This is a genomic window from Cohnella massiliensis (genome assembly GCF_900169535.1).
GTDB classification, from domain to species: Bacteria; Bacillota; Bacilli; order Paenibacillales; family Paenibacillaceae; genus Cohnella; species Cohnella algarum.
This window is the reverse complement of record NZ_LT821254.1, coordinates 114,450-171,413: the sequence shown is the minus strand read 5'-3', so window position 1 is coordinate 171,413 and position 56,964 is coordinate 114,450. Positions and strand designations below refer to the sequence as shown.

Genomic DNA, 56,964 nt, shown 5'->3' with positions numbered 1-56,964 from the left:
CCTTGAACGAAGCCAACGCTCTGCTGCCTCGGTTGAAGGAGGATTTGGCGAGCTTGCAAGCTCTGACGCGCGAGTACGAAGAGCAGGTTCTGCTGCTGCAGAAGCTGAAGGGCGAGTTCCAGCTGTCCTCGGGACGGCGGGCGAGCGGGGACGGCCGGTTTTTTGAGGCGGAGGGCCGACTTGATTTTATGCGGATGGAAATCCAGCTGCAGGTCGATAACTTCGCGCGCAAAGGCGTTCTGCTTAAAATGATCAACCCCGGCCTGATCGACTTTCCGGCGGTTCTGGACGGGGAGGATGTCCTCATCTGCTGGAAAGAAGGGGAGGACCGCGCCGCGCATTACCACGGCTGGCACGACGGGTTCAAAGGACGCAAGCCGATTCCCGGCGCGGACGCAGAATAGGGAACGGCTTAAAATTCAATGCTATATAAATAGGTTAATATCCCCCGATTCCGCGCATTGGAAAACGGTTTCTCCAACGTCATGCCCAGCTTCGCGGCGACGCGCTCGGAACCCGAATGGTTCCAGGGCATATTCGCGCATACGCGCGTCATCCGCAGCGGACCGGCGGCGAATTCCAGACAGCCTTTGGCCGCTTCGTATCCGTAGCCCTTTCCCCAATGGGAGGCATGGATAATGTAGCCGAGGTCGTTTTCCGGCGTGCCGTCGATTTCGGATCGCATCAATCCGCAGTCTCCGATCATCGTTCCGTCTTTTTTCAAATATACGCCGCATCTTCCGAAGCCCCGCTCGCCGTAGCTTGCCATATTCCGCTCCAGCCAATTCGACGCCTGCTCCTCGGTAAAAGGGGCCGGCCAGAACGCCATCGTCTCCGGATCCGACAAAATGCCGAACAAAGCCGCAAGCTCCGTCCCGACATATGGTTTGATGAGCAACCGAGGCGTTTCGATCAAAGGTACGTTTTTCATCTTCTCGGACCCGTAAAGGGCCCTCGTTCAACTCCTCCACAAGAATAAAATCCTTCCATCGGTCTCTAGAATTTACCATGAAGATCCGCTCCGGATCAATCCGGCTTAATCTGTATGACCAGATTTTTTTCGAACGCAAAAAAACCAAAAACCATGCTCTCGCACGGTTTTCGGTCTGAATAAGGCTATGCCGGCGAAACGCCCATGCTTCATTTGATCCCGAACCGGACGAACGAATCGACGATCTGGCGCTGCAGGATCAGGTAGATGATCAGAATCGGCAAGCAGGACACGGTCGTCGCGGCCATGAGCGAGCCCCACATGTTCGTGTCGGAGTTGACGAACAGCTTGAGCCCGATTTGAAGCGGGGCGTTTTCCATCTTTTTCGTGACGAGCATCGGCCACAAATATTCGTTCCAGCCGTTGATGAACAGGATGATGCCCAAAGAGGCGACGGACGATTTGATGTTCGGCAAAATAAGCTTGACGAGGATGTTGAAATCGCTCAGCCCGTCGATGCTCGCCGCTTCGATCAGCACCTTCGGAAACGACTGAAAGCTTTGGTAAAGCGACAAAATCGCGAACGTGGACACGGTGAACGGCAGCACGATGCCCAGCAGGCTTTCGTTCATCCCCATCTGGTTGACGAGCACGTAGTTGGGGATCATTACCGCTTGAAACGGAATGAGCCACGTCAGGCTGAGCACGGAGAAAATGAGCAGCTGCCCGCGGAATCTCCAGCGCACGAGCGCGTAAGCGGCCAGCAGCCCGGTGATGAGCTGCAGAGCCGTCATCAGGATGGCGACGCCGAACGAGTTGAACATCATCCGGAAAATCGGCATCTGTTCGAACGCGTAGGTGTAGTTGCTCAGCACCGGACTTGAAGGAACGAGCGACGACGTAAAAATTTCCGACTCGTTCTTAAACGAGGAATTCACCATCCAATAAAGCGGGAACACGGCGATCAGGCACATGAGGATCAGCAGGCCGTGCTGCACGGATGCGGCGATCGGCGATTTTTTTTTCACGGGCGTCTCCTCCTGTTCTAGTTGTCGTAGAAGGAATATTTGCGGGATAGAGCGTTAAGTCCGAGCGAGATCAATCCGAATACGACGAAGAACAGCAGGGCGGCCGCGGAGCTGAAGCCGGCGTTGAGATTCGAGAACGCGTACTTGTACATTTCGTAATAAATGTTGGTCGAGGTGCCGTAAGGCCCGCCGGTCGTCAGGATGTCGATATAAGCGAACGTCCATTGGCTGGAAAACAAAATGCTCATCGTCAGCATGAAAATGATCATCGGCGACATCAGCGGTATCGTAATGTGAAAAAATTGCTTCAGGCTTCCCGCGCCGTCCTGCGACGCCGCTTCGTAATATTCGCGATTGATCCCGGTCAGGGCGGCCGCGAACATAATCGTGCTGAAGCCGACCATTTTCCAGCCGGTAATGAGCAGAATGATCCACTTGGCCCAGCCCGGATCCGAGAAAAAGGCGATCGGCGCGTCGATTGCGCCCAGCTTCATCAGAACGATGTTCACCAGGCCGTTGGACGGGTGAAACAGCCAGCGCCAGATGGCGCTGACCGATACCGGGGCCAGGATCATCGGGATGAAAAAGAGCGCGCGGTAGACGTTTTTCATCCGCCCTTCCATATGGTGCGTCACGGTCGCCAGCACGAGCGGAATGACGATCGAGAAAGGCAGCAAACCGATCGTGTACAAGACGGTGTTGCCGATCGAATCGAGGAAGCCCTTGTTTTGCAGCAGCCGGGCGAAATTGTCCAGGCCGACGAAGAGGGGCTCGGTACCCGGCACCATGCTCCACTTGTGAAAGGCCAGATAGAACGTGTACAGAAGAGGCCTGTACATCCAGACGGCGAGCAGCGCCAGCGCGGGCAGCAAGTAGAGGAACGGCTTTGCCCGGCGCATGGCCTTCGCTTTGTTCCAGGTCCGGTCGCGCGCGATCGACGGCTTCCCCGCTGCGGGGGGAGCGTATTCCTTCCTTATCAATTGGCTCATGACGAGTCCCTTCTTTATTGAATCATGGCGTTAATGTCTTGCTGCGCCTGCGTCAGGATCGCCGATACGTCGCCGTCCGGCGTCATGACGGACTTGGCGATCGCATCGTTGAACGCCGTAACGATTTCCGTCGCGTATTCGCCCGGCCAGATCGCGACCGGTTTAATCCGGGACAATTGCTCCAGGTTGATGCGGTACAGCGGATTTTGGTCGATGAAATCCTTCAGGCCGTTCGGATCGTCCGCCAGGCCGGTGCGCAGCGGCAGGTAGCCGATTTGGGACGTAATAATCGTGTAGCCCCGGTCGCCGGTTACGAACTTAATGAACTCCCAGATCGCAGCGTTTTTCGACGGGCTGTCGGGACGAACGGCCAGCATGCTTCCCGAGTTGACCGGGATGGACGGCTTGTCGCCGAACTGCGGCAGGCCGGTTCCGTACACTTCCCAGCCGCCGGCTTCGGAAGCTTTCTTGAATCCGCTGTAGAGCGCGGTGGAGGTGACGACCATTCCCAGATTTCCGGCCATGAACTGTTCGGAAACCTCGGAATCCGTGCCGGGAGCCGATGCTCCTTTCAAATAGAGATCCTTCCACATCTCGATCGCCTCGATGCCTTCAGGGCTGGCGAACTTGACCGATTTCCGGTCTTCGGCCAGCACTTCGGCACCGTTGCTCAGGATCAGGCTTTCCGTCGTCCAGCCGTTGTTCGGGGCGAGGCCGAAGCCGTCCTTGCCGGTCGCTTCTTTGATCTTCAAGGAAGCGGCCTTGATTTCTTCCCATGTTTTCGGCGGGTTCGCGGGGTCGAGCCCGGCTTCCTCGAACAGCTTGCCGTTCAGAAAGACGATCGGCGTGCTGAAGGTGAACGCCAGCCCGTACATTTTGCCGTCGATTTTCCCGAGCTCGAGCGCGTTCGGCGAGATGCCCTCGAAGTGAGCCTCCAGCTCTTCGGCGGGGAAGACGTCCTCGTACGCTTCGAATCCGAGGCTGAGGCGGGAGCTGTCCAGCGTGGAGAACGGATGCTGAACGATGTCGACTTGCTTGCCGGCGGAAATGTCCGCCTTGTATTGCTGCATGGTCGCGTCCGCGACGGCTTCGACGACGACGCCTTTTTCCTTGCCGACCGTATCGTTGAACTCTTTGATCAGCATTTCCATTCCGGGCTTCATCGTGGGAGCCGCCAGGCTGTACGTGTAGAAGGTGATCTTGGTCGGGTTCGCCGGGTCCAGCTGGCCCTGCTCCGGCCCGTTCGAAGAATCTGCCGAAACGCCGCAGCCGGTCAGTCCGATGGCGGCGGTCAGCGCGAGCAGCAGCGGCGCTCTTTTTTTCGTGCGGTTCATGTAGGTTCTCCTCCTCTTTGTATCCGTTCCTTCCTTTGGAAGGCGGCGGCCCTATTCCAAACAATAAGCTTGGATGCGTTCCCGGATCCGGCCGTCGATGCCGAATTCGGCTTCCAGGTAGCGGTCGAACGTTTCGTATGCGGTCACGATGCTGTTCATCGAGGCATCCAGGTAACGCTCCCGCAGCTCCATGGCGCTTTGCAGCGCCAGCAAATCGGCTTCGGAGACGAAGGGAGCGATTTTTTCGTACATTTCCCGATTAAAATCCGCCAGCGTAACGTTCGATAACAAATAATCTTCCATGACGGTCTCGTAAGGGACGCCCAGCGTAAGCAGAATGAGCATGCTGCCGACTCCCGTGCGGTCCCGGCCGCCGGCGCAGTGGTGGACGAGCGGCAGGCTCGTCTCCGGCGTTTTCAGCAGCTCCATCAACCGCCGATAGGAAGCGTTGTTGATCGGCAGCCCGGCGTAAAGCCGGAGCAGCATATCTTCCGTGAACGTCTTGTGCAGGCCGCTCGCGAACATTTGCTCGATGGTCACATGCGGCGCATCCTCGGCGGCCTCGTTCGCCGGAATTCTCGTGTTGACCGCCTGTCCGATGACCGGATCGGGCTTCAGCTCGGCTTCGCTGCGATTGCGGTAATCGAACACATTGCGGAAGCCGATCGCTTCCAGGCGCCGCATATCTTCGGGCGTCAGCCCGGTCAGCTCGGCGGCGCGGAACAAAAGGCCTTTCTTGACGGTGCGGCCGTCCGCCGCGCGGAGTCCGCCCATGTCCCGGAAGTTGTGGACGCCCTCCAGGGGCAGAAGGCAGGGTGGCATAGGCATTAGCGTATTCGACATTGGCAAGGACTCCTTAAGGGAAAATAGTTCGTTCAGTGCTGCGCGGCAAGAGCGGCAATCGGAAAGCGGAAGTACTCGGCGTTGGAGGTCGGGAGCACGACCGTTTGCACGGCCAGTCCTTCTTCGTTTACGGTGACGACGTTATAGCCGGAGAAGTCGACCATCCGGTAATGCTCCTTGTCCGCCATTTCGCCGCTGAACGCGGTGCCCGTGGCGGCAACGTTCAGGATGCCTTGTTGAACGCCGACATTGTTCGAATGCACGTGCCCGGCCAACACGCCGACGACGTCCGTCCCCGAAATGGCCTTCAGGATTTCATCGCGATTTTCCATCAGATGATCGCCCGGCATGCCGATTACGCCCATCAGCGGATGGTGCAGGGCGATGATCGTGCCTTTCGGAGCCGGCGTTTCAAGCTGAGCTTTCAGCCATGCCAGCTGATCCTCGTCGATCCTGCCGTTGTGCTTGCCGGGGATCTGGGAGTTCAAGCCGATCAGGCGCAGCCCCTGGATGTCGTGTGCGTAGTAGTAAGGCTCTTCGGTCGGCAGTTCGCCCAGAAAGCCAGAGCGGAACGCGGGGCGGTGATCGTGATTGCCGAGAACGACGTAGACCGGGGCGCCGATCAGAGCGGAGCCTTCGTCCAGGAGCGTGCGAATGTAGGCGTAATCCTCGGCATCGCCTTCATGCGCGAGGTCCCCGGTAATGACGACGAACTCAGGGGCGACGCCCGTCTCCTGCAGGTGCCGGAACGTCATCTTTACCTTGTCGGCCAGGTTGAATTTGGCGAGCAGCCCGTCTTTGCCGGGAGCGTTCATATGCGTGTCGGTCAGGTGAACGAATTTCATGGTTTCCATCAGCAGGTTCCCTCCGAAAATGATTTTGGCAATCTTGTATACAACCATTATTTATCTTGTATGTAAATGGGGTATAAACGAATATTCGAGGTTTTGTAAAAAAAAGAGCGCAAAAAAAGCCCTCGAAGCGTCCGCTTCGAGGGCTCGAACAAGATGGGAAAGGAGGCGAATCGGCAATTCCGCGATGTCGGGCTTTGCGTAAGGGGGGGCGATTTGTCGCGGTTATGCGGTAGGAATCCGGCTGCTCAGTACTTCTTCCCGCGATTTTCGTTTGGACTCCAGGATGGCGGCTTTCGCCGCTTGGAAGTTTCCTTCTGTCAAGTGAAGGTAAATTTCCGAGTATAGTTTTTTTCCGGTGTACGGCCGGTTGGATCCTTTCGTCGACCGGTGCGCCACGACGAAGAACAGAATTTTATCCTTATAGCGGTTAAACGTCTCTTGAATCACCCGATTTTCGATCGTCCCCAGCAGGCTGCCCATGAACATCAGGCCGGACTCGTAGTATTCCCTGTATTTCTGTTTTTCGCTCGCTTCGATAATTTTGTCCAGGTACATCCGCAACGCGTTCAGATCCACCTTGTAATGATACTCTTCCATGTAGTCGAGCGCATAAATATATAATGCGGTAAGGAGTTCGAAAATATCGAAAACTTCCATGATGTCGATCTGCTTGACGAGGATGCCGCGCTTGAACAGCGTTTCGACGAAGCCATCCTTCTCCAGTTGCATGACGGCGTCCCGCAGCGGCGTCCGGCTCATGCCGAGACCGTTTGCAAGCTCGTTTTCCGACAGCAGGGTGCCGGGCAAATATTCTCCGTTCAACAGCTTTTGTCGAATTTCCTGGTAGGCGAACTCGGCAAGGGACAAGGCGGGCATAACGATGTTCTCCTTCGGTTGGATGCAGAAAAGTCGTTCATACTAGTATATCGCGTCCTTCGCGCGGGTGGCAAATGGGGGGGATATTCCGGGTTCCTGAAAAAACAAAATCGTGCCGCAATAAGTCGCTCCTCTCACCGCTTCCGCACGCATGCTGCCGATTCAGTTGAGTCGTGGCGACTCATCTTAGCCCGCCATAGGCACATAGCCGCGCTCAGATGAGTAAAAATTACCCATCTCACCGCTTCCGCACGCATGCTGCCGACTCGGTTGAGTCGTGGCGACTCATCTTAGCCCGCCATAGGCACATAGCCGCGCTCAATTGAGTAACAACTACTCATCTTACCGCCTCCGCACGCATGCTGCCGACTCGGTTGAGTCGTGGTGACTCATCTTGACCCGTCATAAGCCATGCTTGCGCTGTCGCCTTCGTGACGTTCCGCCTTAACTCTCGAGGCTCAACGATCCCCGGGAATTTTGTCTTCCGAGGAGATCAGCAGGCTTTTTTATACACAACAAAAAGAACCGCGTTACAACGCGGTTCTGTACATTTTAAGTATGGCGCGCCACGCCGGGATTCGAACCCGGGACGCACAGTTTAGGAAACTGTCGCTCTATCCTGCTGAGCTACGGGCGCGCGACCGAAATCCATTATAACAAAAAAACGGCCAAACGAAAAGGCGCGTTCTTCCCAATCCGATTGCAAGCCCCGCATAAACGCGTTATCTTTAACGTAGCAGAACGGCCGCGGGCCATAACGGTTGGGCGGGGCGGAGCCAACATTGGCGGGGGAACGACAGAGGTCCGGTTTTCGGCTTCCGGCTTGAGCCCGCTGCGTCGGGGAAAAAGCGTTCGATCGAAGTTAACGGTCCCAAACGACCGTTATTCAGGCCGCGGACCTGGGTTTGGCGAAATAGCGGTCTGATGAGACCGTTAATCGCGAGGAGTGCCGCAGGTTTGACGAAATAGCGGTCCGAGGAGGCCGTTAATCGCGAGGAGTGCCGCAAGTTTGGCGAAATAGCGGTCTGATGAGGCCGTTATCGGGGGGCAATCGTGCCCAAATCGAAGAACGCAAACGAATTAACGGCGCAAAATGACCGTTATTCCCGGAGACAGCTGAAAAAAGCGGTTAACGGCCGGAAACGGCCGCTAATTCCCGCCAGGGAGCCGCAAACGGCAATTCGCGGTCGAACCGGGCCGTTATTTTACTTAAAGGTGGGCCATACATGTCGGTTAACATTCGCGATGTGGCAAGGGCGGCGGGCGTGTCGGTGGCGACGGTGTCCAAGGTGATGAACGGCTATACGACGGTCAACGCCAACACGAGAGAGAAAGTGCTGCGCATCATCGAAGAAACGCAATACCAGCCGAACGCGGCGGCGCGCTCGCTCGTCGGGCAGAGGTCGATGACGCTCGGCGTTTTTTTGACGACCGGGCTTTCGCATCCCTTTTTCGCCAGCGTGCTTAGCGGCATCGACGAGGCCCTGAAAGAGAAGGGGTACGATCTGATCTACCTCGCGCAAGCGTCCAGCCATCGGGACTACAGCATCGTCCGCCACTGCCGGACCCGCCACGTCGAGGGCGTGATCGTGTTCGGCTTTCAGCGCGACGAACGGGACTTCGAGGAACTGATCGGCTCGGGCATCCCGGCCGTGTTCCTCGACATGGACATCGCCGGCCCGCGCCTTGCGGTCATCACTTCCGACAATGTCGAAGCGATGCGGGCGGCGGTCCGCCACCTTCGCGAGCTCGGCCACGAGCGAATCGCCTTCATCGGCGGCCTGCCGGAATCGCTGGTCGGCATGCAGCGCCACGAAGGCTACCGGCTCGGCCTTCGCGACGGCGGCTTGCCGTACCGCCCGGAATACGCGGCGGACGGCGACTTCGGCCGCGCAAGCGGCGCCCGGGCGATGCGCGGCCTGCTCGCCCTGCCGGAGCCGCCGACGGCGGTCGTCTGCGGCTCCGACATGAGCGCGTTCGGCGCGCTCGACGCCGCCGCGGAGGCCGGGCTATCGGTGCCCGTCGATCTGTCCGTCGTCGGCTTCGACGACATCGAGGCGGCGAGCGTCGTCCGCCCCGCGCTCACGACGGTGCGGCAGGACATGCCGTCGATGGGCCGCCGGGCGGTCGAGCTGCTGGACGGCATGATCCGCGACGCGGACTTCCGCCCGCCGGCCCGGGAGGTGCTGCCGACCGAGCTGATCGTGCGCGGCACGACCGGTCGTCCGGCCAAGCCGGGCTCTTAAGCCGCAAGGGAGCCCCACCGCCATGTCACGCCTCCTCTCTCAGCTCGTCGACCAGGTTGGCTTTGGCCATGCGGCGAAGCGGTCCCTGGACGGCGAACAGCCCGACTCCGAACGCGAAGACGCAGGCGACCGCGGCGCCCGCCCACGGAAATTGAAACGTGATGCCTTGAATCCCCCCGTCCAGCTGGACATACAGGAAATAGCTAAGCGCCGTCCCCAGCAGCAGCCCCCAAAACCCGCCGAGCAGCCCGATCCAGACCCCCTCGAGCGAAGCCATCCGCCGAAGCTGCCCGCCGGTCATCCCGACCGCCTGCAGCAAGCCGAACTCCCGGCGCCGCAGCAGCAGATTCGTCTGCACCGTGTTGATGATGTTGAGGCTGCCGATCAATCCGATAACCGCCAAAAATCCGTAAACAAAGACGTTCATTTGCACGGTAAACTGCCGGTTTGCTTTCTGGGTGGCGGCGACATCGACGTATGAAGCGTTCGGGATCGACCGCACGAGACTTTCCAGATACAGGCGAATCGGTTCCGCGTCGGCTCCGTCCTCCAGCGCCACGTCAAACCCGGTTCGTCCGGAACCGTACGCCGAATCGAACGCGATAATGTCGGCCGGTACGAGAGCGGACAGCTTCTCGTGCATCTCTTCCGTTGCCAGAACCGACAAGCCGCTGTTATTGTAGCGGGAGCCAAACGGATTTTCCGACAAAATGCCGCCGACCGTCACTTCGGCGACAACGCGCTCTTGCCGGTTCAGGCCTTCTTCGCCGTAACCGGCGGGTATCGCCAGCGTCAGCTTGTCGCCTACCCGGAGCCGGGCCGCGTCGAGAACGGATACCGGCCCGTCCCGGACCGGGGTTTGGACCGTCTGGACGAGGACGACCGCGTTGTCCGCGGCGAGCCGCTGCGGATCGGTCGTGCCGGAGACGAGATAGCGCCCGGCCTCCTTCATCCGGCTTTCGTCGTACACCCGAAGCAGCGATGGCGCAGACAGATAGCTTTCCCCGTTGTAGCTGACGGGTTCATATTTTATTCCCGTAAGCTCCGAATATTCCGGGTTGAGCCGGCCGCTCGGCAGCCAGGACTGAAACGACAGCGACGGATAGGTGCCGTAAACGCCGCGAACCCCGGGGAGAGCCGCCGTATTCTCCAGCATCTCGTCCGTGATCGGCGATGTCCCGGGCTTGCCGGAATCGCCGTATTCATAAACCGAAAAAGCGATCCGGCTTTCTTCGTTGGAGGCGACGGTCATGTTGAACGATTCCTGGGCAAAATAATGAAACACAATAAACAAGGTCACGCTAACGACGACGGAAAACGTCGTGATCCGGAATTTGGTCCGGTTGCGCCGGATGTTTTTGGCCGCCATTTTGCCCCCGACTCCGAAACCGTTCAAAGGGGAAGGCAGCCGGGCGCGGCGCACGGACTCTTGCGCGATGCTGCCGGCGCCTTTGACGGCTTCGACCGGAGAGACGCGGGAAGCCTTGCGCGCGGGAAGCCAGGCGGCGACGTATACCGCGATGAGGCCGACGACGACGCTCAGGCCCATGATCCGGTTGTCCCAGGCAAGCTCGAAGCCTTCGATCGCCAAGATTTGATATCCGTTCGAGACCATGACGGAGATGACGAGCCACAGCGCGCCCCAGCCGCACAGCAAGCCGACGGGGATGCCGATCGCCGCAAGCGTCGTCGCTTCGCGAAGCACGATATGGCGAATCTGTCTGGGCGTAGCCCCGAGCGTTCGAAGCAGGCCGAACTGGCGAATGCGTTCCAGCACCGATATATGAAAAGCGTTGTAAATGACCGCGCCGGTCGACACGACGACCAGGCCGATCAGCGTTCCGAAAATAATGAGCATCGATTGGTTCGTGCTGTTGTCCGGGCTCTCTCCCAAGTACGTAAGGAGCCGGCCGTTCGTGTTGAAGTTTTCCCATTTGGCCTGGAATTCCGGGAGCGAGCCGCTAATGTCGACGCCCGGCTTGAAGGCCATCATCAGAAGGAGGCCGGATTGCTCGGCGGCCTTCTTGTCGTCCATCCGCGTGTACGCGAAGGAGGCGCCGCCGCTTTGACCCGCCCGGGAATTGACGAGCGTGCCCGTTATCCGATAGCGGCGATCTTCGCCGTCCGGTCCGGTCAGCTCGACCTCGCCGCCGATTCCGGGCGATCCCGGGAGATGCTGGAGCAGCCATTGCTCGACGACGATTTCGCCCGTCGTCCGAGGCATTTCTCCTTCCTGGAGATGGAGCGGCGCGAGGGCGAATCCGTCCTCGTTCATTTCATTGACTTGAATCCTGTAAACCTCGCCAAGCGACATTTCCGGACCGTACCGGAGGGCCCCCACCCGATCGAGCAGCGCGTTGTTTTTCATCTCTTCCAGCAAGCCGCCGTCCGCTTCGCCATAGGAGAAGTGGTACGATCCGTATTCGCGGATCGTCTGCTTCACCATGCTGCTCCAGATGCTTTGGCCCATCGTGCCGAGGGCGCCGATCAGGGCGACCGACAGAACGATGCCGAAGATCGTCAGCGCCGACCGCTTGCGCTGTGCCCGAAGATATCGTCCGGCCAATGCGGCGTAGCTTTTCATGGCCGGCTCACCCCGCGGCTGTCGTCGACGAGCCGGCCGTCCTGGATGCGCAGAACGCGGTCGGCTTCCGCTGCGACGTTCATGTCGTGGGAGATGACGATGACAGTTTGGTGATATTGGCGAACGGCGAGCTTGAGCAGCTCCAGCACTTCGCGTCCGTTGGCCGAGTCCAGGTTGCCGGTCGGCTCGTCGGCGAGGACGATCGCGGGCTTGTAGGCGAGCGCCCGGCCGATAGCGACCCGCTGCTGCTGGCCGCCCGACAGCTCGGACGGGAGGTGCTTGCGCCGGTTCTCGAGTCCGAGCGTGGCGATGAGGTCGCGGACGTACGCCCGGTCCGGCTGGCGATGGTCAAGCAGCAGGGGAAGCTGGATGTTTTCCTCCACGTTGAGCACCGGGACCAAATTGTACGATTGAAAAGTCATAACCACCGGCTTAGCCGGTGGCTTCCATCAGCCCTATAAGGGCATGTTACAAGCAAGCGCCTCTAAGGCGCTCTGAAGATCTGCCAACCGCGTGTTACCTCAGGCTAGCCCCTGGAAAGGGGCCTCTTTATACGCCCTTTTTCACCGACTCACCCGTAAACGGGTCGATCAGTTCCTTCATCGTGAGTTGTTCGTAGTTCTTGTCCTCTGTTAGTTGATTCCGAATGTATTCGGCGATTACCTTTTTGTTTCGTCCCACCGTATCGACGTAGTACCCTCTACACCAAAACTGTCGATTGCCGTAGCGGTACTTCATATTCGCAAATTTATCGAAGATCATCAGTGAACTTTTTCCCTTTAAGTATCCCATAAACTCGGACACGCTTAGCTTCGGCGGAATACTCACGAGCATGTGGATGTGATCCGGACATGCTTCAGCTTCGAGAATTTCTACCCCTTTTCGCTCACATAACTCCCGGATGATTTTTCCGATTTCCCTTTTTAATTTCCCATAGATCACTTGCCGCCGATACTTCGGGGCAAATACGATATGATATTTACAGTTCCATTTCGTGTGTGCTAGACTGCTCTTGTCCATCCCTTGTCCTCCATTGATGTTTGGTAGCGGTTGGCAGACCGGCTCCCATATTATCATTGAAGGTCAAGGGATGACTACTCATAGCTATAAGCTTTCCTGAACCCCCAGTCGAACTGGGGGTTTTCTTATACAATAAAGCCGATTTTCCGGCGACGGAAAACGGCGCGTTCTTTTTCCTTCAGCGCGTACAAATTTTCCCCGTCGATATAAACCTCGCCGGACGTCGGACGATCCAGGCCTCCGATCAGGTGCAGCAGCGTGCTTTTGCCCGAACCGCTCGCGCCGACGATCGCGACAAACTCCCCTTGGCCGACGCCGAAGCTGACGTCGCGCAGCGCTTCGACGAGCGTCGAGCCTTTGCCGTAGCTTTTGCTTAAACCGGCCGTTTCGATTACGTTCATTCGAATCTTCCTTTCCTCGTTTGCAGCTTTACGAGGCAAGTATACGAAGCCCTCCTTACAAAAAGGGGCAGGCCAATCTTACAACCTTGTAAGCCTTCGCGGCTGCGCCCTACGCTCCCGGAGGCTTTCCGCCGCCACCCGGCTCCGTTCCCGAAAGGCCGATCTGCGGCCGGCGTACGGGGAGCGTCAGCGTAAACGCGGCGCCGCCTTCCGGACGATTGCGGGCGGAGAGCAGGCCCTCGTGCCGTTCCGCGATCGATTTGGCGAGCGGAAGGCCGAGGCCGACGCCGCTTCCGCCGGACGAAGTCCGGTAGAACTTTTTGAAAAGATGGGGCAGGTGCTTCTCCTCGATTCCCGGCCCCTCGTCCAGCACCTCCAGCCGGACGAGCGCCGGCGTCCGCTGCCAGCGTACCGTGACGTCGCAGCCGGCCGGACTGTGCTCGACGGCGTTTCGGACCACGTTGGCGATCGCTTCCGCGAGCCACCGGCTGTCGTGCGGCACGACCGCTTGTTCCGCCGGCGCCTCCAGCTTCAGGTTCACCTGCCGCCGCCGCGCCCATTCCCGAAGCGGCTCGACCGCGTCCTCCACCGTGCCCGCGAGATCTTTCGCCTCCGGACGCAGCTCCAGCGCGTCGGCTTCGAGGCGCGCGATTTTGAGCATCGTCAGCGTAAGCCACTCCATCCGGTCAAGCTCCTGCCGGCAGGTGCTCAGAAACGTCTCGGCTTCGTCCGGCCGGGTCCGCTCCTGCCGCAGCAAATCGACGTAGATGCTCAAGGAAGCGAGCGGCGTCTTGAGCTGGTGGGAAATGTCGGCGATCGTCTCTTTCAAGAAAGCTTTTTCCCCCTTGAGCTGCCCGATCGTCATCTGCAGCCGGAGCGCCAGCTCCTGTACCGAATGGGCAAGCAGCCCGAGCTCGCCTTCGCCGTAAAGGCGAAAGCGCATCGGACGGTTCTGCTTGACCGCGCTTTCGAGCGAAAGGGCGAGCGCGCGCAGGCTGCCAAGCTGCAGCCGCTGCTCGCGGAGCAGCGCGAACCCGAGCGCGGCGAGCAGCAGCAGGGCTCCGAAGGCAAGCTCCGTCGCGGTCCGGCTCCGGAACGCGGACACGGCGGGCGGGAGCTCGCCGGCGAGCCGCTCGCCCGCGCCGTGCCTGTCCGCCAGCTCCCGCCCGAGCGCGACCGCCTCCGGGTCGGCGCCGCTCTCGGCGATCAGCTTCGGCAGCTCGTCCGCCAGCTCCGGATGCGCGGAAGCGAGCGTGCCGATCACGGCCGCTTGCCGGTCGTACCAGTCGCGCTCCAGCCGCTCGGACGCGTAGTTCGAGAACAGCCCGATCAAAACCGCGGCCGCGACCAGCGCGGCAAGCAAAATGGCGGCAAGCCGGCGGACGGGCGGATTGCGCCATAGCCGGGAGGCGGTCAGCGGACTTTCGTCTATCCGTTCCATCGGTATCCGGCTCCCCTTACCGTTACGATCCGCTGCGGATCGTTGGGCGTTTCTTCGATTTTTTCGCGGAGTCTCCGAATGTTTACCGCGACCGTATTATCGTCGAGAAAGTCCCCGTCGTTTTGCCATAAGCGCTGAACGATTTGCTCCTTCGACAGCACGGCGCGGGGATGCTTCATCAGCAGGGAAAGCAGGCGAAATTCCGTCATGCTGAGCGAAACGGGCGCGCCTTGCTTTTCGACGCGCATTTCATCGGGGAACAGGACCAGGTCGCCCGATTGCAGCGCCGCATCGCCGGCGGACGAAGGCGGGACGGAGCGTCGTCGCAGCACCGCCTGAATTCTCGACAGAAACTCCCGCAGCCGAAACGGCTTCGTAATGTAATCGTCTCCCCCGATGTCGAGCCCTCGGACGACGTCGATTTCCGTATCGCTCGCCGTCAGGAAGACGACGGGAACGTCGGTCCGTTCGCGCAGCCAAACGCAAAAGTCGAAGCCGCTGCCGTCCGGCAACTGCACGTCCAGAACGATCAGATCAAAGTCTTGTTGAACGACGGCGGCTTGCGCGTCGGCAATCGACCTCGCGCCGGATACCGCATACCCTTCCTGACGAAGCGTAAACTCGACGCCGCGATGAAGGGCTTCGTCGTCTTCCACCAGCAGCAAGCGAGGCGCCATTTTGTTCGCACATCCTTTTGTTGTATTTTGTGGAATACTACTTTCGGATTAATCCACGGGCAGTCAGACCCAAAAATTGTCGTAAATTGAAGGAAATTATAACGTTGTTATCGACACTATTCTACATGATTCAAGAAATAATTAACTTATAATAAGGAAGAGTTAAAAATAGGAATCGTTGCTCGGCGAATTTGCCGGAAAGGGGCGGCCAGGAGACCTATGGACAATCAGCTCATCATTCATCGCCTGCAATCGTTGCAGAACAGACTGCGAGAGTTGGCGGACAACCTGGGAAATCTGACCGATCCCGAAATCCTCAGAGTCAGCGAAGAAGCGGACCGACTGATCGTTCAATTGCAAAGGATGTACCTGGAACAAGCCGGCAGGCACCGGCACGGCAAGGAAGCGTTATTTCCGGACCCGCAACCTCCGGAAAAAGTCCGTCAAGAGGGCGGCGCATTGTCCCTGAAGCACTCCTGACGTCCATTCGGTCGTATGATTGAAACGATGATCTTGCAGCAAATCCATCAACGTGCCGACGCAGCCCGCTTTCGGATCTTGAGTTCCATAGACGACCCTCTCTACCCGAGACTGAAGGATCGCGCCCGCGCACATTGGGCATGGCTCCAGCGTGACATATAAGGTGCATCCCAATAACCGCCAAGCCTTCAGATTTTCGCTTGCCTGCCGGATCGCAACCATCTCGGCGTGGCCGGTGGGATCCTTCGTCGTCTCCCTTACGTTATACCCGGCTCCGATCACGATGCCTTCCCGGACAATGACCGCGCCGATCGGCACTTCTCCGAGCCGTTCGGCTATTTTGGCTTGGTTAATGGCCTCTTGCATCCACAATTCGTCCTCCGACAAGGGGGCAGCTCCTCTCTTTTCCCGCGAACATTCATTCGTTGTTAACATGCTGTGCACAATTTTGTGGATAAAATAACTTTACCCACAGAGTTATACACAATATTGTGATTAAATTGGGGATATTGTGATTCGTTTGGGGATAAGTTCCGCCGTCTTCGGTTCTGCTTATCATTTTATCAAAGGGGATTGGAAGTGCAAATTCAACCGGAACGCGAATATAGATATAGAAGGTGTGGACAACCCGAATCCAACGCCCAAGGAGGGATGGCTGTGAGTTTGACGAAGCCTGTCGGTTACCGCTTTCGCGTTCGGCCGGGACGGGAAGCGTCGGGCAAGACGAGCATTTTGGGGCAGGCCACTTGCACGGCGGAAGAGCTGACTTCGTTCGCCAGAAGGCGGAATGCCGGAGCGCCCGATTGCGCCGGGTGGTATGTGGAGATCGGCGAGCGTTACGGCGTGCGGGGGGATTTGGCCTATTGCCAGGCGATGTACGACACGAAAATGTGGACAAAAGAGGCCCCGCCTTCGGAGGAAAAGCTGGCCGAAACGGCGGAAGCCCGGATTCGCGAGCTGCGAAGCTTTGCCGTCGAAGGTCCGCCGTTCGGAGTGCCGAGGACGGCCGTGAGCATGGCCCAGGACGAGCGGAAAATGAAGCAAAGCCGGCCGCGCTGCTGGGAGGATTTGAACGGGAAATGGCCGGGCGCGGGCGACCGTTACGGCCAGGACATCGTATCCATTTGGAGAAACCTGCTGGAATGGGCAGGTAAAGGAGGCGTGCGCGTGGAAAAGAAAGGGGAGAACGGTTCGACGACGTCCGAACGGAACGAGGACGATCTTGCTTGGCTGCGCGAGCGGCGGCTGCTGCCGCTGCCGGAGCCTTCGTCGGGCCGGGGCGTGACCTGGGGCGAACTGGCCGCGCTGCTGCGGCGGCTGGAGGAAAGGCGTCCGGAGGAAGGGCGTTCGGGCAACGCCGCTGCCGAAGGCTGAAGGCTGAAGGGGCGAAGGCCGGCCGAGGAAGGGGCAGGCGGGCGCGGCGGATTTATTGGCAAGCGGAGCGAGGCCTATGTTGGATTTTGTCCAATCAAGGGAGCGCAAAATGCGGAAACCGTTGGCTTGAATGGATTTTATCCAACGAGCAACTTGGAATTTGGGCGAAAACGCGGAAAAGGCCTCGCCTGATTGGATAAAATCCAACGAAGCCGGAAAGTTTCGCGAAAAAGCCGATTTTGGTTGGAAGAAATCCAACCAAGCTTCGCCGAACCCAACGTCATCGCGGCCCAATCCCGTGCAATCCTGCATACTCATCGCTTGCCTAAAGAAAGAAGGAAGCCATTATGTCATCATCATCTTTTGCCAAAAGCAGCAAGACCGCCGGAGCGGGCGGGGGAAAGAGCGCCGTCGTGGCCGGGGCCACCGGGCTCGTGGGCGCCCGGCTCGTTGCGCGGCTGTTGGCCGATCCCCGGTACGGCAGCGTGCTCGCCGTCACTCGCCGGCCGCTGGGCGTTGCGCACCCGAAGCTGACCGAGGCGGTTGCGGAATGGGATCGCCTGGAGGAGGAACCGGTACCGTGGCCTGACGGAGGCGACTGGTTCTGCGCGCTGGGAACGACGATCAAACGCGCCAAAACCCAAGCGGCGTTTTACGTCGTCGACCACGATTACCCGCTCAAGTTTGGCCGGGCGGCCGCGGCGGCGGGCGCCGACGCGCTGCTCGCCGTCACCGCGATGGGGGCGGACGAGCGCTCGCGGATTTTTTACAGCAGGGTCAAGGGCGAAACGGAGCGCGACCTGGGCAAGCTCGGGCTGAAAAGCCTTCATCTCTTCCGCCCGTCGCTGCTGCTCGGGGATCGGGACGAAAAGCGGGCGGGCGAAAGCTTCGCCTCCGTCGTCATGACGGCGACCGCGCCGTTGTTCGCCGGACCCTTGCGCAAATATCGCGCGGTGCAGGCGGACGCCGTCGCGGCGGCGATGATCGCGGCGGCAGCCTCCGCGCGTTCGGAAGGAACGTTCGTCTATGCGAACGACCGCATTCTCGATTTGGCCGCGTCCGCCGAGACCGGTCAAGACGGACAACAATAACGGCCTGCCGCAGGGGCAGGCCGTTCTCTCCGATCGTTTTCAGTTCGCCGCTTGCGCTTGAGTTTGCGCTTGAGTCTGCGTTTGCGTCGTCTGACCGGCACTCGCCGTTACCGTGAGAGTCGTCTCTTCGGTGGCGGGATCGGTATATTTTCTCAAGATCGACACTTCGACGCGGCGGTTTTTCGCGCGGCCGTCGGCGGTCGCGTTCGAGTCGACCGGACGGTACTCGCCGTAGCCGATCGCGCTGAACTTCTTGGGATCGTAAGCCGGGTTTTGCAGCAGGATCATCATAAAGTTGATCGCCCGCTTGGAGCTCAAGTCCCAGTTCGAGTCGAACTCGGCCGTGCGGATCGGCACGTTGTCGGTATGGCCGGAAACGACCATCTCGTAATCCGGATATTCCTGGAGCATCTGCCCGATGGCAACCGCGAGCGTCCGCGCTTCCGGCTTGATGTCCGCTTCGCCGGAAGCGAACAGCGCCGTGTCGCGGATCGTGATCAGCAGCTCCGACTGGTTCAGCTGCGTTTGCAGCTGCGTGGAAAGGCCGTTGTTCTGAATGTATTGATCGAGCGCCTGCTTCAGGTGTTCCAGATTTTCCTGCTCTTGCTGCTGCAGCTGCTCGCGGGTCATCATGCCGTCCTCGGTATGGCGCTGGCGCATGCTGTCGCTCAGCTCGCTTTCGCTCTCGACCATGGCCGACATGTCCAGCAGGCCGACGCCCGAGTTGAAGGCGCTGCGGAACGCGTTGCTCATCGCCTCGAGCTTGGACGTATTGACCGAGCTGGCCGCGTAAAGCACGATAAAAAGGGCCAGCAGCAGCGTCATCAGGTCGGAATAGGGAAGCAGCCAGGATTCGTCCGCATGTTCCTCATGCGGCTCATGCCGTTGCCGCTTTTTGCTCATTGGCCGTCTCCTCCTGCTCTAACAACTTCTGCCGTTCCGTCGGCGTCAGGAATACCGACAGTTTCTGCTGGATGGCGGTCGTGGACACCCCGGATTGAATCGACAGGAGCCCTTCGACCATCATGAGGCGCAGGTCGATTTCTTTCTTGGACAGGCGCTTGAGCTTATTGGCGATCGGGTGCCAGAGCACGTACCCGGAGAAAATCCCGAGCAGCGTGGCCACGAAGGCGGCCGCGACCGCGTGTGCCAGCTTCTCCATCTCTTCCAGGTTGCCGAGCGCGGCGATCAGGCCGATAACGGCGCCGAGAACCCCGAGCGTCGGCGCGTACATGCCCGCCTGCGAAAAAATCTGCGCGCCCGCCCGATGGCGGTCTTCCGTCGCGGAGATATCTTCAAGCAGAACGTCGCGGACGAAATCCTGATCGTTGCCGTCGATGATCATCCGCATGCCGTTGCGGAGGAACTGGTCTTCGATCTCCTCGACGCGGGCTTCCAGCGCGAGAAGGCCTTCGCGGCGGGTAATCGAGGCCCAGTCCGTGAACATCCGGATTACCTCGGACCGCTCGACCAGTTTGGGCTCGACGAATACGATTTTGAACAGCTTCGGTATTTTGGCTAAATCTTTCATCGGGAAGGCTACGCATACGGAAGCCGCCGTACCGACAAAGATGATGACGTAAGCTGCTGCGTTGTTGACCAGGTTGATCAGTGGAGCGTCCTTCAGCATCATGCCTAATACAAGCGCGCCCAAACCCAATACTAAACCTATAATCGTTGAGTTCTTCATTCCTACACCCCAGCTTGTCATGAATAAGTGCATCGTCTTGCCGTTCGGAAGCGACACGTTATTCTTTTTATCGACAGCTTTGGGGTAAAGTATTAGAGATGAACCTGCTTTTTCACAAATTTGCCGTCCGCGGCCGGCGCGCGATCGGGGCGTTTCCGGAAGGTGAACGCGGGAGAGGAGCGACAGGATGGAAAAAAAGAAGCCGCTCGAGGAAGCGGAGCTGGGCGAGGCGCTGCGGAACTTGCAGGGCTGGAAAATCGAAGAGAACAAGCGAATCGCGAAGTCCTATTTATTTCCGTCATTCGGGGATGCGGTGTCGTTCGTGCAAAAGGCGGCCGATATCGCGGAGAAGCAAAATCATCATCCGTTCATCTCGATCGATTATCGTCGAGTGACGCTGCGGCTGACGACGTGGCATTCGGGCGGACTGACGGAGCTCGACGTCGCAGCCGCGGCGGCATACGACGAGCTGTACGGTCCGTCGTAAAGGAAAACCAAAAAAGACGGCCGAACGAGGGGACCGCCCCCGCCCGGCCGACGCTTGCCTTTATCCGTCGCTCAAGGCGCGGTTTATTCCTCTTTGACGACTTTGCCAAACAGCGACAAGGCGTACAAAGCCGCTACGCCGACGACAATGTATACGATTTTGGAACCGACTTCGGCGCTGCCTCCGAAAATCTCGCTCACGACGTCGTACTCGAACAGTCCCACCGAAAGCCAGTTCAGGCCTCCGATAATGATGAGGATCAGGCTGATTACATTGAGCGTCTTCAAACCGCAACAGCCTCCTTGGAGAGTTTGGGTCGCACCCTTTACACATGTATGTGAGGGCTGCGCGGCATATTCCAGTTGGCGGCTCGTCGCGGCGAAACCATGATTACCCGGAAGCGTATAAACCCATAATGGAAAATGAAGATGAGAAGGAGGCGAACGACAGATGAATTGTCCGGTATGCCACGACACGCGCATGAGAGAAGTGGAAAAGGACGGCGTCATGATCGATATTTGCCCGAGCTGCAAGGGCGTATGGCTGGATCGCGGCGAGTTGGACAAGCTGATGAAAGAGGTTCGCGAGGTCAAGGACGATTACAACGACTGGTACTACCAGGACCGGAGACCGCCGCAGTCGCCCCCGCCGCAGTCGTACCCGCAGCAGGGCTACCCGCCGCAGCAGGGATATCCTGCGCAGCAAGGGTACCCGCCCCAGCAAGGATATCCGCAGCAGGGCCATTCGAAATACGGCTACGATTCGAAATACTACGGCCATAAGCATAAGAAGAAGAAAAGCGTCCTGGACGTGTTCGGCGACTTGTTCGAGTGACCGGGCGGCCGGGGCTTCGGATCAGGTCGTGAGTTCAGGGCCGCGAGGTCAGAATCGCGAGTTCGGGATCGGGAGTTCAGGGTCGCGAGGTCCGAATCGCGAGTTCGGAATCGGAAGTTTAGGGTCGTGAGGTTAGAATCACGGTTCGGGATCGCCCTTTGGGGCGGTCTTTTTTGCCGTTTGGGGGAAGAATCCGGGGCGTTTTGGCGAATTATGCTCCGAAAAGACGTACAGTTGCAGACCCCAAAGCGGCAGATGACGGAGGTTCGTATGAACTATCATACAAAAGCGTATGCAGAACCACCTGATGGAGCGGGTTTGTATGATAAATTGTACAAATAAAGTCATGAAAGCGGCAAATGAAGGGTTTTTGTATGAAATATCACACAAAAGCACCCAGCAGAACCACCCGACGGGCCGATTTTGTATGAAATATCATATAAATGGCATCAAAAAAGCGCCAAATGACGGTGTTTTGTATGAAATATCACCCAAAAGCGCCAGCAGAACCGCCCGACGGGCCGATTTTGTATGATAAATCGTACAAATGTCATCGCGAAAGCGGCAGCGGAACCATCCAACGGGCCGACTTGGGTTGAGAAATCGGTTGGGTTCATGGACAAGCGGAAGGATGAAGCGGATTCAGGGATCCTGCTACAGCTTGGAATACGGGTGATCATTTCAGCGGGAGATCGATCTACCGGGAAAATGGAACGCGTTGCAGCTGGATTGGATTTTGTCCAATCAGCGGAGCGAACACGGCGAAAAGGGGAAGCTGCGAAGGATTTTGTCCAATGAGAAACGGGGCTTCCGGACGTGAAAAAGCTCCCGCCAGGTTAGACGAAATCCAACGTAGACCGCGAAATTTTGCAAAAAAGCCGCTCCCGATTGGATAAAATCTGATAAAATCCATCGAAGCTCCGACCAAATGAAAAATGCGCTGAGTCTGCAGGGGCGGGCAGAAGCCATCAGGGGCGAGGACAGCGGTTCTCCTCCTGAAGCACCATGCAGCAAATATGGACGCATCCGTGCATCGCCCGTTTCGTGTACGTATCGGTAACGGCAAAGCCCGCCTTCTCGTAAGCGCGAATCGCCCGCTTGTTCCACGTTTCCACCTCAAGGTCGATTTCCGCTCCGGGATGGCGAGCGGCCGCCTCCGCGCACAGGCTGCGCATCAGTTCCGGTCCCCAGCCCCGGCCGCAGCAGTCCGGCCGAAGCCCCAGGCCGAGGCGGACGACCCCCGCCAGCGGGAAAAACTGCGCATACCCAACGAGCCGGCCAAGCGCGTCGCGAACCGAGGCGTACTGCGCGCGGCGGATATCCGGATCGCCGAATTCCTTCCCTTGCGACCGCATTTCCTCCCACGACGGCCAGCGATACCGGTCGTAAGGGGCCGGGTATCTCCAGGCGCATATTTCGGCCGCGTCCGTCTCCGTCATCGGGCCGATCCGGAAATCCGTCCATCGCACGCCCCTTCTCCCCTTTGCCCGAGAATATCGTTCCTCCAGCATACCACAGCTTCTTCTTCGTGGTATAATGAATCCGCTTCGCGCCGATCGGAGGATCGGCCGGATGAGAGATAAGGAGAGAGAAAATGGCATTGCCGATGAAACGGATTCTTTTGTTGAGCTGCATGGCTTATTTGACCGTAGGTCTCGGCCAGCTCGTGGTCGGTTCGGTCATGGAGCCGATGGTGCATGCCTACGGCATCGGCTACGGCGACGGCGGCCAGTTGGTCATGCATCAATTTTTGGGCGGTTTGACCGGCACGCTGTGCGCGCCCTGGCTTATTCGCCGGTTCGGGCTCAAGAGCCTGCTGACGGCGGGGTTCGCGCTGATGGCGCTGGCCGAGTTTACGTATGTTGCGCAGCCTTCATGGGCGATCATGCTGGCGGCGGCTCCGCTTGCCGGCTTCGGATTCGGCTGCGTGGAGACGACGGTCGGGTCGCTCATCATCAGCTCGGCGGGCAACAAGGCCAATTCGGCTCTGAGCCGGGTGGAGGTGTTCTTCGGCATCGGCGCGTTGGCGATCCCGTTCGCAAGCGCCGCGCTGATCGATATCGGGCAGTGGCGGCTCGCGTTCGCCTGCGTCGGCGGGCTGGCGGTCGCGACGCTGGCGTCGTGGCTGCTGCTGTGGCCGGCGGCGCTGAAGGGAAGCGCCGCGGGCGGCGGACCGGAGGCCGGACGGGCGGCCGCCCGCCCTCCGCGGCTGAGCGGCCGCGTGAAGCTGACGCTTGCGGCCTGCGCCAGTTTTTTCTTCGTTTATGTCGGCTTTGAAATGAGTTTCGCCCATTATTTGCCCTCGATGCTGGTTCAGACCGGAGGCGTGTCCGAAGCGGGCGCGGCGCTGGCTTTAAGCGTGTTCTGGGGAGCGATGACGCTCGGGCGACTGGTGGCGGGACAGCTTGCGGACCGGTTCGGCGGCGCGGCCTACCTGATCGTCTCCTGTTCGGTCTGCGCCGGCGCGTTTATTCTGATGAGCTTGCTGAGCGAAAGCGTCGTCGCGACGATGGCGCTATCCTTCGTCGCGGGCTTCGCCATGTCCGGCCTGTTTGCGATCGCGCTCGTGTTCGGAACGCGCGCCGCTCCGGAGCAGACCGTTGCGCTGACGAGCTTGCTGCTGGGGTGCGGGCTGCTTGGCAGCGCGGTGCTGCCTCGTCTGGTCGGCGATTTTCTCGACCGGTTTGGCGCCGGCCCGACGTATGCGATCGTGGCGGCCCTCGCCGTGCTGCTGCTCGCGATCGCCTTCGTCGCCGTGGCCGCGAACCGCTCCCGCGGAAGGAGCGAGACGGCCGCGGCCCGCGGGTAGGGGCGGCGAATGCTTTTCAAATAAAACGGTTCATTTTAAAAGCCAAAGGAGTGGATGAACATGCAAAACATCGTTTCGATGAAATGGACGCTCGCCCGCATGTACGAGCCGGATCTCGTCATCGCGGACTGCCGGTTCTGGCTCGGGAAGCCGGATGCCGGAAAAGCCGCCTATGACGAAGACCACATTCCGGGAGCGGTGTACCTCGATCTGGAGCGGGATTTGTCCGCGCCCGTCGGCGAGCACGGCGGACGGCATCCGCTGCCGGAAGCGGACGCGCTAGCCGCCAGCCTGAGCAAGGCCGGCATCGGCAACGGCACGCGGGTCGTCGCCTACGACGACCAGGGTGGGGCGATGGCTTCCAGACTGTGGTGGCTGCTCAAATATATGGGGCATGAAGAAGTCTATGTAATGGATGAAGGCTATTCGGCCTGGAAAAAGAAAGGCTATCCCGTAAGCGAGGAGCAAAAGATTATCGTACCGGCGAGCTTCGCCGCCCGTCCGCGCCCGGAAATGGTCGCGGACGTGGAGAGAGTGCGCGAGATCGTGTCGGGCGGGGGCGCGCTGCTGGTCGATTCGCGCGAGGCCCCGCGCTACCGCGGCGAGGTCGAGCCGATCGACCGCGTGGCCGGGCACATTCCCGGCGCGGTCAACCGCTTCTGGAGCGAAGGCCGCCGCGCGGACGGCACGTGGAAGTCGCCGGAGGAGCAGCGCGAGCGGTTCGCGGATTTGCCGCGCGATCGCGACATCGTCGTCTACTGCGGCTCCGGCGTCACCGCGACGCCGAACGTGCTGGCGCTGCGCGAGGCGGGGTTCGACCGCGTGAAGCTGTATGCGGGGAGCTGGAGCGATTGGATATGCGACCCTTCCAATCCCATTGCTGTTGGAGACGAAGAATAACCGAGAGACGTATAGCAGTACTTACACGATGAATACATCGCCGTGGGATCTAAAGCCCCGACGATGTATTTTTTATTTTCTGAAGTCAACACGGAGTCAACAAGCCGCCCAAAAGCGGTTGTTGGGAATGCTTTCATAACGGGTCAAACCGAACGTTCGCTCGCATCCTGCGTGATGCCCTGTTCAGACAAACAAAGGGCCGGGTCAGCCCACCATTACGATGCTGCAAATCCCGGCCCAACGATTGATAAGAAATAAACAGAAACACTTAAGTCAACAATTCGAAAAGGCGGTGCTTCGATTCAAATTCAGGCGACTTATGGCTTTGTGATTTTATAGACCGAAAAAAACCTCCAATCGGAGGTTTTTTCAGTTATCATAAGGCTAAAATGTTCATTTAGGCGGAGGTGCGAAAATGGCTAAAAAAGCAGAGCCGTTGCCGATTCAGCTGTTCCCGGATGCGGAGGCGTTCGAGGAATGGCTGGCGGAAAATTACGAGGTTTCTCCAGGGATTAGACTTCAGCATGCGAAGAAAAATTCCGGAGTCCAGTCTGTTTCGTACGTGGAGGCGCTTGATGTCGCGCTTTGTTATGGCTGGATCGACAGCCAGAAGGAAGCGCACGACGAGAAGACGTGGTTGCAACGCTTCACGCCGCGCGGCAAGAAGAGCATCTGGTCGCAGGTGAACAAAGACAAGGTCGCCGCCTTGATCGAGAGCGGCAGGATGAAGCCGCCTGGCTTGCAGGCGATAGAGACCGCGAAACAGAACGGCCTATGGGACGCTGCATACGCGCCGCAAAGCACGGCGGAAGCGCCGGAGGATTTCGCCGCCGAGCTCGAGCGAAATCCGCAAGCGAAAGCCGTATACGACGGACTTAACAGGCAAAACAAATACGCGATGCTGTTCCGCCTGCAAACGGCAAAAAAACCGGAAACGCGCGCGAACCGCATCAAGCAATTCATCGAAATGCTCGAAAAAGGAGAGAAGCTTTATCCATAAAGGAGGCCTCTATCGTGAGCAATCTCGTAATCGCGGCATCCCCGCAGACATAAGCCAGCATACAATTTGCAAACAACAGTATTGCTGCCCTGCCGATCTTCGGGTTGTTGGCGTTCCATTCAGTATGACCAGCCACCTGCCCGATTTTTCTTTCATGAACTCGCAGCCATTCCAAGTCAATCGTCGCTTCTTCTCAATCTACTTTCGACAGCGCCAAGACGAACGCCTTCATAGCCGCGTATTCCGACTCCGCCATCCAGTTCTCTAGCTGCTTTTCATCTCCGCTGAAGCAAACTCGCAACGCTTCTTTGAGCTTCGAAAAGTAGGATTCGTCGTTCGAGTCCTGGCTTTCTTCCTTTAAACCTTGAACAAGCTCGCTCCAATCCGGGTTGTCCTGGTCGTAATAGGAGCGTTCCGGATACTGACGCGCGAGCTCTCCGGCCGTATCCAAGGTGCCGGACAAATAAATGACGCTCGCGATATAAGTGCCGATGAATCGATTCGAGGGATCGTTCTCTTGGGCCTGCCGAAGCTGCGCCTCGCCCTCTTCGACTCTCCCTTGCTTCAGCAGCAGCCTCCCGTATTGGGCTTGAGAGTAGCTTTCCACCCTTCCTTGACGGGCTTCGTTCAGCATGCCGTAATATCGGTCGACTTGGGCCCAATCTCCGACGCTTCCATAGTATTCGATCAAGGGAAAAATGGCGTTTCCGGTATCATCGACGCTTGCCAGCTTCTCAAGGTACGTTACGGAAGTCGCGTCGAGCGGGCGCTTAGCGTCCCTGGCGTTAATCTTCAGCAGTTTAGCTATCATCCGAAGACTATGCTTATCGTGGTCGTTTCGTTCATAATCCGCTTTGTACCCGAGCAAGGCTTCCTCCGTGCGGCCCTCCAGAAGCAACCGGTCGGCGTCGGTAAGCGTGCGCTCCTTCAGATAGAAGAAGGGAAGAGGCCCCATCGTCTGCTCGTTCAACCGGTAACCGTTGCTCCGCGTCAACAGCTTCCCGTCGGCATCGTAGGCTTCCACGCTCCAGGAGAATCGGCTGGACGGATCGGCGTACCCAAGCAGATTAGAGGGGTCGGGGATTTCCTTGTCTCCGAATTTTTTATATGAAAAGCCGCTTTGGACACTGTAGAGCGTTTCGAGAGGCAGCTCGATGGAATTGCTCTCGATATGTTCCTTGATTTGGTGTCCTACCGTACCGTTTTCGACTGGAAAAGTCCCGTTCAAAGTGTAGAATGCGGCTCCTTCGACGGGCTCCCATTCGAATTTGACCGTCTTGCCGGTAACGACTTGCTGGTCCACCGGGGAGCGTAATTGGATTAACCTCTGCAAGGTAATGTTCCGGGTCAGATGTTCTCCTCCCCGAAGATCGATCCACTCCTCGTTATAGTTTGCAGGTCGCGTCCAACCGTCGATTTGCTCGAAGTTCAGGCCGATGTAGATCACGTAACTGCCGGGGGCAACGCCTTTGAACGCAAAGTTTCCCTCCGAGTCGGTCAATGTCTGGTAAGGTTCGCTTTCGATCAGGCTATGGTAGACGTCCCTGCTGCTTCGCAAGTACACCCCGATGCCTGCCATCGGCTTGCCGTCACTTCGTTTAATGGTTCCGGATACGCTTGAAGCCGCATTGTCGCGCTGTTCCATGATCCGGGTTTGGAGCTTCGCGATATTGTCGTTAAGATACGTATCCTTCTGGTTCGGCTCTTCGCTCAATTCCGTCAACAAGCGCTCCGCCGTCCCGAAATCTTCGGCATCCGCGTAGATTTTCGCTCGGGCCAGCTTAAGCTCTCTTCTCTGATTATCGTAACGGCCCGAAAGCCTTTGTTCCGTCCGCTCCAGCGCGCGAATCGCGTCTTCAGTCCGGCTTAGAATGAGATATTCGAAGGCCAACTGCTTCGCCGCTCTAACTAAATAACCGTCGATTGGACCGCCTTCCAGATAGGCTTCCAAGTACTTGATTTTCTCCTCTCTCGTCCAGCGCGGCGCATCCGGAAGCGAGGCTGCCGTAGAAGAGTAGAACGTTCCCTCTCCCGCTATAACGTCGAATCTCGTCATGCTCATGTCCGAACCGTTCTCGATCATGTAGCGCCGGATAAGCTCCCACTTGTCGTCCCCGGATGAAGCATCGACTACTCGAAGCAGGTCATTTTTTCCGCCGGCCGTCCCTTGCTCGAAGTGCTTTTTGGCCATCGCGACTTCGATCCTGGGCATCACGATTAGCTGGAGAAGGACAAACGAGGCGCACAGGGCGACGGCGAGCGCGAAGAGATGCTTAACTTTGATCTTTAATTTCAACGCCTTCCACCGCCTTCTCGTAATCGTCCTTCCAGTAGGTATTGCCTCCTGCTTCCACGAGCTGTCTTCCGGCGCGAGGCATATCCCCTGTCGACTCCCCTTTACCCGTATCCTCTTGTAACGGGGCAACGAACAAAATTGCCAACAGCACGGCGAAGCTAGCGCCTATCGGAATAAGCGGCAGTTCGAGTTCGTAATTCCACAAAGCTCGCAGCTTGGCCCGCCATGAACGGGGATGGGTTCGATCCAACACTTCCGCGCCTTTATGAAAACGCAGGTCTCCGAGCTCTTCCTCCAGCCTTTTTCTAATGAACTCTTGCTCTTGCTCCGGTTTCATTCCCATCCTCCTGTTCCTCCAGCATGAGCTTAAGTTTCGCCCTGCCTCTCGCAAGCCTGGCCTTCACCGTATTTTCGTTGCTGCTTGTTTGTTCCGCGATCTCGGCCACGTTTAATCCGTTGAAATAAAATAACACGATCGTCTCGCGATATTTGTAATCAAGCTTCAGCAGCGCTTCGCTTAACTTCTTGTTGCGCCATGCGTCGATCAAGAGCTCCTCCGGGCCCGGTTCTTCTTCCTCAATCATTTGTTCAACATGGGATAGAGGAAATATTCGACTCCAGCTCCAGGTACGCATTTTCATCCGGCACCGGTTTACGGTGATTCGTAGAAGCCAACTTCCAAGCCGGTCGGGATCTTGGAGTTGGGCGATCTTGCGATAAGCCTGTATGAACGTATCCATGACGGCTTCTTCCGCGGCTTGCTTGTCTTTGACCAACAAGTAAGCCGTACGCATCAGTTCGTTGCCGTACCGCTCCATTAACGCTCGAAGCGCGGCTTCGTCTTTTTCCTTCAAGCCCAGAACGATATCCAGAAAGCTTCCTCCTCCCCCTATGTTAAGATGCTTCTTGAATGACTTCGGTTGCGTAAATCGAAATAATAATGAAGAGAGGTATACCGAATACGGATCGCCCGATGTTCTCCATCTGAAGGAAGTGGAAAAACCCGTACCGAGGGACAATACAACATCCCACGCAATAACCCCTGCTACAAATGGGTATTGTCCTCTTTTTGTATATCTGTTATATAATATATATAACAGATATACGCAAGGCGAGGAGTCCGCCATCCGGCCATTCCTCATGTTGCTGTTCTGTGCTAGAAGGAGAGATATTCATGTTCATCGAGCTGGATCTGCAATCGGAGACCCCGTTATACGAGCAATTAATCAACCAGTTGATCGAAGGAATCGCGTCAGGCGCATTGAAGCCGGGCGATCCGCTTCCGTCCGTCAGGAATCTGGCCGAGAATCTGGGCATCAATCTTCATACGGTCAATAAGTCGTACACCTTGCTGAAGCAGGATGGCTTTCTCCAAGTGCACCGGAAGAAGGGCGTTATCGTTCAACCGGACGCGATGCCGGGCGTGACGGAGGAATTCGAGGCCAAACTGTTCCGACAGCTCCGTTCGCTCGCGGCGGAAGCGGCCGTGCGCGGAATGACGGAAGAAGCTTTTACGAATCAATGCAGAAGGCTGTACGGGGACATCATGATGAAGCGTGGAGGGGACGGGCATTGATGATGAACGGAACCGTCATAGCGGTCGCAAGCCTATATGTCATTCAGGCGCTGTTGATCTGCGTACAGAATCTCTTCGGTCCTCGAACCTTGCTGTTCGGAGTGCCGATTCCGGCTGCCGAGACGCAGGATCCGGCCGTTCGGCGGATACGCGCGCAATATGCGATTCTGATGGGGATATTCGTGGGGATTATGGCAGCCGCTTGCTTCTTTTTGATTCGGTACCTGGACGCGGCGCACGCCTTGGCATACCTTTTGACCGCACTGCTCTCTCAATTTCCGCTCTCCGGCATCGCGATCGCGATCTGCAGACAATCGGCGCTGCGACTGAATGCAATCCGCGGCTGGCATGTCCCTGTCGAACACAGAAGGGCGGCCAGCATCCCGAGCAGACGGCATCGTTCCCCCGTGCTCGGCTTGCCATGGTTCGGTGCTCACTTGGCCGTAATCGCGGTTTGCAGCGTCATCGCCATTGTGAAGTGGAACGATATCCCGGTTTACTTTGAAATCCATCGGTACGCGGACAGAATGCCGGACTGGTATACCTGGTATTCCACCAAATCCGTCGGTTCCGTTTTCTATGAGAACTTCGGACAGCTTATCGGAACCGGACTTTTTATGCTTCTGAACCTCGCCATCGGCAGAACAAGAACGTCTCTGGATCCGAAAGACCCGGAAGGTTCGCTGCAGAAGCAAATCCGGTACAAGCGAATCAACTCTTTCATGGTATGGGGGATTTCGCTGGGTGTGACCGTATTCCTGGGGCTGTTCCAAGCGGGCAGGCTATATTCGTTCAAATTGGACTTGTGGAACAACATGTCGTTCGCGCTCCTGCTTACGGTCTATCTGCTGCTGCTGGGCATGCTGGTTTATTCGAGGGCGAAGGGACTGGACCAGCTGCGCGATCTCTCTTCGCAGGGAAATTATAATTGGAAAATAATGGGCAAGATCTATTGCAATCCCGATGATCCGGCGATCTTCGTTCCGAAACCTTACGGCATCGGCTGGACGGTAAATATGGCCAAACCGATGGGCCGGCTAACGGTCGCAGCGATTGCGGGAGGTTCTTTTATGCTCCTGGTATGGGTATGGCTCCTGAGCAAGTAATATCTATGCAAATCGGTCCGATCTCAAGCGGATTGGAAGGAGAGATCAAATTCCGATGAATTTAGCCGTCAAGTGGATGCAAAAATTCAAAGACCGCGATACCCGGCATAAGCTGAAAGGCTATCGGAACAAAGCGGAGCTCATCCGAAAACGGAATTTTGAAGCATGGGACGAAAAGCGGCTGCAAGCGGAATCTCTCCGGCTGAAAAGGGAAGCAAAATCGGGCAAGCCTTTAGACGAGCTGCTTGTCGATGCCTATGCGCTGGTCTGCGAGGCAGCGAAGAGAAAGCTCGGATTACGGCCTTACGATGTCCAGATCATGGCTGCCATCGCCCTGCACGAGGGATTTTTGATCGAGCAGCAAACCGGCGAAGGAAAAACGCTCTCTGCCGTTATGCCTGCTTATCTGAACGCGCTAACCGGCGAAGGCGTTCACGTGCTGACTTTTAACGATTATTTGGCAAATCGAGATGCGGAGTGGATGGGCCCGATCTATCGTTTCCTCGGGTTAACGGTAAACGCGGCTCAAGCGGGCATGAGCTTGTCCGAGAAACGGGAAGCGTACGCAGCGGATATAACCTATGTTACGGCCAAAGAGGCGGGATTCGATTATTTGCGCGACACGATCGCTCTGAACGAAGCCGATATCGTGCATCGTCCTTTCCACTGCGTCATCGTCGACGAAGCGGATTCGCTCCTCCTCGACGAAGCGCGGGTGCCGCTGGTCATCGCCGGCGAGCCGAGCTCTTCCGGCAGCGACGGAATTCGTTTGGCAGAAGCAGCCAGGCAGCTCAAGCAAGGTGAGCATTACGACTTCGACGAGTTCGAGCGGAACGTTTATTTAAATGAAGCGGGCTCTGCCAAAGCGGAATCGCTGCTGGGATGCGGCAATTTGTACGAAAGCCATAACAGTCATTTGTTGTCGTCGTTGAATTGCGCGCTGCATGCGGAAGCGTTATTGAAAAAAGACGTCGATTACATCGTCCGGGACGGCAAAATCGAGCTGATCGACGAATATACCGGCCGCGTGGCGGAGAACAGGCAATTGCCGGACGGGCTTCAAGCCGCGCTAGCGGCCAAGGAAGGGCTGCAGCCCTTAGCCGGCGGAAAAGTTCTCGGTACGATCACCCTTCAGCACTTCCTTAGCCTATATCCGAAGATTTGCGGAATGACGGCCACCGCGCACGCTTCCGCCGTGGAATTCGAAGAGATTTATGCGCTGCAGGTCGTGCAAATTCCGCCGAACCGGCCAAACATACGGATCGACCATCCGCACCGGATTTATACCCATAAAAAAGCCAAACTTAAGGCGCTTGTACGAGAAATCTCTTCCGTCCATGCGACGGGACGCCCGATTCTCATCGGTACGTCAAGCGTAGGGGAGTCTGACATGCTGGCGGAGGCGCTGGCGGCTGCCGGCGTACCTTGCCATGTTCTGAATGCGAAAAACGATACAGAAGAAGCCGAGATCATCGCCAAAGCGGGAGAAATCGGCGCCGTGACGGTGTCTACGAATATGGCGGGACGCGGCGTCGACATTCGGCTCGGCGGCGGCGACCCCGCACAAGCGGAAATTGTCGCCAGGCTGGGCGGGTTGTACGTGATGGGTACGCATGTGCACGAAAGCGTGCGAATCGACGACCAGCTGCGCGGGCGTTCCGGCCGCCAGGGCGACCCGGGAGCCTCCGTATTTTTCGTAAGCTTGGAGGATGAGTTGTTCCTTCGGTTCGGCATCGAGAAAGCGATTCCGCCCCTGTATCGCGATCTCAAGCAGGATGAGGCTCTCGATGAGTCGGTGCTCCGCAGCAAAATCGCGCATATCCAGCGCGTGATCATGGGCCAAAACTTCCATATCCGCCAGGAGCTGAACCATTATTCGGATATGGTGGAGGAACAGAGGCGGATTCTATACGAGGAGCGGCTCGGAATTTTGAAGGGCGAGACGCCGATGAGCCCTTCGGAGCAGCGGGTACGGCTTTATTATATCGACAAGTTCTGGGCTGACCATCTGGCATACGTTTCTTACATTCGCGAAAGCATCCATTTGACGAGCCTCGCCAGCCGCAATCCGATCGACGAATTTCATGCGCAAATCATCCAGGCCTACGAGCAAATTCCGGCTAAAATAAATCGAGAGTCGGAGAAGATGCTCGCAAGGCTCGGAGGTTCGAACGATCCGGCGAAGTGGGAAAAGTTCGGGCTCAAGAGCCCTTCTTCTACTTGGACGTATCTCATCAACGATCAATTCATGGAATACTTGCAGAAGCCCGGCTCGTGGAGCTCAGGAACGATTATCGCTTATTGGATTCGCAAGATGTTGAGACCGGTATTCGGGTGGGAAAAATTTTTCATGCAAGGAAAATAAGGACGGTTGCACGTATATACATGCTTATTTCCGAGCTTATCTTATGGAGGCCGATATGGAAAAGTAACTCATCTCAACGGGTGAGACGGGCTTTGGGCTCGGTTCTCCCGCCACATTCTCTGACACGCCGTCTTGGCTTTCATCCGAGCAGTCCCGGCGGTATTTTCCCTGCTCCAGCTTCATGTCAATAAAATCGACGACCTGCTGCAGCGAGGCGATTTGGTTGACGATATTTTCCCGGTGGCTCCTCATGTGCTCCACCAGCTCAGGATATTCTCCGGGATCTGTGTCGGCGGAGACCGCCAAAAACGGCCGCATTTCCTCCAGCGGCATCCCCGTTTTTTTCAGGCAGGAGATCAGCCGGATCGTATTGATGTCTTCCTGCCGGTAGATGCGGTGCCCGTTGTCCTTCCGATCCGCCCGAGGTAGCAGCGCGATCTTTTCGTAATAACGAATCGTATCCTCGGAGATTCCGGTTTGCTCGGCGGTTTGCTTTATTGTAAAGGTTTGCTCTTCCATCATCCTGTTTCCTCCCGGAGAATGCTTTTTTTGTGCATTATACATCTTGGTGCTGGCTCCAAGTCAAATCTTAGGACAAAAACTTTTGCTTTCGTGCCTTGACTTAGAGTCGACTCCAAGTTATAGAATGTGCGCTATCAGGGAAAATATCCCGCCATCAGGAGGAGACGTAAAATGAACGCGAACCAACGAGAAAATATCGCACTGATTACCGGCGCAAGCAACGGGATCGGGTTGGAATTAACACGGAAGTTGCTGTCGGAGGGCTGGCAGGTGGTTGCTTTGAACCGTTCCGGCTTTCCTGCGGATGATACGCAAATCCAAAAAGCCATCCATAGTGGACGGCTTCGCATGTATAAAATAGCGGATCTCGCCGATTTTTCCAGCTTGAGACGTACTTTGGAAGAGATCAAAGGAAAAGAGCGGCAGATCGACATCTTGTTCAACAATGCCGGCGGAAGCTTTGACGAACTGAGCTATTCGAAACAAGGGCGCGAGAAACATTATGAACTGATGACGGTCGTTCCGTATATCATTCTGATGGAATTGAAGGAACTCTTAAAAAACGCCGGCTTAAAAACGGTAGTCAATACCTCATCGTCAGCATTAAAATTTGTGAAAGAGTTTAATATCGAAATCCTGGAACGCCCCAAAACCTTCCGCAAACTGCTTGGTCCATATGCCGCTTCGAAGCTGGCGCTTTCGCTGTGGACTCAAGCTATCGCACCGCAGCTTGCCAAAGAGGGCATTAAGATCCGCAGCGTTGACCCGGGTAGCAATAATACGCTAAGAAAAGGAAAAAAATCCGGATTACCCATAGTGGCTAAATTGTTAATGAAGCTGTTTTTCTCTCCGCCTACCCACGGCGCGAACCAGTTGTATGAGGGGGCCCTCGGAGAACACCGTAAGGAGACTGGCGTGTTTTTGCTGAAAGGTCAGGTTGCAGATGTAAAATTTAAAGATCAAGCGCGGAACGTTTTGGATAGGGTTCATGCGATTTACAGACACGAATTTCTTGGTGAGCGCGCTTAAAGCCGTGCTCCTTCTTTCACTCGCCTCTTTCTCCTCGCCAACGGCAATCGGATTCTCCTCATAGCCGATGTTGTTTGCAAACGATTATGTATACATCGGGACGAATCGTGAGACTCGCCTCTCCATCGCCATTGCTCGTTGCCCGTCAGCTTCAGTTTAGCGTTCGGAATAAAGACAGGCGCGACATTTCTGTCGCAGCCTGTCTTCAAAGCATTAGGAAACAATCATCCCCCTGCAAGCCAACTCTTGCGACGCCAGTTCTTGAAGCTCATGGAACCCTCCTACGAAAGCGTCGCTTCTTTTAATTCCGGCCTTCCGGCTTCGACCAGCCGTTTGTTTTTAACGAAAAACAAGGTCAGGACGAGCATAAGCAACCCGGTTCCGACCAGAAGCCATTCGATCTCGATCACATCCGCTATAGGACCGAAGATCAGCATGCCGATCGGCATCATGGACGTCGAGATCATGCCGAAGACGCCGAAGATGCGCCCCATGTAGTTCGGATCCACCTTTTCCTGCAGCATGACGGTCGTCGGAGTATTTAACATAGGCATGGCCACGCCGAATACGGCCATCGGGATTAAGTAAATCCAGAAGTTGGGGATAACGCCCAACAGGACCGTACATACGCCCATCACCAGATTGGCGAGAGTCATCGTGTGGATTTTGTTGCGGAAGCCGCCCCACGAGGCGATGAGAGCTCCGCCGGCCATCATCCCGACCGAGAAAGCGATCTCTATGGCCGTCAACCGCCAATAATCGTCCCCGAAGCTGCGCGTCACCTGCAGCGGCGTCAGAAACGCGGCCGGAGCCATCAAAACAAAGAAAATCGCGAAAAAGACAAAAAAGGATTTGAGAAAGCCGTGGTTCCGAATGTAGGCCAGACCAAGCTTAAAGTCCTCCCGATAGCTGGTCGTTTGCGCATCCGACGCCTTTTGGTGCGGCGGAATTTTCAAGAAGAACAACAAAGAGAGAATCGCGATCGCCGCGGTGACCACATCGATAAAGAAGATGACTTCGATCGTAGCCACCGTCAGCAGCGTCGCGCTGACAATCGGAGCGACGAACATCATAAGCGCCTGAAGGGTTCCGTTGATTCCGTTGACCTTCGTCAGCTTTTCCTCCGGCACGATCTGCGGCAGGATCGCCCCTACCGCCGGCGTCTGGATTCCGGTGCCCAGCGCGCGAACGGCCGCAATGACGAACAGCAGCCAAGCCTCGTCGTAACCTAGCAGAAAGGTGATCGCTAGAACCAGAGTCACGGCGGCAATCATGGCATCGGCCAGCATGATCAGATTTTTGCGGTTGAACCGGTCCGCCCACACCCCCGCGAACGGCGACAACACGAAGGTCGGGATGAACCCGCAAAGGATAAACAGCGTCATCATAAGGCCGGATTCGGTCGTGAGCGTAACGTACCACATGATCGCATACTGGACTAACGCGGAACCGAATAACGATATGGTCTGACTACTCATAAACAGAACGATATCCCTTTTCCAATTCTTGCTTCTATGTTCTTCGATTTGTGTCATCCCCAACACCTTTCCGAGTCAAAATAGCGCCGTTATTTGCAAGTATTGCCTTATTGTAACACGTAATACGGCGCTTTACTTATTACGCCTGGGCAAAGCTCTGCGTTCCATTGTTTCTCCCTCTTTCTCGCCCCTATAATAATTGTATACTCTAACTGAATCAGGATTCGAATGGGAGGAATAACGATGGTATTCGTAGCTTTGCTACGGGGAATTAACGTAGGCGGCAACAATAAAATCGATATGAAGCTGCTCAAACGCACGTTCGAAGGGCTGGGACTCGCTCAAGTCGTCACCTATATCAACTCGGGCAACATCATTTTCTCGGACGAGCTGCGTACTTCGGAGGAACTAGCCGCCAAGCTGGAGGAAGCCATTCTTGCCGACTTCGGACTTGCCATTCGGGTGATGATTCGGACCCTGGACGAAATCGGAATCATTATGGACAAGCTTCCCGAAGACTGGACGAACGACGCGAACATGAAAAGCGACGTTCTTTATCTATGGGAGGAATACGATCGCGAGTCCGTACTGGAGGAGCTGCCCGTCAAGCCCGGGATCGATCGGGTCATCTATGCTCCGGGGGCGATTTTATGGTCGTACGATAAAATCAATGCCGCCAAGAGCGGCATGACCAAGATCATCGGCACGAAGCTTTATCGGCAAGTCACCGTCCGCAACGTTAATACGGCCCGCAAAATATACGACCTGATGCAGGCCGCCGCCAATCAGGCATAACGCAACGTGGAGCGAAAACCGGTTAGCAAGTTACGGATCAGAACCGTCAAAACGGGCGTAACAGGCTGCCCGATTCGGTCTGATTCGAGGAAAACTTTAACTGGATAACCCAAGCTGTTCTAATCCAGCAACACTTCTTTCGCAGGATCGCGCAAGAACTCGAACATGGCATGGATTTGCGCGGCCGTATTCCGCTCGACGGAAAGCTCCGGCAACCCGTCCTGGGCGAAAAAGCCCACATCGCTCGTCTCCACGCCGCTGAGGGCCTGGCCGCCGACGATGTCGCAGCGGATGAACAGCTTGTAGATATGATAAGGCTCGGGCGGATGGTCATGGAATTTCTTGTCCAGAACGGCCAAGAGGCGGACCGGCTTCACTTCATACCCCGATTCTTCCCGCACTTCCTTCACGGCGACTTCGGAAGGGGACAGGCCGATGTCGGCCCACCCTCCGGGCAAGGCCCAGGCTCCGTCGATCTTTTCGCGAACGAGCAAAATTTTCCCGTCCCGGAATACGACGGCCCGGATATCCGTTTTGGGCGTGGCATATCCGGTCTCGCCGGCAAAGGCGAGCCGGATCCGTTCCTTTCCGGCCCATGTATAGTTTGCAAGAATGTCCACGCTAAGCTGCCTTAACGCCTCGTATCGTTCGATATCGTAGACGTCTTTCGCATAGGTCAGCCCGGTTTGGGCGATCGCCTGGATCTGTTTGGCCCACTCCAACCATTTCGGCTCGGTCATCATTTCGCTCCTCTATCTCCGACTTTTATCGTTTCTTCTTCATTCTACTTCGATCCGGGAAATCCTTTGCCGGTTCCGGTCCTCGGATGCAGCTCCGAAAGCCCGCAACGATCGAAACGAACGACTTCGGCTTCAAATGCAAAAACGCCCCCGGCCGCCGGGAAGACGGATTTGGGGGCAGGGTGTTGCGTTTTCGTCAGGATCGGCCGGAGGCTCCGGTGAGCGGGCAGCGCCTGCAGTACTCCGCCGATATTTCATAATAAAGGCAGCAGGTGCGCCGCAACCGCTGCCGGCAACCGTCGCCGGACTCAAGGCCGGCAGGATCGACCAGCCCGGACAGCGGATTGCGCCGCTCGCCGAACAGTTCCCCGGGGATCTCGCGGACAAGATAGCGAAAATCTTCGCGAATGCGGCCGGCGGCATCCCGGCTGCCCGCCTGCTCAAGCGCATCCTCGAATAGCGGGACGATCCGCACGACGACATTTTCCCACAGCACGACGGGAGGGATGCGGGCGGTCTCGGCCAAAGCGCGGAGCATGGGGGCGACATGCCCGGCGAAAAGCTCCCGCACCAGCCGTTCGCGCCACTCATCCCGCCTTCCCGGCTCGGGCTCCGTCGAGCGATCGTCCGCCAGACGAAGATGGGGAAGCTTCGTGCCGCCCGGATTGTGTTCCGGGTCCGCGTACGTTTCCAGAAAGCAGTGCTCCAATCGCAGCATTAACTCTTTGTTATAAACGCTCATGGCATACAAAGCGGGCGAAACGGCGAGATAAGCATACCTCTTGACCAGCGTGGACGCCGTCACCCGGCGCGACGGCGACCCGATATAGCCGCCCAGCCAATCGAGGTATTGCTCGCGCGTTTCGCGATCGAGCAAATCGGCGGCGCGCACGCTTCTTCGGCACGGACGCGGGCCGTCCCGCCTGAGCAGACCGAAGCGCTCGGACAAGTCCGCCCATTCCGAAGCGGTAAGAGGGCCCGGCATGTTAAGACGCGCCCAGCAAAGCTTCCGCGACCTGGTCGACGACGAGGTTGATCGCCATCGGGCCGTAGTAGCCGATCCACATGGTCGTATCTACGGTGTAGACGCGATTTTGCTTGACCGGTTCGAGAGACTTCCAGGTTGCCGTCTCCTGAACTTCCTTTACCATCTCCGCGAACATGTCGTCCGTCAGCAGGAAGAAGTGGTCGGCGCCGACATCGGCCAGCGCTTCCAACGAGATGTGATACGCCGTATCGTCGATTTCGGTCGTCGGCTTCGGGGCGATCAGGCCCAGGTCATCGTAAAGAATAGCTCCCGTGCGGTGTTTGGGCGTATGCACGCGAATCTCGTTGTCCCGCGGGCGGATCAGCCCGACGCTTTGACCGTCCAGCTTGGCGGCAAGCTCGGCGGCCAGCTTGGCCGTTTTTTCTTTGTAGGCTTCGAGCACCTGCTCGGCTTCCTGCTCCTTGCCCACGATTTTGCCGAAGGTAACCAGCGTATCCCGCCAGTCCTCGTTGCGCATGAGCATGACGGTCGGCGCGATTTTGGACAGATTCTCGTAGATCTTTTCGTGCACTTCGGTGCAAATGATCAGATCCGGACTCATGGCCAGCACGGCTTCCAAGTTCGGCTCCTCATAGGTCCCGAGCACCTTCACGTCCGTAAGCTTGCCGCTGAGATATTCGGGAAAGTCCGCGGCCGCTCCGGCGGCTTTGACGCTTCCGGCGGGCTGCTCGTTCAGGGCCACCAGCTGATCGACATACTGAACGTCCAGCACGGCGATGTTCTCCGGCTTTTGCTCGAGGGTAAGCTCCCCTTTGACATGGCTGATCGTAACCGGATAGCTGCTTTGCTGCGTTTGAGCCGGAGTCGGAACCGGCGTTGCAACGGAGGACGGGGTCGCCGACGCTCCGTTGCCGGATGCGGGACTTCCGCTGCCGCCCGCAGAGCATGCTCCCAACAGTAGCATGATAATCAGCATGAAATTGACCGCCGCCAATGATTTCGTACGCGAATGCATTTTTGCCGCTCCTCTGTCTGTGTAGTGATAATGATTTTCATCATCGACATAACTATACGAGAGGTCGCGGCTTGCGCCAATGGACGAGGACGACAGCGAAAATGCATCCGAACGACGCTTGCGCCGAAATTGCAGAGGGGACAAGCCGAAATGCTTTTTGAAGGAGCGGCTGAAATGATACGCATCGACATATCCGACGGCTTCGGCGACTTCCTTGATCGACGCATCGGTTCTTTGCAGCATCCCCTTGGCTTGTTCCATGCGCACCCGGGTCACATACTCCATGGGGCTCATTCGGCAATACGCCTTGAACTGCCGCTGCAGCTGCCTGACTCCGCATTGAAGAACCTCCGCGAGCTCCCGCAAGTCAAGCGGCTCGGCATAGTGCCGTTCGATATAGCGGACGGCCCGGTCGATCAGATCGGTCCGCAAGGTTTGCGCATTTTCCGCTCGCTGCAGCTGCCTCAGCAATTCGTAGACGAGTTGGTGGAAGAGAGCCCGCACATGGAATTTTTCCAACGGGTCTTCCCGTTCCCACTGCAGATACATCTGCTCCATTCTCGCATAAAGTTCAAGCGGGGAGGCGGGGACAAAACCGTACGCAGCCTGAAAAGGGTTATAATCGCGGTATAGATCGAGCAGCTTCCGACGATACGGAGGCATCATGACCGCTTTATAGTAGATGAGAAAATAGTCGACGGTCTCCGTCACCCGGACGATGTCCAGCGATGCGCCTTTGCCGGCATGGCAAACATAGCTGCGGTCGATCGTGTGGACAACGCCGTCGATCCGTATTTGTCCTCTCCCGCCGCACGCGTACAAAAACGCGCCGGCCGGCAGCCGAATAAAGCGCGCGCTGTCTCCCGCCGGCACGGCGGAGCGCCGCACATCGAGCACTTTAAAAGTCCGGTGATAAAGTCCGCGTAAGCAGGCTTTTATCACGGTTTTGTCGAATTAATATCGTAACACGACTATCGAAAGAGTGATTAGGTATGAAAGCCCGCAAGTCATCGGCTATCCAGCCTCAGATGTTCCAATTCGTGGATATGGATGAACTCGTGCCGAAAAAGCACATCCTGCGCCAACTGAACGAAGCGCTTGATTTTTCCATCGTTCATGATTGGGTGGCGCCTCTATATACGGAACGTACCGGCCGCCCGGCGGCTGACCCGGAGCGGATGGTTCGACTGATGCTGCTTTCGTATTTGTTCAACCATTCCGAACGGGAATTGTATCAACTGTTGCCCATGCATGCGGGCTATTTGTGGTTTTGCGGACTGGATTTCGAATCCGTCGTGCGCCCGGACTCATCGCGGCCGTCCCTGCCGGATCGGACGACCTTGGTGAAGACCCGGAAATTGTGGCGAACGCACGGTGTTTTTGAGAAGCTGATGAAACATGTCGTCGATCAGTGCATCGCCGCGGGACTGGTCCAACCCGATGTGCATGTCGGCGTCGACGGCACCCAGGTACGGGCCAACGCATCCATTCACAGCTTGAAAGAAATCTCCCTGGCCCCGGTGGAGTCGATTGAAGACTATTTGGCTCGCATGGCCCGGCAAGATGAAGAGACCGGTGGTGTCGCCCATGATTCCGATGATGACCGACAGCCGCCCGCACCGCCCGCGCAAAAAGAGCGGCTGCTGGAAGACGAAGCGACGCATGAAGATTTTCATGGCAAAACGTTCTCGAACAAGACCCACCGCAGCGTAACGGATCCGGATGCCCGCTTGTACAAAAAGAGCAACGGTCAGGAAGCGCATTTGCGGTATTTGGTGCATGATGTGACGGATATCAAATCCGGCGTCATTCTGTCTACGCAAGCGAGCATCGCGTCCGGAACGGCTGAGCGTGAAACGAGCTTGCGGCAGCTCTTCGCGATCCGTTTTGCCCATCCGCAAATCCGGATTCGGACGCTTTCTGCCGATAAAGCCTACGGTACGACAGATTATCTGCAAGCGTTGTTCGAGCAAGGGATTGTTCCCCTGGTTTCGCTTCGCAACCTGACACTGGAAGATGTACCTGCTTGGAAACGTCAAACGAACGATCCGGAGAAACAACGCAAACGGCTGGCCAAAATCCGGGAAATCCAAATTCGAAACAAAGCCAAACGAATTCAGCTTATGGGTTCTTACCGTCATCTGCAAAAGTTGCGGACGCGGTGCGAGCATGTGTTTGCCGAAAGCAAAGTCGCGCATGGCCTGGGCCGCGCACGGAGCCGTGGATTGGACTGCATGCAAGAGCAGGCGGTGCTCACGGCCATCGTTCAAAATCTGAAAAGACTGTGCCGGTTTAAGAAAAAGCGACCACAAACCGGTGTTTTGGCATGTCCAAAACCGAAATCCGTGATGATGGAGGCAGTGTCGGACCTGCTCATTTCGGCGCTGGTTGGGTTGTTTTCCTCTTTTTTTATGCCGAAGAGACGGTTACAACTGACCTAAATCACCGGACTTTTAAAGGCCGCGTTATTCCATATCGGCAGTTGTTTCTGCAGCAACCTTCCATCCCCCCCAAGCCATAAAGCAGGCTAAGCCATTATATCAAATCCGGAACAAGCGATTGGCGCCTCGCGTCCATGACATCGGCAAGGACCAGATCCGTCAGGTCGACCTTCCCCGGCCCCCCGTCCGGAGCAACCGGACCTGAATATCCAGCTGTCTGCTGAGCGATATAGGATCCCCTGCGCCGAAGCGCTGAATGTCGACTTCATAGACGCATCCGCGTTTGACGGCGGGGAGATCCGCCCAGATCCGGCTTGCCTTCATTTCCTTCGCCCGCTCGGCTCCGCCGCCCTCTCCGTACACGGTCAGAAAGACGCGGTCCCCGGCATAAGCGGGCAATTGCTCGAGCGTGATCGTCCGGTACGGCTCTTTGTCGATCAAGTGCTGCAGCACCGGCTCCGGAGGATTCAATTCCAGACCGTTATACAGGTTATAACCGCCCCGGCCCCACCGGTTGCCGTAAATGACGATGCCGTGCCCCCATACCTCGATGATCGATACCGTCTCCCGCGGTCCGACGGCCCCGTCCAGCGTTTTTCGCAGACGCTTGGCCTTCGCTTCATATCGGCCGATCCACTGCCGGGCTTCCTTTCGCTTGTCCAGCATGTCCGCCAACCGCAGGAAGTGATCCATCGATGTGCCTTCGCCGTAGGGCAAGAGAACGACGGGGGCAACGGCGGACAGCTTCTCCTTGTCGGAAGGCTCCCAGCCGATAATGAGATCGGGGCCCAATTCGCCGACCCGCTCGACGGACAGGGGCGGATCGACCGACTCGATTCCTCCCACAAGCTCTCTAAGGAACGAGTGCGACATCACATTGCTTGTCGCTCCGACGGGGCGGATGCCGAGCGACAGGAGATGCCCCAAATATTGCGTGGCGAACAGCTTCTTGTCGTACTTGAGGTTGCGCGAGTATTGTCCCGGAGCGACGCCGAAGGACTGTTTGAACTTGCGGTTGAAATAAAACTCGTCCCGGTAGCCCACCGCCGAGGCCACGTCTTTCACGCGCGAACCGCTTTGCGACAGCAAATGACGGGCATGGTTCATCCGCAGCGCCGTGACGTATTCCATGACGCTCGAACCGGTGAGCTCCCGGAACAACCGGTTGAAGTAGCGCTTCCCGATCATGGCGTCCGCAGCAAGCCGGTCGATGTCGATATCGCGGTCAAAATGAGCCTCCAGATAGGCCGCGGCCCGTTCCACGGCCTTTCGGGAGTTGTGCCGCGAAGAAGGGGGGCCGTCTCCGGCCTCCGACCATACCGCTAGCATGATCTCCTGAAAAATCGCCTGGTTGCGAAGCTGCCGGCCAAAGTCGGCGTTTCTGCCGTGCCGCAGCAATTCTTGCAAATGCATGACCGTTTTGGCGAACGATCCCGATCCGATTCCGTCCAAACAAACAAAGCCGGGACTCCCGGTCCTTAACTGCGGCGCCGATCCGGCGGAAAAGAGGAGAAACGCGCAAACAAACAGACGGAATCCGCACTCCCCCTTCGTTCCCGCGCGAACGGATATGCCGGGCTCTACCCAAATGCAATGGCCATGGCGAACCTTGCAACGGCGGCCATGGATGCGCAGCGCGCCTTGCCCCTTTATGACGACCAGCAGCAAGCGGGCATCGTCGGCCCGCTCGGCCCGCCAGCCATTTCGCATGGACAGCAGCTGAATGTCGACGGGAACGCAGCCAATCGACGGAACCGGGCTCGTATCGGGATCTCGCATGCGCAGCTCACACCATTCGAATGAGAATTATTATCATTAAGTGAGTCCATTGTATAAAAAAAGAGCCGGACCCGCAACGGTCCGACTTCTGCTTGTCCAGGCGAATTCAGGATTGGGCGGCAAGAAGACTCTCCACCTGGATATCCATCTGCTTTTCCAGGGAGATCGGATCTCCCGGCGCCATTTCGTCGATATTCAATTCGATGATCCGGTTATTTTTGAAGGCGGGGAGACTCTGCCAGATCGGACTTTCTTTGATCTCCTGCGCCGCTTTGTCTCCGCCGTCCGCCTCGTAGACGGTCAGAAATATATAATCGCCGGCATAGTCCGGCAAAACCTCCAGAGAGATCTGCCGGTACTGTTCTTTGTTCAGAATTTCGTTTTCTACGATCTCCGGAGCGGACAACCCGAGGGCGTTATACAGGCTGAATCCGCCTCTGCCCCAGTTGTTTCCGTATACGAACGTGCCCTGCGCCCATACCTCGACAATCGATACCGTCTCGCCTTCGGCGATGACGCTCGCCAATTGTTCTTTATAGGAGGCCGCTTTTCGGTCGAAGTTTTCTTTCCATTGCTGCGCCTCCTGCTGTTTGCCCAGAATCTCCCCGAACAGCTCCAATTGCTCGATCGAATTCAGCTTGCCATATTCGTATACGATCGTAGGAGCGATCTTCGACAATTGCTCGTAGTTTTCCCCGTCTTGCACAATGATCAAATCGGGCTTCAGTTCAAGCACCTTTTCCGGCGACATCGGGCTTCCGGTATCGGCGATATCCGCTGCAAGATCTTTCAAAAACGGGGTATCGATCAGGTCGCCTCTTGCTCCGACAGGCTTGATGCCGAGCGCCAGCAAATGGCCGACGTATTGATCGGCGACGATCCGCTGCGGATTCGCCGGAATGACCGTTTCGCCCATTTCGTGCGTAACCGTTCGCGTCGCTTCCGCCGAAGGCGAAGCGCTCTCGCCTCCCGGCGCGTCGCCGCTTGCTTCGCTCGCCGCCGTACCCGCTGTACCCGCCGTTTCGGCGGCTTCATTGCTCATCCCGCAGGCTCCTAATGCCAGACTTGCCAACAATGCCAAAGCGCACAAGACGAATCCAAACTTGAATTTAGCCATCGCGTCCCCCTGAGAGTCGAATTGAGAATTATTATCATTGATAAGCATTATAGAGTCGCCTTATTCTGCAAGCAATGGAGAAAAGGGCATAAATCTTTATACAAACGGGTACAAGTCCGGAGGTTCGATCGGCCCGGCCGGAAAAATACCCTTGAAGAAACACGCAGCGTCAGCTTCAGACGACCCTATTCATCGCCGCGCTTATTCAATAATCTTATAGACCCTATATGCATTATATATTTCACCTATTGTCTTTTTAATGGTAAGTTTGCTCTATCCTTTCAATTCCGAGGAGGTTGTCCACATGTCCGTATACCGATTTCGGGCATCGCTGATCGACGGGAAGGAAATCGAATTATCGGCCTACCGGGGAAAAGCGCTCCTGATCGTCAACATCGGCAGCAAATGCAGCTATTCGCGCCAGTTGACCGGTCTGCAAAAGCTTTACGAAAGACGGCGGGAACAAGGCTTCGAAATCCTCGGGTTTCCGTGCAATCAATTTAACGGCAAGGAGCCGGGAAGCCATTCGGAAATTCGGGACTATTGCGAAAGGAACTTCGGCGTGACGTTCCCTTTATTCGAGAAAACGGACGTGAGGGGCCCGTCCGCCCATCCGCTTTTTCAATACTTGACGGAGCAAGCGCCGTTTAAAGGCTTCGATGCCGGGAGCGCGGAAGGCCGGAAAATGAGGGATTTCCTGATGGAAAACGATCCGGACATTTACGCGGGCGACGGGGTGAAGTGGAATTTTTCGAAGTTTCTGGTCGGTCGCGACGGCGAGGTGAAGGGGAGGTTCGAAACGACGGTCGAGCCGCCGGACATCGAGAAGGAAATCGAGGAGCTGCTGTTTAACTAGTAGAATAGGATGATTTCCATCGAGAAGAGGACGGCCTATGAACGGGATCGAACGTTTCCGCGGCGAGATTGAAAGGGTGTTCGAAGAAGCTTCGCGGGAGCTGGCGGAGCTGCCCGCCGAATTGCGGGAGCTCGGCCGGGCTTTGCTGCTGCGCAGCCATCCGCTGCGGAACGGGGGCGGCACCAACGCGATCAGCTTCCTGCTGCCGTACTGGCTGCAGGAGGAAGCGGGAGCGCCGACAGAGCTTTGCCGCCACCTGGCGGTCGGGAATTTGTACGCGATGCTTCATTTTTTCATATTGGACGATGCGATGGACGGAGGAACGGGACGCTTTCCTTCGGGAAAACGCAAATCCATGGCGCTCGGGCAAATGCTCCATGTTTATTTCCGGCGGCGGTACGGCCGTTATTTTCCGCTCGACTCCCCTTTGTGGACGTACGAGCGCGACTATATGGAGCAATGGGCGTCCGCCATGAGCCGGGAAGGATCGGCTCCGGCCGATCCCCGGGATTTCCGGCAGCTGGCGGGCAAAGCCGCCCCGGTCAAGCTGTGCGCGGCCGGGCTGTTGATCGGGGCGGGACAGGAGGAGCGCATTGCCGACATGGAAACGGCGGTCGATCTCGCGCTCGCCGTCTTGCAGTTATCCGACGACTGGACGGACTGGCGGGAAGACTTGGACGAGCCGAACCGCAACGCTTTTTTGACGCTTGTCCGGGAAGTGCTCGCGGGAGCGGCCGAAGGTCCGCTGGACGAACGGCTCGTCAAGCGGGCGATCTATCGTCGCCGCTGTTTGGGCCGATTGGCCGACATCGCGGCCGGGTACGGAGACCGGCTGAGACGCATAGAGGGCGTGCCGATCCACCTGGCCGAATTTCAACTCGCCGTCGAGCAAGGACTTCGGGAGGAAGCCCGAAAGATCGACGAGACGGTGGATGAGCTTGCCTCCGGAGGCGGGTTATCACAAATATTGTCGAATTCAATAAACAAATGACGAATTTGTTGTTCATATGGTAACATAAGGGAGGTAGTCCATTAAGCCTAGGGAGGTCATGAAGGAATGTCCGTTGACGCTTTGAAGGTACAGATCGTCAAGAAAGCTTGGGAAGATCCGGTTTTTAAGCAGCAGTTGCTGAACGACCCGAAAAGCGCGCTGAAGCAGGCATTCGGCATCGAGGTGCCGCAGGAAATCGAGCTTAAAGTCGTGGAAGAGACGACGACCAGCTATTATCTCGTTATTCCGCCGAATCCGGAGGACGTCGTCGGCGGAGAAGCCGGCGTGAAATACCACTGGAGCTAATGTTGACGTGCAAGGGGGAACCGGATCAACGCTTCGGTTCCTTTTCCTTTTTCGCTTCGGAACTCCAGCGTCCCCTTCATCACCTCGATAATCCGGAACGTCACCATCAGCCCGAGCCCGGTTCCCTTCGTTTTGGTCGAATAATAAGGCTCGCCCAGCTTGGCGATTTGGTCCTCGTCCATCCCTTCGCCGTTATCCGCAATGCGAATGACCGCCATGCCGTTCTCGGCATGCGCCTCGATTTTGACGATTCCGTTCGACTGGATCGATTCGATGCTGTTTTTGATCATGTTCATAAAAGCCTGTTTAAACTTCGTCGGGTTCCCGAGCACGTAAAGACGATCCGGAATGCGGACTTCAAGAACGGTCCCGTGATAGGCGGCCAACGGGCTGATGATGGACTCGATTTTGCCCAGTTCCTGCTGGATATCGAGGGCGACGACCGTATCCATCTCGGGCTTGGCGAAGGTCAGGAAGTCGGTAATGATTCCCGAGGCCCGGTCCAGCTCGTTGATCGCCATCTCGAAGTGAGGCTTGCTCGCTTCGTCCGATCGGCCGGCGATCAATTGCAAAAACCCCCTCGTCACTTGCAGCGGGTTGCGCACCTCGTGGGCGATCGAAGCGGCGAGATCGCTGATGATTTTCATTTTCTCCGCGCGCTGCAGCTGGTGGTTGAACAGCTCCAGCTCCTTCGAATAGGACAGCAGCCTCCGGTGGTCCGCCGAAATTTTCCGGGCCAGCACGACAATAAGCGAGATGATCAGCAAGACGATTCCGACTTTCCAGAGGTGGAGGATCGGCACGGAATCTTTCGCGTAAATTTTCAGCATGTCCGCGACGCCCATTACGGCAAGGGCTAAAAATCCCAAACCCATGATCGTGCTGTTCCGGTTCCCCCGGACCGATTGAATTACCGATTGGCCGAGGACCAGGAGCAGATGGACCAGGATCAGGGGCGCGAGAAGCCAGAACGTAAACAGCTTGTAGTAGAAAAAGAACGCGTCCCCGATCATCTCGTTCAGAATCAGAACGAGAAAGCCCAGGACGGAGTAGCCCGCGAACCAGCGCCCGAATTTTTTGAAAAAAGCCAGCTTGCCCTCGAATACGGAAGCCACGTAAAAGTGAAGCGCGGGGAACACCGTAAGCATCGACAAATCGAATGCGAATTGCAGCCCCTTTCCGAATTCCTCGAAATAGATAAACGGGAGCGTGGAGTACGTCACGATCATGACGCTCGCCGTCAGGGCGATCAGGCTCAGCGACACCCAGGCCCGGCGCTGCTGGACGTTCAAATAGCCGGAAACGAGCAGCATGAGAAGCCCCATGAAAGCGATGGAGGCGCCGAGAAGAACGCTTGGAAGCTCCTCGCGAATGAAAGTTTCGGACAACTCGTAGAAATCGCCGATCCGGACGGCGCTGCTCGGACCCGCCCGATCCATCGACTCGATGCGGATGTACAGATCGGAAGGTTCCGTTTTCGGCGCCAGCGCCAGGAGCAGCATGTTTCGGTCGAAGCTGAAATCGCGGGAGGAACGGTATAGAAGGCCGCCGTCTTCGTATACGGAAATGTCGAGTCCGTACAGTTGACTGATCAAAAGACCCGGCGTCTGCCAATCCGCGGTAGGCGGGACGGCTACATGCACCCAAGCGCCGTCGTACCCTTTCGGAATCGAGGTTTCGGGCTCGCTTATGTCAGCCGTAATCCAGGGGCCGGTCAGGGAAGGCGGCCGTTCGGACTTATTAGAGTCGGCAAACCATTGAATCTCCCATTCCTTGATCGAAACGGCCGAAGATTCGGACGCTTCGGCAGCCCCGGTCTGCCGGTTTGCGATGGCTAGCGCGAAAATAGCCATAATCAAAACCATAACCGCCCTTAAGCGGGATGCATTCATTTCCTCACCTCAGAAAACGAGCTCATCATGCAAGTTCGACAACTTTCCCGCGAAAGCGAAAATCGGAAAAAGGATAATAGTCCCAGACAATAACTCCGCAACGTCATTATATCGGAAATGAAACGGTTCGGGATAGGATGATCCTTTATACCGTTGCGAAGAATGGATAAATGTGCGTTAAATTTTGTTATAATACAGAAAACGATACCGAAAAACGGAAACCTTTGTCTGTTTCCGGCGAGGAACGGGGGGCGCAAATTGGCGATAGGCGACGAACTGACGGGAAAGGTCAGACACACGCAGCTGAAATTGCGAGGGCAAACGATCGCGCAAGTGCTGGAGGAATTCGACGGCGGGATCATGGGGCTCGACCATGACAAACGCATGGCGAAATACCGGAAAATGAGAGGGAGTCCCTATCTGTTTTTCCGGGGGAGCGCTTACCTGTTTTACTTCGACGTCGGAAGAGAATGGTTTCCCTTTCACAGCGATCCGGAGCGGCCGACGTGGATACAGGGCGATCTGCATTTCGAGAACTTCGGCGCGTTTCGAAGCGAAAAGGGGCGCATCGTTTTCGACGTAAACGATTTCGACGAAGGCTGCACGGGTTCCTATTTGTACGATGTGCTGCGCATGTCCGTCAGTCTTTTTTTGGCGATGTCCGAGAAAGAACTGTCGGCCGGCGAGCAGATGGATGCGGTGTCCGCCTACTTGTCCGCTTACGCCAACCAGATCCGGAAGTATGCCGAGCGCAAGGAGGATCCCCGCTCGCTCGTCTTCGGCGAGCAGACGACGAAAGGCCCGATCCGCAAGCTGCTGAAGAAAACGGAGAAGCTTGCGGCCAGCCACTTGGTCGAGGGCATTACGGAGCTGGAGGAGGGGCGCCGGGTTTTTCGCTGGTCCGAGGAGATTCAGAAGCCGACCGAAGAGGAGCGGGAGCTCGTCATGAACGGTTGGGCCGATTACGTGGGCCAGGTTTCCTCTCGCAGCGGCCTGCCGGAGTCTTTCTATCAAGTGAAGGATATCGCGGTGAAGCACGGTTCCGGCACGGCTTCCATCGGCCTGGACCGATTCTACGTTCTGATGGAGGGAAACGCCGGGCATCAAGGGCTTGACGATATTATTATCGAGATCAAGGAAGTACGGGCGCCGGTGCCGGCCTACTTCATGCCTTACAATGAATCGTTCTGGGAAACATTCGCGCATCAGGGCAAGCGGGTCATCACGACCCAGCAGGCGATGCATCATGAAGCGGATCCGTTTCTCGGGTGCTTGACGCTCGGAGGACGGCATTTTTACGCAAGGGAGCGGTCTCCGTACAAGAAGAAGCTGAAGGCGAGCAAACTCGCGGAACCGAAGGATTGGCAGAAATCCGCGGAGTGCATGGGCCGGATCACGGCCAAGATGCATGCCCGCGCGGATGCGGACGTGGAGGACGGCATTCTGTCCTATCACAGCGAGGACGAAATCGCCCGGGCGATCGGCAAGGATACCGCCGCCTTCTGCGATTATGTGGCCCACAGGGCGCTATCTTATGCGTACCAGGTGCGGGAGGATTACGCGTTGTTCGCGGAGTGGAGCGAGTCCCTGGAGCAACGCGGGCAGGTCAAGGCGGAAAAGCCGCGCCGGAAGCGGAATTGAAGAAAAGGGACCGAGAGTACACCACACCAGTATGTCATGAGGAGTTGCCGACATGTTTTTGCATTTTATCGAGGATCGCGAACATAAAGAGGCTTTTTTGGAACTGGCGCATCGGGTTGCGACGTCGGACGGGTTCGTCAACCGCAACGAATGGAATTACATTCGTTCCTGGAAGCTGGAATTGGGCATGGAGGATTGGGAGCCGGATGCGGGCAAGCGGGAGCGGACTCTCGCCGAGATGATCGGCTGCGTCAAGGAAGAGCAGGTGAAGAACATCTTCTTCGCGGAGGTGCTGCTGCTTATTTTCGCGGATGGCACGTTTAACGATGAGGAACAGAGAATCGCGGGCGAGATGAAAAAGCTTTTCGGATACTCCGACGATATTTTCGAGGCGTTCATGGGTTGGGTGGCGCGCATGGGACAATTGAAGGTCGAAGGGATGCAGCTTATTCTGGACCCGTCCTCGGCGCGCCGATAGCGCGGACGAGCCGGTTGACGGAGCCGGCCTGCGGCAAGCGCCGCGGCAAACCCGAACCGTAAACTCCCGCGATACGAAAGAAGGAGAGGCAGGCCCTGGCGCCCGTCTCTCCTTCTCTTCGGTTGCGAAGCTTCCGGCTCTTTCGCGGACCAAACGGTTCAAGACCCGGCCTGGTCCTGCCGGTACAGCTCCCGGCTTTTGTACCCGGCCTTCAGAATCTCCTTCATTTCCTCGCGCCGCTTCGATCGGGTCGCCTCCTGCTTGGCGCTGTACACGTAACGCGCCCAGTCCTTGCGGTAGCCTTCCGTCAGCGACCGGTAAAAGGCAAGCAGAGCCGGCTCGTCCTCCAGATCCTTTTCGATCTGCGGAATCAGCTCGATATAATCGCCGACCCGCTGACTGGCCTTGGAGGCCGTTTTCCCTTTGCCCGCGGCATCCTCTTTGAAGCCGACGACGGTAAACACGTCGTCCAGCCCCACCATGCGCGCGAATTTGATATCGCTATTTCCCAGATAGCCTTCCTCGTCGCTGTTCAGGCCCGACAACAAATCGTCGCGGTGAATGAACGAGGGATAAACTTTGTTGCCTTTCTTCGGGTACGCCGCGAACAGATATCCGTCCGGGTTCAGACGCCCGTTCGAGATCACGTCATCCGTCAGCTTTTTGAGCGACTCCATATCCAGTACGAATGCAAAGATAAGATCGTACGGTTCGTCTCCGAGAGCCGTGTCGTAGCCGGCCATTCCCGCGAAATAATCCGTGCCTTCCGGTTGATGCAGGATAGCGGCCCGCGCGTATTTATGCAGGCCCAGCTTTTCGACGATCGATTTTCCCATGCGCGCCTCATTCCCTTCGTGTGCTCAACATGCGTTCGCTATTATTATAACTCGGGCGAAGGGCGGGGAAACCGGCGATTTCCGCCGTCCTTTATTTTAAAGCTTCAACTTGCGTGCACAGGTCTTATTCCGCGTTCTGCCCGAAAACGACGCAAAGTTTAGCACTTGCTCGAAAGTAGTATGCTTGAATTGAAACTCAAGCTGAAGGAAGGGGAAATTCGATGAAGCTGAACCATCTTAATCTGACGGTGACAGACGTGGCGGCGGCGCGGGATTTTTTGCAAAAGTACTTCGGATTAAAAGTCGCAGGCGAGCGCGGGAACGCTTTCGCGGCGCTGTTTGACGACGACGGGCTGGTGCTGACCTTGATGAAGGGAACGGAGGTCCGTTACCCGAAGACGTTCCATATCGGCTTCGGACAGGAAAGCGAAGAAAAGGTAAACGAAATCAACCGGCGCCTGAAAGACGACGGGTTCGACGTCGCTCCGCCGCAAAGATCGCACGCTTGGACGTTCTACGTGGAGGCGCCGGGCGGATTTACCGTCGAAGTGCTGGCCTGAGCCGGCGCGAATGATGCCGCAAGGGAAGGATTCCCGTCGTCATTTGTCGAATAGCACTAATCATGATGACGAAAAAACGCATTCTGATCATTACGGCCTTATTTTTGCTCGTCCTGACGGGGATTCGGATGGCCTGGGTAGCCACCAGCATGCCGTCCGAACGTCCCCTTGCGGCGGAAGGCGTGCTCGATCTTCGCGGCGTTTCATTGGACGGCCCGATTTTTCTGGACGGGGAATGGATGTTTTATCCCGACCGGTTTTTGATGCGGGAGAGCGGCGCTTCGACTGCGGGGGGAGTTTCGGTTGCCCTCCCCGGCTCCTGGAAGGGCAGCTTCGACGATCCGGACCGGACGATCGGCTACGGCTCCTTCCGGCTCCTCGTTCGGCTGGGCGATTCGGCCGAACGGGAGCTTGCGGTGGCGATGCCCAGTTCGGTTTCGGCTTCCGAGCTGTTCGTGAACGGCGTCAAGCTCGGGGCGGCGGGAACGCCCGGAACGACGGCCGAAGAAACCGACGCTTTCGAGGGCCCGTATACCGTGTCCTTCACGGCCGATGGGCCGGAAGCGGAAATCGTGATCCATGTCGCGAATTTCGGCAATGCGTTCGCGGGGGGGCTGCTCGGCTCGGTTCAATTCGGAACCGAAGACGAGGTCGTTGGGCATAAACAATTTTCCATCGCGATGCAGCTGTTCGTCTGCGTCGTCCTGATCATTCACGTGATCTATGCGCTCATTCTCTATTTCATCGGGGCGAGGCACCGGGCGGTGCTTTTGCTGGCCTTGTTAATGGTAGGAGCAAGTCTGACGGTGCTCGTTACCGATGACCAATTGCTCGTCACCTGGCTGAAATTGCCCTACGAAATCAGCATGAGGCTTTTCACGCTGAGCTATTTATGGGCGGCGGCGCTGCTCATCCTTTTCGTCCAGCGGCTATATCCGAATTTGCAGAAGCGGCCGTGGCATATTTATTACGGGGCGATTACGGCGGGCTTGACGGTTGCGGTCGCCCTGATGCCGACCGCCTACGTGCCGTTGGTCGATCAGGCGACTCTTCCCATACTGCTCGCGGGCTTTCTGTATGTACCGGTCATCACTTGGCGCGCGATGCTGACGGTCGAGAGCGACGCGATGTTTTTATGGCTCGGCTCCGTCGCCCTGGTCTTTAACCTGAGTTGGGGAATGATGAATCTGTTTACCCCCGACTTTCGCTCGCTGCATTTCTATCCGCTTGACTTGATCGTCGTCTTTTTTTCCTTCGCCTCCTATTGGTTCAGGCTGTATTTCCGGAGTTCCCAGCAGACCGCGCGGCTGGCTGCCGAGCTGCAGAAAGCGGACAAGCAAAAGAACGACTTTCTTGCCAACACCTCTCACGAGCTCCGCAATCCTCTGCACGGGATGATCAATATCGCCCGCAGCGTGCTGGAGGAGCAAAGCGTTCATCCCGCCGGGAAGGAAAAGCTGGAGCTTCTGGTCACCGTGGGCAGGCGCATGTCGATTTTGCTGAACGATCTCATGGATTACGACCGTTTGCAGGGGAAGGGGCTGCGGCTCGAACCGAAAGCCGTGCGGGCGCAGGCCGCGGCCGCCGGAGTGATCGATATGATGGGCTTTATGATGGAGGGCAAGGCGGTCGAGCTGCGCAACGAAATTCCGGAATCGTTCCCTCCGATTCTCGCGGATGAAAACAGGCTCGTCCAAATTTTGTTCAATTTGCTTCACAATGCGCTCAAATTTACGACGGAGGGCCATGTGACGATTCGCGGCGTCATTCGGGGGGAGTCGGCGACGCTTGAAGTCGAAGACACCGGAATCGGCATCGAGCCCGGAGATCTGGAGAGGCTGTTTCGGCCATACGAGCAAGTCGACTCCAGCCTCACGGCGATCGGCGGGGGAATCGGGCTGGGCTTGAGCATCAGCCGGCAGCTGGCCGAGCTGCATGGCGGGACGCTGAAGGCGGAATCCGAGCCGGGCCGGGGGTCGACCTTCCGGCTTACGCTGCCCCTCGCTCCGGAGTCGGGTCGGACGGACGCTGCAACGTATCCGGTCGAGATCCGGTGGCAGACGCCCTTGGCAAATGCGGATTCCGAAGCCCTGCCGGGCCCGGGGCAGATCGCCGCGGCGGCCGAGTACGGCGAACGGATGCCGCGGGTGCTCGTCGTGGACGACGACCCGGTCAACTTGCGCATCCTTCAAGGGATGCTGCCCGGCAACCGGTACGAAGTGGCCACCGCCTATTCCGGGCACGAGGCGCTGGAGCTTATCGCCGGCGGCGAGTGGGATCTTGTCGTGGCCGACGTCATGATGCCCCGCATGTCCGGGTACGAGCTGACACGGAACATCCGAAGGCGATTCTCGATGTCCGAGCTGCCGGTGCTGCTGCTGACCGCCCGCAGCCAGCCGGAGGATATCGCGGCCGGATTCCAGGCAGGCGCGAACGATTACGTGGTCAAGCCGGCCGACATGCTGGAGCTGCAGTACCGCGTTCGCGCGCTGACCGAACTCAAGCTTACGGCGGGCGAACGGCTTCGGATGGAAGCGGCCTGGCTGCAGGCCCAGGTTCAGCCGCATTTTCTGTTCAACACGCTGAATTCCATCGCGGCGCTTAGCGAGATCGATACGGCGAGAATGCGTTCGTTGCTGGACGTGTTCGGCAAATATCTGCAGGCGAGCTTCGATTTCCGCAATTCCGAACGGGTCGTCCCGCTGGGAAGGGAACTGGAGCTGGTAAGGGCTTATCTTTACATCGAAAGGGAACGCTTCGAGGAGCGGCTCCGCGTGCGGTGGGAAGTTCCGGAGAACCTTCTCTCCCCCCTCATTCCTCCGCTTTCCGTGCAGACGGTAGTCGAGAACGCGGTTCGGCACGGCGTTTTAAAGCGAACCGAAGGCGGGACCGTGCGGATCGAAGCGCGGGATAACGGGGATCACGTCGCGATTCGGGTTTCGGACGACGGGGTCGGAATCGAAAAGCGAATTTTGACGAATATGCTGGAGGATCGGCCCGGGAGGGCCGGAGGCATCGGGCTGCTCAATACGAACCGACGTCTGCAGCAAATTTACGGCCGGGGGTTGGACATCGCGAGCGTGCCCGGCCAAGGCACGACCGTCACGATCAGGGCGGGGAAGCCTTGAACTGGAGGCAAATTCCGGATCGTGGCTTTCCGGATCGTGGCTTTCCGGGTCGGGGGCTTTCCCGGGGCTTGCAAACAAAAGGAATGACGGCCGCATACGCGCAGCGGGGTTCCGGCGAGTTGCAAAGAGACGACGAACCTCCTAAGCTTAAAGCAGATCAAAAAACTCGAAGCAAAGGAGACGGCCGCTCGTGAAAAAAAATCGTCTGGGCGCTTCCGAACTGATCGTCGGCGAAATCGGGCTCGGCTGCATGTCGCTGGGCACGGAGGAACGGAAAGCGACGGCGCTTGTCCACGAGGCGCTGGAGCTGGGCGTCAATTTTTTGGATACTGCCGATCTGTATGACGGAGGACGCAACGAGGAGCTGGTCGGCAAGGCGATCCGGGGCCGGCGGGATCGGGTGGTGCTGGCCACGAAGGTTGGCAACCGCCGGATCGCCGGGCAGGACGGCTGGGTCTGGGATCCGTCAAGGAAGCATATTCTGTCGGCCGTTAAAGAGAGCTTGCGCAGACTCGGCACGGATTACATCGACTTGTATCAGCTTCATGGGGGGACGATCGACGATCCGATCGACGAGACGATCGAGGCGTTCGAGCAATTGAAGCGGGAAGGCGTCATCCGGGAGTACGGGATTTCCTCGATCCGCCCGAACGTCATTCGGGAATATGCGGCGCGCTCTTCGGCGGTCAGCGTCATGAACCCGTACAGCATCGTAGACCGCCGGGCCGAAGAGGCCGTGCTGCCGTTGCTGGAGGAAAAAGGGATCGGCGTTATCGCCAGAGGTCCGCTTGCGAGCGGAGCGCTTGCGGCGAATCGGCAGCCCGTCAAAGGCGTGCCGGACTACGAGCTCCCGGAGCTGATCGCGCTTCGCGACGGGCTTGAGGCTCTAACGACGCCGGAAAGAAGCCTCACGCAGCTTGCCATCCGCTATTCGCTGAGCCATCCGGCGGTTGCCGTCGCCATCCCCGGAGCCAGCTCGCGCGAGCAGCTGCTTCAGAACGTCGCGGCGGCGAACGCGCCGGAGCTGACGGAGGAAGAGGTGCGGACCGTGCACCGTCTCAGCAAGGCGAACGTGTACGCGCTGCACCGCTGACTGGAGGCGGCGAGCATAGGGGATCGAGGCCGAAGGCCGCAAGCCGT

General features: G+C 57.3%; 53 protein-coding genes, 1 tRNA gene and 1 pseudogene (1 of these 55 cut by a window edge). 24 read left to right on the top strand and 31 right to left on the bottom strand.

The genetic code is table 11. The features are described 5' to 3' along the window. Window positions 1-404: the 3' portion of a DUF2203 domain-containing protein gene (locus B7E11_RS03235; protein ID WP_080832182.1), read on the top strand. Its footprint begins 19 nt before the window's first position; 404 of the gene's 423 nt are visible here — the last part of the coding sequence; its start codon lies off the left edge, out of view; it ends in the stop codon at window positions 402-404. 8 nt (window positions 405-412) lie between these two features. Here the strand turns inward: B7E11_RS03235 and B7E11_RS03230 are convergent, their stop codons facing one another. The 8 genes from B7E11_RS03230 to B7E11_RS03195 all read right to left on the bottom strand — a co-directional run bounded on the left by B7E11_RS03230 (window position 413) and on the right by B7E11_RS03195 (window position 7,492). After that, a complete protein-coding gene (locus tag B7E11_RS03230; RefSeq protein WP_080832181.1) occupies window positions 413-931 on the bottom strand; it encodes a GNAT family N-acetyltransferase in 519 nt (172 codons plus the stop codon). A 209-nt stretch (window positions 932-1,140) separates the two neighbouring features. After that, window positions 1,141-1,959, bottom strand: a complete 819-nt coding sequence (locus tag B7E11_RS03225; RefSeq protein ID WP_080832180.1) for a carbohydrate ABC transporter permease — start codon at window positions 1,957-1,959, stop codon at window positions 1,141-1,143. A gap of 17 nt (window positions 1,960-1,976) precedes the next feature. Then, window positions 1,977-2,948 (bottom strand): carbohydrate ABC transporter permease, encoded by a 972-nt coding sequence (locus B7E11_RS03220; RefSeq protein ID WP_080832179.1) that lies wholly within the window; start codon window positions 2,946-2,948, stop codon window positions 1,977-1,979. Window positions 2,949-2,962: 14 nt separating this feature from the next. Then, window positions 2,963-4,282 (bottom strand): ABC transporter substrate-binding protein, encoded by a 1,320-nt coding sequence (locus tag B7E11_RS03215; RefSeq protein ID WP_080832178.1) that lies wholly within the window; start codon window positions 4,280-4,282, stop codon window positions 2,963-2,965. A 51-nt stretch (window positions 4,283-4,333) separates the two neighbouring features. Further along, complete coding sequence (locus tag B7E11_RS03210) at window positions 4,334-5,125, bottom strand: tyrosine-protein phosphatase (protein ID WP_080832177.1); 792 nt, start codon at window positions 5,123-5,125, stop codon at window positions 4,334-4,336. 32 nt (window positions 5,126-5,157) lie between these two features. Next, a complete protein-coding gene (locus tag B7E11_RS03205; RefSeq protein WP_176220583.1) occupies window positions 5,158-5,979 on the bottom strand; it encodes a metallophosphoesterase family protein in 822 nt (273 codons plus the stop codon). 222 nt (window positions 5,980-6,201) lie between these two features. Further along, the gene (locus B7E11_RS03200; protein ID WP_080832175.1) at window positions 6,202-6,855 is read right to left on the bottom strand and encodes a GntR family transcriptional regulator; all 654 of its coding nucleotides are present in this window, start codon (window positions 6,853-6,855) and stop codon (window positions 6,202-6,204) included. Between the two features lie 559 nt (window positions 6,856-7,414). After that, window positions 7,415-7,492 (bottom strand) — tRNA-Arg (locus B7E11_RS03195). Between the two features lie 589 nt (window positions 7,493-8,081). Here B7E11_RS03195 and B7E11_RS03190 point away from each other — a divergent pair. Next, window positions 8,082-9,101 (top strand): LacI family DNA-binding transcriptional regulator, encoded by a 1,020-nt coding sequence (locus tag B7E11_RS03190; RefSeq protein WP_080832174.1) that lies wholly within the window; start codon window positions 8,082-8,084, stop codon window positions 9,099-9,101. Window positions 9,102-9,126: 25 nt separating this feature from the next. Here the strand turns inward: B7E11_RS03190 and B7E11_RS03185 are convergent, their stop codons facing one another. From B7E11_RS03185 to B7E11_RS03160, 6 genes and pseudogenes are all read right to left on the bottom strand, one after another. Then, the gene (locus B7E11_RS03185) at window positions 9,127-11,685 is read right to left on the bottom strand and encodes an ABC transporter permease (protein WP_080832173.1); all 2,559 of its coding nucleotides are present in this window, start codon (window positions 11,683-11,685) and stop codon (window positions 9,127-9,129) included. Further along, complete coding sequence (locus B7E11_RS03180; protein ID WP_342744442.1) at window positions 11,682-12,113, bottom strand: ABC transporter ATP-binding protein; 432 nt, start codon at window positions 12,111-12,113, stop codon at window positions 11,682-11,684. The genes B7E11_RS03185 and B7E11_RS03180 overlap by 4 nt, the downstream gene beginning before the upstream one ends. 121 nt (window positions 12,114-12,234) lie before the next feature. Beyond that, window positions 12,235-12,705: an IS200/IS605 family transposase gene (tnpA, locus tag B7E11_RS03175; RefSeq protein WP_080832172.1), complete on the bottom strand. Its 471-nt coding sequence runs from the start codon at window positions 12,703-12,705 to the stop codon at window positions 12,235-12,237. A gap of 131 nt (window positions 12,706-12,836) precedes the next feature. After that, window positions 12,837-13,106, bottom strand: a pseudogene (locus tag B7E11_RS03170) (ATP-binding cassette domain-containing protein); the annotation flags it as partial. Between the two features lie 109 nt (window positions 13,107-13,215). Next, window positions 13,216-14,547: a sensor histidine kinase gene (locus B7E11_RS03165; RefSeq protein ID WP_080832171.1), complete on the bottom strand. Its 1,332-nt coding sequence runs from the start codon at window positions 14,545-14,547 to the stop codon at window positions 13,216-13,218. Then, complete coding sequence (locus tag B7E11_RS03160; RefSeq protein WP_080832170.1) at window positions 14,535-15,224, bottom strand: response regulator transcription factor; 690 nt, start codon at window positions 15,222-15,224, stop codon at window positions 14,535-14,537. Before B7E11_RS03160 ends, B7E11_RS03165 begins: the two co-directional genes overlap by 13 nt. Window positions 15,225-15,443: 219 nt before the next feature. On the opposite strand from B7E11_RS03160, the gene B7E11_RS03155 reads away from it, so the two are divergent. Continuing rightward, window positions 15,444-15,704, top strand: a complete 261-nt coding sequence (locus B7E11_RS03155) for an aspartyl-phosphate phosphatase Spo0E family protein (RefSeq protein WP_080832169.1) — start codon at window positions 15,444-15,446, stop codon at window positions 15,702-15,704. On the opposite strand, the gene tadA is transcribed toward B7E11_RS03155, so the two are convergent. Further along, window positions 15,633-16,091, bottom strand: coding sequence for a tRNA adenosine(34) deaminase TadA (gene tadA / locus B7E11_RS03150; RefSeq protein WP_275901451.1), 459 nt, complete (start codon window positions 16,089-16,091; stop codon window positions 15,633-15,635). The two genes, B7E11_RS03155 and tadA, sit on opposite strands and share 72 nt — an antisense overlap. A 270-nt stretch (window positions 16,092-16,361) precedes the next feature. Between tadA and B7E11_RS03145 the strand changes: the two genes are divergently transcribed. Both B7E11_RS03145 and B7E11_RS03140 read left to right on the top strand, forming a co-directional pair. After that, complete coding sequence (locus tag B7E11_RS03145; RefSeq protein ID WP_080832167.1) at window positions 16,362-17,078, top strand: hypothetical protein; 717 nt, start codon at window positions 16,362-16,364, stop codon at window positions 17,076-17,078. Between the two features lie 347 nt (window positions 17,079-17,425). Beyond that, window positions 17,426-18,169, top strand: coding sequence for a Rossmann-fold NAD(P)-binding domain-containing protein (locus B7E11_RS03140; protein ID WP_080832166.1), 744 nt, complete (start codon window positions 17,426-17,428; stop codon window positions 18,167-18,169). 39 nt (window positions 18,170-18,208) lie between these two features. Here B7E11_RS03140 and motB read toward each other — a convergent pair whose 3' ends face one another. Then, entirely contained in the window at window positions 18,209-19,072 is an 864-nt protein-coding gene (motB, locus tag B7E11_RS03135) for a flagellar motor protein MotB (RefSeq protein ID WP_080832165.1), read from the bottom strand. Continuing rightward, the gene (gene motA, locus B7E11_RS03130; protein WP_080832164.1) at window positions 19,047-19,859 is read right to left on the bottom strand and encodes a flagellar motor stator protein MotA; all 813 of its coding nucleotides are present in this window, start codon (window positions 19,857-19,859) and stop codon (window positions 19,047-19,049) included. The genes motB and motA overlap by 26 nt, the downstream gene beginning before the upstream one ends. A 187-nt stretch (window positions 19,860-20,046) precedes the next feature. On the opposite strand from motA, the gene B7E11_RS03125 reads away from it, so the two are divergent. Next, window positions 20,047-20,346, top strand: coding sequence for a 4a-hydroxytetrahydrobiopterin dehydratase (locus tag B7E11_RS03125; RefSeq protein ID WP_080832163.1), 300 nt, complete (start codon window positions 20,047-20,049; stop codon window positions 20,344-20,346). An 83-nt stretch (window positions 20,347-20,429) separates the two neighbouring features. Here the strand turns inward: B7E11_RS03125 and B7E11_RS03120 are convergent, their stop codons facing one another. Further along, entirely contained in the window at window positions 20,430-20,633 is a 204-nt protein-coding gene (locus tag B7E11_RS03120; protein ID WP_080832162.1) for a DUF378 domain-containing protein, read from the bottom strand. 163 nt (window positions 20,634-20,796) lie between these two features. Between B7E11_RS03120 and B7E11_RS03115 the strand changes: the two genes are divergently transcribed. After that, window positions 20,797-21,180 (top strand): TFIIB-type zinc ribbon-containing protein, encoded by a 384-nt coding sequence (locus B7E11_RS03115; RefSeq protein WP_080832161.1) that lies wholly within the window; start codon window positions 20,797-20,799, stop codon window positions 21,178-21,180. 968 nt (window positions 21,181-22,148) lie between these two features. Here B7E11_RS03115 and B7E11_RS03110 read toward each other — a convergent pair. Beyond that, complete coding sequence (locus tag B7E11_RS03110; protein ID WP_176220582.1) at window positions 22,149-22,649, bottom strand: GNAT family N-acetyltransferase; 501 nt, start codon at window positions 22,647-22,649, stop codon at window positions 22,149-22,151. Between the two features lie 125 nt (window positions 22,650-22,774). Between B7E11_RS03110 and B7E11_RS03105 the strand changes: the two genes are divergently transcribed. The 3 genes from B7E11_RS03105 (at window position 22,775) to B7E11_RS03095 (ending at window position 25,889) form a co-directional block, all read left to right on the top strand. After that, the gene (locus B7E11_RS03105; RefSeq protein WP_245809605.1) at window positions 22,775-23,989 is read left to right on the top strand and encodes an MFS transporter; all 1,215 of its coding nucleotides are present in this window, start codon (window positions 22,775-22,777) and stop codon (window positions 23,987-23,989) included. Window positions 23,990-24,049: 60 nt separating this feature from the next. Continuing rightward, the gene (locus B7E11_RS03100; protein WP_080832159.1) at window positions 24,050-24,889 is read left to right on the top strand and encodes a sulfurtransferase; all 840 of its coding nucleotides are present in this window, start codon (window positions 24,050-24,052) and stop codon (window positions 24,887-24,889) included. A gap of 415 nt (window positions 24,890-25,304) precedes the next feature. After that, entirely contained in the window at window positions 25,305-25,889 is a 585-nt protein-coding gene (locus B7E11_RS03095) for a YdeI/OmpD-associated family protein (protein ID WP_080832158.1), read from the top strand. A gap of 193 nt (window positions 25,890-26,082) precedes the next feature. On the opposite strand, the gene B7E11_RS03090 is transcribed toward B7E11_RS03095, so the two are convergent. The 3 genes from B7E11_RS03090 to B7E11_RS03080 are packed head-to-tail and all read right to left on the bottom strand — an operon-like array spanning window position 26,083 to window position 29,039. Continuing rightward, window positions 26,083-28,185, bottom strand: a complete 2,103-nt coding sequence (locus tag B7E11_RS03090; RefSeq protein WP_080832157.1) for a carboxypeptidase-like regulatory domain-containing protein — start codon at window positions 28,183-28,185, stop codon at window positions 26,083-26,085. Next, window positions 28,163-28,522 carry a hypothetical protein gene (locus B7E11_RS03085; protein ID WP_080832156.1) on the bottom strand — a complete coding sequence of 120 codons (360 nt, stop codon included), beginning with the start codon at window positions 28,520-28,522 and terminating at the stop codon, window positions 28,163-28,165. Before B7E11_RS03085 ends, B7E11_RS03090 begins: the two co-directional genes overlap by 23 nt. Further along, a complete protein-coding gene (locus tag B7E11_RS03080) occupies window positions 28,491-29,039 on the bottom strand; it encodes a sigma-70 family RNA polymerase sigma factor (protein WP_245809604.1) in 549 nt (182 codons plus the stop codon). The genes B7E11_RS03085 and B7E11_RS03080 overlap by 32 nt, the downstream gene beginning before the upstream one ends. A 320-nt stretch (window positions 29,040-29,359) precedes the next feature. Here B7E11_RS03080 and B7E11_RS03075 point away from each other — a divergent pair, with 320 nt between their 5' ends. The 3 genes from B7E11_RS03075 to B7E11_RS03065 are packed head-to-tail and all read left to right on the top strand — an operon-like array spanning window position 29,360 to window position 33,232. Then, window positions 29,360-29,761 carry a GntR family transcriptional regulator gene (locus tag B7E11_RS03075; RefSeq protein ID WP_080832155.1) on the top strand — a complete coding sequence of 134 codons (402 nt, stop codon included), beginning with the start codon at window positions 29,360-29,362 and terminating at the stop codon, window positions 29,759-29,761. Further along, window positions 29,761-30,867 carry a DUF5808 domain-containing protein gene (locus B7E11_RS03070; protein ID WP_080832154.1) on the top strand — a complete coding sequence of 369 codons (1,107 nt, stop codon included), beginning with the start codon at window positions 29,761-29,763 and terminating at the stop codon, window positions 30,865-30,867. Before B7E11_RS03075 ends, B7E11_RS03070 begins: the two co-directional genes overlap by 1 nt. Window positions 30,868-30,922: 55 nt before the next feature. Beyond that, window positions 30,923-33,232, top strand: coding sequence for a preprotein translocase subunit SecA (locus B7E11_RS03065; RefSeq protein WP_080832153.1), 2,310 nt, complete (start codon window positions 30,923-30,925; stop codon window positions 33,230-33,232). A 36-nt stretch (window positions 33,233-33,268) separates the two neighbouring features. Here B7E11_RS03065 and B7E11_RS03060 read toward each other — a convergent pair whose 3' ends face one another. Further along, the gene (locus tag B7E11_RS03060; protein ID WP_080832152.1) at window positions 33,269-33,754 is read right to left on the bottom strand and encodes a MerR family transcriptional regulator; all 486 of its coding nucleotides are present in this window, start codon (window positions 33,752-33,754) and stop codon (window positions 33,269-33,271) included. Between the two features lie 171 nt (window positions 33,755-33,925). Between B7E11_RS03060 and B7E11_RS03055 the strand changes: the two genes are divergently transcribed. Beyond that, window positions 33,926-34,783, top strand: a complete 858-nt coding sequence (locus B7E11_RS03055; protein WP_080832151.1) for an SDR family NAD(P)-dependent oxidoreductase — start codon at window positions 33,926-33,928, stop codon at window positions 34,781-34,783. Between the two features lie 281 nt (window positions 34,784-35,064). Here B7E11_RS03055 and B7E11_RS03050 read toward each other — a convergent pair whose 3' ends face one another. Continuing rightward, a complete protein-coding gene (locus B7E11_RS03050) occupies window positions 35,065-36,261 on the bottom strand; it encodes an MFS transporter (protein WP_420830606.1) in 1,197 nt (398 codons plus the stop codon). A 243-nt stretch (window positions 36,262-36,504) separates the two neighbouring features. Between B7E11_RS03050 and B7E11_RS03045 the strand changes: the two genes are divergently transcribed. Then, entirely contained in the window at window positions 36,505-37,056 is a 552-nt protein-coding gene (locus tag B7E11_RS03045; RefSeq protein ID WP_080832149.1) for a DUF1697 domain-containing protein, read from the top strand. 119 nt (window positions 37,057-37,175) lie between these two features. Here B7E11_RS03045 and B7E11_RS03040 read toward each other — a convergent pair whose 3' ends face one another. The 3 genes from B7E11_RS03040 to B7E11_RS03030 form a co-directional block, all read right to left on the bottom strand. Beyond that, window positions 37,176-37,799, bottom strand: coding sequence for an NUDIX hydrolase (locus B7E11_RS03040; RefSeq protein WP_080832148.1), 624 nt, complete (start codon window positions 37,797-37,799; stop codon window positions 37,176-37,178). A gap of 193 nt (window positions 37,800-37,992) precedes the next feature. Then, window positions 37,993-38,781, bottom strand: a complete 789-nt coding sequence (locus B7E11_RS03035) for an IucA/IucC family C-terminal-domain containing protein (RefSeq protein ID WP_080832147.1) — start codon at window positions 38,779-38,781, stop codon at window positions 37,993-37,995. Between the two features lies 1 nt (window position 38,782). Further along, window positions 38,783-40,696, bottom strand: a complete 1,914-nt coding sequence (locus tag B7E11_RS03030; protein ID WP_245809602.1) for an AraC family transcriptional regulator — start codon at window positions 40,694-40,696, stop codon at window positions 38,783-38,785. A gap of 95 nt (window positions 40,697-40,791) precedes the next feature. Here B7E11_RS03030 and B7E11_RS03025 point away from each other — a divergent pair, with 95 nt between their 5' ends. Next, a complete protein-coding gene (locus B7E11_RS03025) occupies window positions 40,792-42,240 on the top strand; it encodes a transposase (RefSeq protein ID WP_080832145.1) in 1,449 nt (482 codons plus the stop codon). A 159-nt stretch (window positions 42,241-42,399) separates the two neighbouring features. Here B7E11_RS03025 and B7E11_RS03020 read toward each other — a convergent pair whose 3' ends face one another. Then, on the bottom strand, window positions 42,400-44,019 hold the full coding sequence (locus B7E11_RS03020) for a helix-turn-helix domain-containing protein (RefSeq protein ID WP_080832144.1): 1,620 nt from the start codon (window positions 44,017-44,019) through the stop codon (window positions 42,400-42,402). Window positions 44,020-44,125: 106 nt separating this feature from the next. After that, window positions 44,126-45,061 carry an iron-hydroxamate ABC transporter substrate-binding protein gene (locus B7E11_RS03015; RefSeq protein ID WP_176220581.1) on the bottom strand — a complete coding sequence of 312 codons (936 nt, stop codon included), beginning with the start codon at window positions 45,059-45,061 and terminating at the stop codon, window positions 44,126-44,128. Window positions 45,062-45,440: 379 nt separating this feature from the next. Here B7E11_RS03015 and B7E11_RS03010 point away from each other — a divergent pair, with 379 nt between their 5' ends. The 3 genes from B7E11_RS03010 to B7E11_RS03000 all read left to right on the top strand — a co-directional run bounded on the left by B7E11_RS03010 (window position 45,441) and on the right by B7E11_RS03000 (window position 47,289). Then, window positions 45,441-45,992: a glutathione peroxidase gene (locus tag B7E11_RS03010; protein ID WP_080832142.1), complete on the top strand. Its 552-nt coding sequence runs from the start codon at window positions 45,441-45,443 to the stop codon at window positions 45,990-45,992. Window positions 45,993-46,029: 37 nt separating this feature from the next. Continuing rightward, window positions 46,030-46,983, top strand: a complete 954-nt coding sequence (locus B7E11_RS03005; protein ID WP_080832141.1) for a hypothetical protein — start codon at window positions 46,030-46,032, stop codon at window positions 46,981-46,983. Between the two features lie 66 nt (window positions 46,984-47,049). Further along, window positions 47,050-47,289, top strand: a complete 240-nt coding sequence (locus B7E11_RS03000; protein ID WP_080832140.1) for an NHLP leader peptide family RiPP precursor — start codon at window positions 47,050-47,052, stop codon at window positions 47,287-47,289. Here B7E11_RS03000 and B7E11_RS02995 read toward each other — a convergent pair. After that, the gene (locus B7E11_RS02995; protein ID WP_245809609.1) at window positions 47,286-49,142 is read right to left on the bottom strand and encodes a sensor histidine kinase; all 1,857 of its coding nucleotides are present in this window, start codon (window positions 49,140-49,142) and stop codon (window positions 47,286-47,288) included. The genes B7E11_RS03000 and B7E11_RS02995 overlap by 4 nt on opposite strands. 297 nt (window positions 49,143-49,439) lie before the next feature. Between B7E11_RS02995 and B7E11_RS02990 the strand changes: the two genes are divergently transcribed. Beyond that, window positions 49,440-50,822 (top strand): DUF2252 domain-containing protein, encoded by a 1,383-nt coding sequence (locus B7E11_RS02990; protein WP_240353204.1) that lies wholly within the window; start codon window positions 49,440-49,442, stop codon window positions 50,820-50,822. 52 nt (window positions 50,823-50,874) lie between these two features. Then, on the top strand, window positions 50,875-51,300 hold the full coding sequence (locus B7E11_RS02985) for a hypothetical protein (RefSeq protein ID WP_080832137.1): 426 nt from the start codon (window positions 50,875-50,877) through the stop codon (window positions 51,298-51,300). 158 nt (window positions 51,301-51,458) lie between these two features. Here the strand turns inward: B7E11_RS02985 and B7E11_RS02980 are convergent, their stop codons facing one another. Next, window positions 51,459-52,136 carry a YdeI/OmpD-associated family protein gene (locus B7E11_RS02980; RefSeq protein ID WP_080832136.1) on the bottom strand — a complete coding sequence of 226 codons (678 nt, stop codon included), beginning with the start codon at window positions 52,134-52,136 and terminating at the stop codon, window positions 51,459-51,461. A gap of 221 nt (window positions 52,137-52,357) precedes the next feature. On the opposite strand from B7E11_RS02980, the gene B7E11_RS02975 reads away from it, so the two are divergent. The 3 genes from B7E11_RS02975 to B7E11_RS02965 all read left to right on the top strand — a co-directional run bounded on the left by B7E11_RS02975 (window position 52,358) and on the right by B7E11_RS02965 (window position 56,917). After that, window positions 52,358-52,696, top strand: a complete 339-nt coding sequence (locus B7E11_RS02975; protein WP_080832135.1) for a VOC family protein — start codon at window positions 52,358-52,360, stop codon at window positions 52,694-52,696. A gap of 62 nt (window positions 52,697-52,758) precedes the next feature. Further along, window positions 52,759-55,824: a hybrid sensor histidine kinase/response regulator gene (locus B7E11_RS02970; protein WP_080832134.1), complete on the top strand. Its 3,066-nt coding sequence runs from the start codon at window positions 52,759-52,761 to the stop codon at window positions 55,822-55,824. Between the two features lie 190 nt (window positions 55,825-56,014). Next, window positions 56,015-56,917: an aldo/keto reductase gene (locus B7E11_RS02965; protein WP_080832133.1), complete on the top strand. Its 903-nt coding sequence runs from the start codon at window positions 56,015-56,017 to the stop codon at window positions 56,915-56,917. The last annotated feature ends 47 nt before the right edge of the window (window positions 56,918-56,964 follow it).

Coding starts and splice junctions, on each gene's coding strand:
- B7E11_RS03205 (WP_176220583.1), bottom strand. CDS start 5,979: ATGGAAACCATGAAATTCGTTCACCTGACCGACACGCATATGAACGCT.
- B7E11_RS03045 (WP_080832149.1), top strand. CDS start 36,505: ATGGTATTCGTAGCTTTGCTACGGGGAATTAACGTAGGCGGCAACAAT.
- B7E11_RS03155 (WP_080832169.1), top strand. CDS start 15,444: ATGGACAATCAGCTCATCATTCATCGCCTGCAATCGTTGCAGAACAGA.
- B7E11_RS03095 (WP_080832158.1), top strand. CDS start 25,305: ATGGCTAAAAAAGCAGAGCCGTTGCCGATTCAGCTGTTCCCGGATGCG.
- tnpA (WP_080832172.1), bottom strand. CDS start 12,705: ATGGACAAGAGCAGTCTAGCACACACGAAATGGAACTGTAAATATCAT.
- B7E11_RS02995 (WP_245809609.1), bottom strand. CDS start 49,142: ATGGCTATTTTCGCGCTAGCCATCGCAAACCGGCAGACCGGGGCTGCC.
- B7E11_RS03075 (WP_080832155.1), top strand. CDS start 29,360: ATGTTCATCGAGCTGGATCTGCAATCGGAGACCCCGTTATACGAGCAA.
- B7E11_RS02985 (WP_080832137.1), top strand. CDS start 50,875: ATGTTTTTGCATTTTATCGAGGATCGCGAACATAAAGAGGCTTTTTTG.
- B7E11_RS03100 (WP_080832159.1), top strand. CDS start 24,050: ATGCAAAACATCGTTTCGATGAAATGGACGCTCGCCCGCATGTACGAG.
- B7E11_RS03185 (WP_080832173.1), bottom strand. CDS start 11,685: ATGAAAAGCTACGCCGCATTGGCCGGACGATATCTTCGGGCACAGCGC.
- B7E11_RS03025 (WP_080832145.1), top strand. CDS start 40,792: ATGAAAGCCCGCAAGTCATCGGCTATCCAGCCTCAGATGTTCCAATTC.
- motA (WP_080832164.1), bottom strand. CDS start 19,859: ATGAAGAACTCAACGATTATAGGTTTAGTATTGGGTTTGGGCGCGCTT.
- B7E11_RS03070 (WP_080832154.1), top strand. CDS start 29,761: ATGATGAACGGAACCGTCATAGCGGTCGCAAGCCTATATGTCATTCAG.
- B7E11_RS03190 (WP_080832174.1), top strand. CDS start 8,082: ATGTCGGTTAACATTCGCGATGTGGCAAGGGCGGCGGGCGTGTCGGTG.
- B7E11_RS03140 (WP_080832166.1), top strand. CDS start 17,426: ATGTCATCATCATCTTTTGCCAAAAGCAGCAAGACCGCCGGAGCGGGC.
- B7E11_RS03050 (WP_420830606.1), bottom strand. CDS start 36,261: ATGAGTAGTCAGACCATATCGTTATTCGGTTCCGCGTTAGTCCAGTAT.
- B7E11_RS03105 (WP_245809605.1), top strand. CDS start 22,775: ATGGCATTGCCGATGAAACGGATTCTTTTGTTGAGCTGCATGGCTTAT.
- B7E11_RS03000 (WP_080832140.1), top strand. CDS start 47,050: ATGTCCGTTGACGCTTTGAAGGTACAGATCGTCAAGAAAGCTTGGGAA.
- motB (WP_080832165.1), bottom strand. CDS start 19,072: ATGAGCAAAAAGCGGCAACGGCATGAGCCGCATGAGGAACATGCGGAC.
- B7E11_RS03020 (WP_080832144.1), bottom strand. CDS start 44,019: ATGCGAGATCCCGATACGAGCCCGGTTCCGTCGATTGGCTGCGTTCCC.
- B7E11_RS03035 (WP_080832147.1), bottom strand. CDS start 38,781: ATGCCGGGCCCTCTTACCGCTTCGGAATGGGCGGACTTGTCCGAGCGC.
- B7E11_RS03055 (WP_080832151.1), top strand. CDS start 33,926: ATGAACGCGAACCAACGAGAAAATATCGCACTGATTACCGGCGCAAGC.
- B7E11_RS02980 (WP_080832136.1), bottom strand. CDS start 52,136: ATGGGAAAATCGATCGTCGAAAAGCTGGGCCTGCATAAATACGCGCGG.
- B7E11_RS03040 (WP_080832148.1), bottom strand. CDS start 37,799: ATGATGACCGAGCCGAAATGGTTGGAGTGGGCCAAACAGATCCAGGCG.
- B7E11_RS02970 (WP_080832134.1), top strand. CDS start 52,759: ATGATGACGAAAAAACGCATTCTGATCATTACGGCCTTATTTTTGCTC.
- B7E11_RS03015 (WP_176220581.1), bottom strand. CDS start 45,061: ATGAGCAATGAAGCCGCCGAAACGGCGGGTACAGCGGGTACGGCGGCG.
- B7E11_RS03160 (WP_080832170.1), bottom strand. CDS start 15,224: ATGGCGCCTCGCTTGCTGCTGGTGGAAGACGACGAAGCCCTTCATCGC.
- B7E11_RS03210 (WP_080832177.1), bottom strand. CDS start 5,125: ATGTCGAATACGCTAATGCCTATGCCACCCTGCCTTCTGCCCCTGGAG.
- B7E11_RS03125 (WP_080832163.1), top strand. CDS start 20,047: ATGGAAAAAAAGAAGCCGCTCGAGGAAGCGGAGCTGGGCGAGGCGCTG.
- B7E11_RS02975 (WP_080832135.1), top strand. CDS start 52,358: ATGAAGCTGAACCATCTTAATCTGACGGTGACAGACGTGGCGGCGGCG.
- B7E11_RS03215 (WP_080832178.1), bottom strand. CDS start 4,282: ATGAACCGCACGAAAAAAAGAGCGCCGCTGCTGCTCGCGCTGACCGCC.
- B7E11_RS03200 (WP_080832175.1), bottom strand. CDS start 6,855: ATGCCCGCCTTGTCCCTTGCCGAGTTCGCCTACCAGGAAATTCGACAA.
- B7E11_RS03060 (WP_080832152.1), bottom strand. CDS start 33,754: ATGATGGAAGAGCAAACCTTTACAATAAAGCAAACCGCCGAGCAAACC.
- B7E11_RS03220 (WP_080832179.1), bottom strand. CDS start 2,948: ATGAGCCAATTGATAAGGAAGGAATACGCTCCCCCCGCAGCGGGGAAG.
- B7E11_RS03005 (WP_080832141.1), top strand. CDS start 46,030: ATGAACGGGATCGAACGTTTCCGCGGCGAGATTGAAAGGGTGTTCGAA.
- B7E11_RS03230 (WP_080832181.1), bottom strand. CDS start 931: ATGAAAAACGTACCTTTGATCGAAACGCCTCGGTTGCTCATCAAACCA.
- B7E11_RS03085 (WP_080832156.1), bottom strand. CDS start 28,522: ATGAAACCGGAGCAAGAGCAAGAGTTCATTAGAAAAAGGCTGGAGGAA.
- B7E11_RS03115 (WP_080832161.1), top strand. CDS start 20,797: ATGAATTGTCCGGTATGCCACGACACGCGCATGAGAGAAGTGGAAAAG.
- B7E11_RS03010 (WP_080832142.1), top strand. CDS start 45,441: ATGTCCGTATACCGATTTCGGGCATCGCTGATCGACGGGAAGGAAATC.
- B7E11_RS03165 (WP_080832171.1), bottom strand. CDS start 14,547: ATGGAACGGATAGACGAAAGTCCGCTGACCGCCTCCCGGCTATGGCGC.
- B7E11_RS03065 (WP_080832153.1), top strand. CDS start 30,923: ATGAATTTAGCCGTCAAGTGGATGCAAAAATTCAAAGACCGCGATACC.